Genomic DNA, 57,671 nt, shown 5'->3' on the forward strand with positions numbered 1-57,671 from the left:
GGATAAAGAAGTTCCTCTTGTCGTTCCGGAAGTAAATCCAGAAGATATAAAATGGAATAAAGGCATCATAGCTAATCCTAACTGCTCCACTATACAGGCTATGGTTGCACTCAAACCTCTTCAGGAAAAATACGGAATTAAAAGAGTTGTTTATTCAACCTATCAAGCTGTTTCAGGCTCAGGGGTGAAAGGGATCAACGATCTTAAAAACGGCTTGGCAGGAAAAGATGATGAGCTTCAGGCTTACGCTCATCCTATTGCCGGAAATTGTCTTCCTCATATAGATGTGTTTACCGATAACGGCTACACTAAAGAAGAAATGAAAATGATAAATGAAACCCATAAGATCCTTGATGAAAATATCAAAGTAACAGCCACAACAGTAAGAGTTCCTGTCTTTGATTCTCACAGTGAATCTATCAATGTCGAACTTGAAAAACCTTTTGAACTGAAAGACGTCGTTGAACTGTTCAAAAATTCACCCGGAATCATAGTTCAGGATGATGTTGCCAACAATGTATACCCTCTTGCGAGAGATGCTGCAGGTACTGATGAAGTATACATCGGCCGTATCAGAAGAGACTTCTCACTTGATAATGGCCTTAATATCTGGGTCGTTGCCGATAATATCAGAAAAGGTGCTGCAACAAATGCAATACAGATAGCTGAGCAGCTCATAAAAGATATGGACGATTAAATAACTGTTTTTTATCAAAAAAACTGCCAAATCAGAAAAAATGATAAGGCAGTTTTTTTTATATTATATATCGAAATAATTTATATACCCCAAATTATATTTAAAAGAAGTGACTCTGTTTATCAAACATTGTTTTTTCTCTCTTTTACTTTTTTCTGTATAAGCTTGATAAACTGTATAACGGGAATATTCAAAAACGCCAAACCATACACCGTCAGAAGCTGAGGGATTCCCAAAGCATGGACTTTAAATACATGATCAAAGGCAGGTACAGCAAGAGCCATTGTTATCAAAATCATTCCAAGAAGAAAGGCGCCTATAAGATACTTATTGTTCCAGAACCTTTTGGTGAATATCACAGGTCTGTCAGATTTACAGTTAAACCCATGGAAAAGCCTGCTGCTGCAAAGTGTTCCGAAAGCCATAGTACTTCCCAAAAGGGCGCTTCCGCCAAACTCGCCGGCAGTAAACCACCCGTTTAAACCAATCAAAAACGCCACAACGGTCATTATACATATAGAAAGGCCACCAATACCTATTTTGGACAGAAAATCCTTTGTCAATATAGATTCATTGGCAGGTCTCGGTTTTTCCTTCATAAGGTCTGCATTATGAGGCTCAAGTCCCAGAGCTATCGCCGGAAGACTATCTGTAAGCAAATTGATAAACAACAGATGAACAGGTGCAAAAGGAACAGGAAGAGCAAACACAGATGCATAAAGAACCACCAATATCGCTCCAAAATTTCCCGAAAGCAGAAACTGTATGGCATTTTTTATGTTCTTATATATATTTCTTCCGTTTTCCACAGCCTTCACTATAGTGGCGAAATTATCATCTGTAAGAACCATAGCGGCCGCATCTTTCGAAACTTCACTTCCCGTGATACCCATAGCTACACCTATATCAGCCTGTTTAAGCGCAGGCGCATCATTTACACCGTCCCCTGTCATGGCCACGATGTTGCCTTTATCCTGCCAAGCCCTTACGATCCTGATCTTGTGTTCCGGAGAAACCCTTGCATAAACAGAAATTCCCTCCACATATGACTTAAGTTGTTCATCATCCATATCATCTATTGAAGAACCCTCACAGGCTTCCGATTCGTCCTTCAATATCCCGATCTTCTTAGCTATAGCAGCCGCAGTGACTTTATGATCTCCTGTTATCATCACAGGTTTTATGCCGGCATCTATACATTCGGCAACAGCCGCCATAGATTCTTCCCTCGGCGGGTCCATCATAGAGATAAGGCCTAAGAACACCATTTCATTTTCATCATCAATCCCTGGAACAAAACCATGTTTTATTTCTTTATAAGCGAAGGCCAGCACCCTCAGCCCATTTTGGGAAAAATCACTATTACATGTCTCTATATCAGTTATATCCTGCTGCGCAAGAGCTCTTACCCCCTGTGCTGTTTGTATTGCCGTAACCCTATTAAGCAATACATCTACAGCCCCCTTTGTTATCATCACATTTTCGGCTCCGTTGAATAAATCCGGCCGATCACCTGTAAGCCTGTGACATGTAGACATCAGTTTTCTGTCACTGTCAAAAGGTATTTCTTCTGTCCTTATGCTGACACTCCTCTCCATATCATATGAAATGCCGAGCTTTATGCCGATATTTATAAGAGCAGTCTCTGTAGGATCTCCGATTTCTTTGCCGTCTGCTATTGTAGAATCATTACACAAGATACTCGATAACAACAGCTGTCTTTCTCCGTTATTTCCAATATCAATATCCGAAGATGATATCTTTTTTCCATGAACATAATAGTCTTCTACAGTCATCTTATTTTGAGTAAGAGTTCCTGTTTTATCTGAACAGATAACAGAAACACTTCCAAGTCCCTCTACAGCCTGAAGCTTTCTGATTATAGCATGTTCCTGGGCCATTTTCTGCGTTCCAAAAGAAAGTACAATAGTCACTATAGAACTTAATGCCTCCGGTATAGCCGCTACTGCAAGAGCCACAGCGAAAAGAAAAGCATCGCCTATAGGCTGGCCTCTAAAAACACTTATACCGAACAATATTCCGCAGAAAACGAGTATAAGGATTGATAACTTCTTTCCGAAATTATCAAGATTGACTTGAAGCGGGGTTTTCTTTTCAGATGTAGTTTTCAAAAGCGTGGCTATTTTTCCTACTTCTGTTTCCATTCCTATGGCAGTTACAAGGAATTCCCCTCTGCCATAAGTAACAAAACTTCCTGAATACACCATATTGAGCCTATCGCCAAGAGGGACAGTCTCTTCTATCACTGAAACATCTTTCTCAACACCAAGGCTCTCTCCGGTAAGCGCACTTTCATCAATTTTCATACCTGCATTTGAAATTATTCTGCCGTCAGCAGGTACAAAATCACCCGCCTCTAAACTCACTCTATCACCTACGGTAATTTCGGAAGCTGGAATTTTTATAAATTGCCCTCCTCTGAATACCTTTGCTTCAGGCGCTGACATTTTCTTAAGACTGTCTAAAGACTGTTCAGCTTTAACAGTCTGCACAGTTCCCAATATAGCATTTATTGTTATTACTACCAATATAACAATAGCACTTTCTACATCACCCAATATTCCTGATATTATTGCTGCAAATATCAATATAATAACAAGAAAATCTTTAAACTGTTCAAAAAAAAGCCTGATAATGGATTTTTGCTTTCCTTCCACAAGTTCATTAGGCCCGTATTTTTCTCTATTAGACGCCACCTGCTGATCACTGAGAGGTTCCGTGCTTCCATTAACTGTAACCATGGCGTCTTTCTCAGTCATTTTATAAAACTCGTTCATTCCATGCTCCTTTTAAATTATTATACCCATATCTCACATTTTACTTTCAGGCGATGTGTGCCAAATTTAGCAGTAAAATTTCTTCCAAACCATAGATTTAGGCGGCTCATAAAAAAAGAGACTTTTACTGCATATTAAATGCAATAAAAGTCTCGCAATTTAATTACGCTCCGGATGAAAATCATCGCGTTGACGATAGCGTAAACACTGATGTGTCTGCTACTCCCTTTTATTAAGAGTATAATATATTCATTTCATATATATGTCAATACATTCTTTATCTGCATTTTCTTTTTTTCTCAGTTTTTTTCTGATAAAAAGATCTTCAGGAAACTGTGAGACTATTATAGCTAAAAACATCATCCCACACCCTATATATTCATGTATCGAAAGAATCTCTCCGAAGAATATCCAACCTGAAAATAATGTGAAAACAGTTTCAAGCGCCATTATAAGGCATGCCAGATTAGGATTTGTAGCCTTCTGCCCCATAGTCTGAAAAGTATATCCTACCGCACAAGCTATTACACCGGAATATATTATAGGTATCCATGCATCTTTTATAGCCGTCCACGTGATACCACCGAAGAAAACAGCCGGAATCACACATATCAGTCCAGCCACAATAAACTGACTGCACGTCAAAACAGCAGGCTTTATTCTTCTGACAAAGTGATCTATGGCATGTATATGCACAGAACATAAAAAAGCCGCGCAGAACATCATAATATCTCCAAAGGTTACAGCTTCGATACCATTGAAAAGGCAAAGAAAATATAGGCCAACAAGTCCGATAGCTACCCCTATCCACAAATTTCTACCGGTCTTTTTACCCAGATAAATACCTATCATGGGAGTTATAAAAATATAAAGAGCTGTTATGAAACCTGCTTTACCTACAGATGTATATGGAAGTCCAATCTGTTGAAGCAATATAACAGCGGCTATAAGGCTTCCACAGCATAACGCGCACTTCAAAATTTCTTTGAACGTTGTTATTTTTTCCTCATCGTCAGAAGATTGTTTTTTTTGCAAAACCAATACAAAAGGAAGCATGACAATGCCTCCTAATATACATCTTACTGAAGTAAAAATAAAAGGATCTATATATTTAAGACCTTCCTTCTGCGCTGCTAAAGAAAATCCCCAAACCAGTGCCGCCACAAATAAAAACAAATTCCCTTTTGCACTGTGTCTCATGTTTTAAAATATCCATTCTTTCTCTTTAAATCCCACGAGAATGCGCTCTCCATCTATAAGAAGAGGTCTTTTTACCAGCATGCCATCTGATGCAAGAAGCGATATTTTCTCAGAATCACTCATTTCCGCCAACTTATCCTTAAGGCCAAGTTCTCGATATTTCATACCGCTGGTATTAAAAAATTTCTTTATAGGATATCCGCTTTTTGCAATCCATTCTTCCAATTCTTTCTCATTGGGATTATTTTCTACTATATGTCTGTCATCAAATTCAACCCCCAGACTTTCCAGATGCTTTTTAGCTTTCTTACATGTAGAACATTTAGGGTATTCTATAAATAACATATTTACAACCTCCTTATTATATCAGTGTCATTTTAACATAAGACTTCATCATTTTGAAAGCTACCAAAAAATAAAATTCATTATCATAAAGTTATTATTAATATTTACAATTTTAATGCAGTATATTATATTTTTTATATTAAGATAAATTCAGAATCTATATTATTCATATTATTAAAAACGGTACCGCAAATCACGGCACCGTTTTAATTTTAAAGCTATATTATCCTGTTTATGCTTCTGCAGATTCCACAACATCCTTACCGTTGTAATAATTACAGTTAGGGCAAACTCTATGCGGAAGCTTTGGCTCGTGGCACTGCGGACAAATAGAAAGCCCCGGTGCTTTCATCTTCATGTTCGCAGATTTTCTCTTATCTCTTCTTGCTTTCGAAGTTTTCCTCTTAGGTACTGCCATATTTTACACCTCCTTTTGCTCCGTTATATGTATGATATATTCGTTAAATTAAATATCTGTCGAATAATTCGCAACTTCTAAAGTATACCTTCCATCGGTATCTCTTGTCAACAATTATTTTCATACGATGATAAAAAGCTGTATACTATAGATTCCCTTATTATTTACCGGTAACGATCTTATAAGTATCTCTGGCAATCATTAACTCCTCATTAGTAGGAATCAAAATAATTTTTACTCTTGAATCATCTCTGGAAATAATCATCTCTTTACCTCTTACCTTGTTCTTTACAAGGTCAAGTTTTATTCCCAGATTGCCTAAATCATTACAGATGATATCTCTCATGCCTATGTCGTTTTCCCCTACACCGGCAGTAAACACTATAGCATCTACACCGTTCATTTCGGCGATATAAGCACCGATGTAAAATCTAACCTTATGAGCAAAAACCTTGAGAGCCAGAAGAGCCCTTTCATTTCCTTCTTCAGCAGCAGCCTCAAGATCTCTGAAATCACTGGACACCCCTGATATACCCAGTACACCCGATTTTTTGTTAAGTATTTCATTGGCAACGCCCTGATCAAGCTTTTCTTTCTCTCTGATGTATGTAACGATGGCTGGGTCAATATCGCCACTTCTTGTTCCCATTACCAATCCCTCCAACGGAGTAAATCCCATGGAAGTATCTATACATTTACCTCTCTTTATAGCTGATACGGAAGCTCCATTTCCTAAGTGACATGTTATCAACTTCAAATCATCGATATTTACATTCAGTATGTCAGAAGCCCTTTCAGCTACATACTTATGGCTTGTTCCATGGAAACCATATCTTCTGATTCCGTATTTTTCATAATATTCATAAGGAATAGCGTAAATATATGATTCAGGAGGCATAGTCTGATGAAAAGCTGTGTCGAATACACCTACCATCGGTGTGTTTGGCATCAGTTCCTGACAAGCCGCAATACCGAGAAGGTTAGGCGGATTGTGGAGAGGAGCCAAATCGATACATTCTTCAAGGGCTTCAATTACAAGATCATCTATCAGTACAGAATGAGCAAATTTCTCTCCGGCGTGAACTACACGGTGTCCTACTGCGCCTATCTCGCTCATATCTTTAACGACGCCGTGATTTTCATCCTGTATCGCCATAAGAACGTGTGAAATAGCATCTTTATGATTTTCCATAGGAACGATAAGCTGGAACTTGTCCATGCCTGTCTTCGTATGAGTTATCACAGATCCTTCCATCCCTATTCTTTCAACCAAGCCTTTACAGAGAAGTGCTTCGTTAGTCATATCCAGAACCTGATACTTCAGTGAAGAACTACCACAGTTAATTACTAAAACTTTCATTTACAATTCCTCCATCTTTGTATTATTAAAACAACTATATCATTATACCCTTTAAAGCAAAGTGATTCAATACCTTTGGCTATTTTCAGAATTTTCCGCCTCAACATATCACTGATTTTTCAGACTATATAAGGCTTCATAACTTTATCTGAAAAAATGTACAAATCACGCGCATTAATAACATTATAAACATCAGAAGATATTATATCATATTTTAAAGTTTCTTCTACATCCCTGTATAAATCCTTCTCTTTATTTATATTGGTAATTATTGGAATATGAGGATTCTCCTGTTTCTTTATTAATTTAATAAGCCTGCGTCCCTTTTCTCCTGCTGCCAGGACTCTTGCATAAATATTCTTTTGCGGATTATATTCTTTCAATCCTATGAGAATATATATAATAAGTCTCCTCACAGTAGATTCTGTATAACGTTTGGACACCATTGCAGAAACAAGATGATCCATAGATGATGCTTTTACTATCTCTTTTCTGAATTTATTTTCAAGGCCTTCTCCCATGCAGTGTATACGCGCCATTTCCTCGTTCCCACTTTTCATCAGCTCACCCTTTAACAACAAGAATGCACGTTCTTCAACTTGTCTGGGATTCTGTACTCTCACAAGCTCTGCCGCAGAATTATCAGGCATATATTCTCTCAAAACAGTTTCTCTCACAGCACCTTCACGTATCATCTCCCTTAAAACAGAAGCTCCTGCAAATCCAGCCAACTCATTGTATTCTCGATATCCCGAACCAAAACGTTTTACTACATGAGCCGTCACGGCATGTCCTTTTTCTCTCCAATATGATATCCTTTTCAAATATTCAATACCCAATATATTATTGGGTTCAGTCATAAGCGAGGCTTCATCCCTGCTCAGAATCCTCTCCACTCCCTTTTGGAAAGCTTTTACTGACGAATACCCCTTTTTCATTTCCAGCTGTCTGATCTCATTTATATTATCCTTATATTTTGAAAGTTTCTGTACAACAGCTTCCAGCCGGTGCAGATCTCCGCTTTCACTTCCAAAAGATATATGAGTAGCTCCTATACCAGTCAAAATATCTATTGCACCCGATGCAAAAACTTCTGCTCTTGAACATGCAAAAATAAATGGAAGTTCAAGAACAAGATCCACACCATTTTCCACAGCTATTCTGCTCCTGCTCCATTTATCTAATACGGCAGCTTCCCCTCTCTGTGTAAAACTGCCGCTCATTACAGCAACAGAATATTCTGCCCCTGTATTTTCCATGGATTTTTCAAGATGATATCTATGCCCGTTATGAAACGGATTGTATTCTGCTGTAATTCCTAAAATTCTCATAAATTAATCATAACACAAAGAGAGAAATAATAAAAGCCGCCGCTGCTGCAAATATACTATGTGTCAACTTACTTACAAACAAATACTTTATCGGAATTCCTGTTCCAGAAAGCATACTCATAGACTGCCCCAAAACAGAAAGCCCTCCCCATGACATTATCGCTGCAGAAAGTATACACTTCATTGACTCTGTCATAGACCCGCATTCCGCGACAGCTCCGCAGCCCACCGTCATTTCAAAAAATCCCTTTACAAGAGCTCTGACAGACTGACTCTCTACAAGAGAAAAACCACCGCACATATGAAGCAGATCTGTGATAAACATAAACATCACTATGTAAGCCAGCACTATTCCCAAAGATCTAAAAGACATGATTATAGCCTCTGTGAAAGATTCTTGTATTCCTCTTCCAGAAGAACCATTTCTTAAGGACGAAATCTCAATTGCAGGGTCTCTTCCCAAAATTCTGGTATAAAGAACACCATTAGCAAAAGCGCCTATATAATGCGCCACAGCTATTATTCCCCCCAACATACCTGAACCCAGCATACCTGCTCCTACAGCTCCTACCATGAAAGCCGGCCCGGAAGTGCTGCAGAAACTCATGAGGCGTTTAGCTTCCCTCATGGAAATTTCACCATCGCGTTTCAGATCACCTACTATTTTTGCTCCCATTGGATATCCTGAAAGTACACTCATAGCAAAAGGAAAAACACCTGATTTGAATAACCTTATAACACCTATATTCTGTAGAAAATTTGCACAGATAAAAAAAGGCAAAAGCGCAGGCAAAACATTACTTATCCACAGAGATATCCCTTTTCTCGCAGAATAAAGAGCTATCGTAGGAAATATTACCATCAGAATGCAGCATGCAGAAGTTATAAATCCTGCAACAAATATTCTTTTTTTGTTAAATTTAAAAATACTCATGATCTATTTATATTAATAAACCATGAGTATTATGTATCTATTATTGTTTACTGATCCTCTTCTTCGCTTTCAGCTGAAGGAGCCGGTATATCATCGGCATCCATCTGTGTCCTGTACGCCATATCTTTGAGTTCATCTCTATTGGCTGCCAAAGCAGAATTAATATCATCAAAAGCTTTCTCTATACTTGTAAACATTTCTCCGAAATATATGGAACTGAGATGTTCCATTTTCCCCTGAAAACTGTACAATATACTGTCAAGATAATCATATGTACCTATCTTAAGCTGTTTAGCAGTATTCTCTGTAACTCTCATCAGCTCATCGGCACGAAGCTTCGCTTTTACTGTTATATCGTTATTTTCCACCAAAGCATCCGCCTGTTTCTGAGCATCTTCTATTACCGCCTCATATTGAGTTCTGGCCTCGGCGATTATTCTCTCTCTTTCGTTTTTTATCCACTGAGCCTGCTGGATCTCATCCGGTAATTCGGCTCTTATTTCTCTGACTATTTCCAATAATTCCTGAGAGTCCACCATTATTTTTCCCGTAAGAGGAAATCCTGCGGCAGTGTCAACAATTTCTTCAATTTCTTCTAAAAGTTCTAAAACCCTCATATTATCCTCCTATTTATCGTCAGTTAGTTCTTTCATTCTTTCCAGTATCGCATCAGGAACCAGTCCGTCTATGGATCCTCCCAGTGAATATACTTCTTTTATCATACTTGAGCTTATAAAAGAATACTGCGGATCAGTCATAAGAAACACAGTTTCAACAGTTTCATGAAAAAGTCTTGCATTCATCTGAGCCATCTGAATCTCATATTCAAAATCCATAGTGGCTCTCAAGCCTCTGACAACTACATTAAAGCTGTTATCATTGACATAGTTGGCAAGCAGCCCAGAAAAACAATCAACCTTTACATTTCTAAGATGTTTAAGCGCATCTTCTATCATAAATTTTCTCTCTTCCAAAGAAAACACGCACTTTTTGGAAGGATTAACTATTATTCCGATGGTAAGCTCATCGTAAAGTTTAGCAGATCTCTCTATTATGTTCAAATGTCCGTTTGTAAGAGGATCAAAAGATCCAGTATACAAAGCCTTCGTTTTCATCTGTACTCCTCCCAGAAATTCCAATTAATTATATCACGAATCCAGCCTTCATTCAACAATATATTGACAACATAATAATACCGTATTTACGCTGTTTTAATTTTTTGAACCCAAAAAATTCGTCTGGAAGCGACTCTTCTTTTCTATGTTCGGCTACAATAACGCCTCCCTCTCTGAGAAGTTTCCTTTCAGCAATCATTTCAAAACAAACTCCCAAAAGATCCTCATCATAAGGAGGATCCAAAAGTATTATATCAAAAGGTTCAGATGCGTTCATAAGCAGTTTTTTGAAATCTCCTGCAGCAACTATCGCTCTATCCTGAGCTTTGCAATGAGCTATATTTTCTTTTATAAGTTTTATACTTTCCTTTGAATTATCTCCAAATATACAAATATCTGCTCCCCTGCTCAGCGCTTCTATGCCCAGATTCCCCGTTCCAGAAAACAAGTCAAGCACTCGGCTTGCATAAATCTTTTCCGTCAATATACTGAAAAGAGCCTCCTTCACTTTGTCTGTAGTAGGCCTTATAGAATAATCAGAAGGTGTTTTGAGCCTTCTTCCTTTATAATCTCCTGCAATTACACGCATATTAATCCTCCTGTAAGCTATTTTTTTTTAATTTTAGCATTAAAGTACCGATATATCTACAAAAATTGAAAAAGAGATATTTACTTTTAAGGCAAATATCTCCCTTTCCCATTAGTTTGCTTTTTAAATCTGCATTAACTTACTTATTTTCCTGCAAGCTGCTGTTCAGCCATTTCGACTAACTTCTTAGTCATATAGCCGCCAACGTAACCGTTCTGTCTAGCAGTTAAGTTTCCCTTATCTGCCTGGTCATAATTTGCAAGACCCAGCTCGTTAGCCACTTCAGTCTTTAAGTTCTTTAATGCTGGCTTTGCGCTAACATTCATTTTATCCTGTAATGACATTTAACCTCACCTCCTGTAGTAATAATTTAACCCGAGATGAAAAAAGTATTACATGCAATTATTTCATATATTTCCGTGATTTACCAAGCTACAAATCAAGTGTCAAATTTTCTCCGAAAAGCTTTGTTATCTTTCGTTTCAGGCCTTTATTTTCATCAGATTCCAATACAGGATCTTTTTCAAGAATAACTTTAGCCTCTTTTTTAGCATGCTCCATAATTTTTAAATGTCTGGAAAGGTCGGAAATATTCAGATCCGGAAGACCGTGCTGCCTCGTTCCGAATATTTCTCCCGGACCTCTGAGTTTAAGATCCTCTTCAGCAATGAAAAAACCATCTGAGGAAGCTTCCATGATCTCTCCTCTTTTTCTGGCAATTTCCGAATCTCCTTCAAAAATCAGAAAGCAGTAAGATTTATGCGGTCCTCTCCCGACTCTGCCCCGAAGCTGATGAAGCTGAGCCAGCCCAAATCTTTCTGCATTTTCCACCACGATAACAGTAGAATTAGGTACATTTATTCCAACCTCTATAACTACCGTAGCCACCAAAACATCTATGAGTCCATGATAAAACTCCTCCATAATGCGGTCTTTATCCTCTTGTCTCATAGCCCCGTGTATTAATGCAACATTATATTCTTTAAAACGTTTCGAAAGCTCTTCTGCCACTTTGTGAGCAGATCTCAGATCCATGACATCCGATTCCTCTATCAATGGCGTAACTACATATGCCTGTCTTCCGTCCGCTAACTGCTTTTCCACAAAATCGTAACAGTTATCACGTTTTTCATATCCTATGCTTCTGGTACTTATTTTCTGCCTTCCGGGAGGAAGTTCATCTATTACTGAAACATCAAGATCTCCGTAAAGAACTACTGAAAGCGTCCTTGGTATAGGAGTAGCGGTCATAACAAGAACATTAGGATTCCTGCCTTTTTCTTTCAGCTTTACTCTCTGCCTCACTCCGAATCTATGCTGTTCATCAGTTATTACAAGGCCGAGTCTTTTAAATTCCACATCAGGCTGTATAACAGCATGAGTTCCTATTATAATTTGAAAAGAGCCTTCTTTTATTTTCTCCAAAGTTGCTCTTTTATCTGCAGCTTTCATAGAACCTGTGAGAAATCCCACTTCTATTCCATGATATTTAAATGCCCTGCTTATACTTTCAAAATGCTGTCTTGCAAGTATTTCAGTAGGAGCCATCAAAACAGCCTGATATCCGCTTTTTACAGCCTTATACATAGCTATCTCAGCTACAGCTGTTTTTCCCGACCCTACGTCTCCTTGAACAAGACGGTTCATAACTTTCCCGCATTCAAGATCCTTTTCTATTTCTTTTATACATCTTTTCTGAGCTCCTGTAAGCGTATACGGCATAGAATTTATGTATTTTGAAATATCAGCCTTACATGAAAACGCTATACCGTTTTCCTCCTCTTTTATATTTTTTCTCGCCGCAAACAAACCGACCTGCAAAACCAATAACTCATCAAAAATAAGCCTGTATTTAGCCTCAAGAAGTTTCTGTTTTTCCTGAGGAAAATGTATATTGTTTAAAGCATATTCAAGGCTGCACAATCTATTGCTTTTTATAAAATCTTCTCCTAAAAAATCCTCAACTTTACTATAAAGATTTCTCACTTTATCCTGCCAGCTCCGCATTTCTCTTTGAGTAATCCCCTTAGTGAGAGGATATACAGGAAGTATCCCGCCATTCTCTTCAGATCCCTTTGAAAAATCAGGATGAATAAGCTGTATTTTTCCGAAATTTTCTTTAGCTTTACCATAAAAAATATAACTTTCTCCTATTTTAAAAGTATTTTGCAGATACCGGGCGTTAAAAAAAACAACTTCAATCATTCCTGTATCATCTGATACCAAAAGTTTTAGCAGTTGTTTTCTTCCGTACTTATATCTGTCATTTACTATCAGCTTCACTTCAGCTTTCACCACAACTGCTGCATCATCTTTTATATCGTGTATTTTGATTTGATTTCTGCGGTCTTCATAATCCCTTGGAAGAAAAAAAATAAGGTCCTCAAGGGTATTTATATTAAGTTTTTCCAGAGCTTCTGATTTTTTAGGACCTATTCCTTTAAGAAGAGTCACTTTATCATTCAACTGCATTTATCTGCTCACCTCTATATGTCTTTTGGCAATATTTTTTGAAAAGGTGCCTGTAACCGTAACAGTGACTCTTGCAGGCTTTTCGCCCATAAATTTTTCAAAATTTTCGTATATGCTATTTATTATTTCCCTCGTCACTTTTTTGATACTGACGCCGAAACGCACTGCTATATATACATTTATCCTGATTCCTTGATCGGTTTCATCTGCATGGATACATCCTGCTTCCTCATCATAAAGGTTCATCTTTGAGGCTAATCCCGGAACCACATTCATATATTTGCCTTTATAATTAAGAAGAATCACTCTGTCTCCCACATTCTTAACGCACTCCGTAACTATTTTGTTTATTATATTCTGTGAAAAATTAATATTACCTAATTGAGTTTTTATATTAAGCATGATGATCTCCTTTTATTATTTTTATTTTATCATAAACGATTATGTATGCACAATCTCAATCACGTTTTCATACAATGATCTAAGGTGAATCATTATGAATAAACAAAGTTATAAGTGCTGTCCGCCAAAAAAGAAAAGAAAAAAGAAAAACTGCAACGGAAAAAACAAAAAAATAGGTCTTATGATGCTTCTCTTAGGTGTTTTTACGGTGTTTCTTCTTGTGCTTCCGTTAAAATACTGGGTACTTCTGCTCAGTGCAGCTCTGATAGTGTTCGGTATAATGCTTCTAAAAAAAGAATAACGATTTTTCATTAACAATATCCGCATAAAAATAGCGCCCACTTAATGAGCGCTGATTTTCCAATTAGATGGCACGGTTTACTTTGCCTGATCTTAAACATCTTGTACATACTTTAGCTTTTCTGACTGTTCCGTCTTCTTCAACTCTTACAGTCTGAATATTTGCATTCCATTTTCTTCTCGTATGTCTGTTGGAATGGGATACATTGTTTCCTGAAACCTGTCCTTTTCCGCAAATTTCACACTTTCTTGACATCTGCCGCACCTCCTTATACATTTGGTATCTAAAAGCTTACGCAACTTTTTCACTCAATCTCGTTCAAATCCAAAAGTTTACTGACAGACTCGAACATATGACATTATAGCATAGCAAAAACCCAAACACAAGAACTTTTTATGACCTACCCAAAACTTGTTTTTGGCACGTAGGTCAAACGCCAAAATTGCATCGCTTTAGCCGTGATACAATTCTTCTGCGAATATAATTTCCCAAAACAGAAATTAATTCTATAAATCATAATACATATCAAACTCCATAGGCGTCGGCATCTGTGTATGCTTCTTCGTATCAGCTCGTTTATTTTCAAGCCAAAGCTCAATAAGTCTTTCAGGAAATACTCCGCTTTCTGTCAGGAATTCATTATCCTTTTCCAGCTCATCAAGTGCTTCGTCAAGAGTCTTTGGAAGGCTCTTAATCTTAACTTTATCCTGATCGCTTAAAGTATACAGATTAAAGTCATACGGACCAAATCCTGCTTCAACAGGATCCATCTTATTCTTAATACCATCAATACCCGCCATTAGGATAGCTGCATATGCATAATACGGATTACATGTTCCATCGGGATTTCTGACCTCAAATCTTTTCTTGTCAGGGTCCTTGGCATATGCAGGTATACGGATAACGGAGCTTCTGTTAGCTGTGGCAAAACCTATGGTAACAGGAGCCTCATATCCCGGCACAAGTCTTTTGAAAGAGTTGGTGCTTGGATTTGTAAATGCACAGAGAGCCTTTATATGCTTGAGGATACCGCCCATGAAATACATCGCTGTATCCGAAAGCTGCGAATACCCGTTTTCATCATAAAACAGTGGCTTTCCATCTTTAAAAAGCTGCATGTGGATATGCATTCCATTTCCAGCTTCATCATAAAGCGGCTTCGGCATAAATGTAGCTGTTCTTCCCTCAGCTATAGCCTGATTCTTTATTAAATATTTAGTCATCATGGTCTTGTCGGCCATTTCAGTAACGCTGCCGAACTCGACTTCGATTTCCAGCTGTCCCGGACCGCCTACCTCGTGATGGTGATATTTTACCTTGATTCCCTGATTTTCCATCAGCATAGTGACTCTGCTTCTAAAATCATAAAGAACATCCTGAGGGGGCGCCATATGATAACCTCCTTTATGAGGCATTTTATACCCCAGATTATCTTCTTCATCATTCTTGTTCCAGTCTGCCTGACCTGCGTCAATTTTAAACCCCGACTGATGAGGCTCCGTCGAATAACTTATATGGTCGAATACGTGAAACTCAAATTCCGGTCCGATAATCATTTCGTCTGCAATTCCTGTGTTTTTAAGGTACTCCTCGGCATGCTTAGCAACATTTCTCGGGTCCTGGTCAAAACGATAATTTTCAGGAACACTGATAACGTATACGTCTCCGATCATTGCCAGTGTAGGAATCTCCATAAACGGATCTATATATGCAGTGGAAAGGTCCGGCACGAATACCATATCGCTCTTTTCAACAGGCGCGAATCCATAATTGCTTCCGTCAAAGCCTATACCGTTTCTCAAGGTATCCTCATCGAATCTATCTGCCGGTATCGTAAGATGTCTCCATCTTCCGTTAAGATCGATCATCATAAAATCAACCATTTTGATATCTTCTTCCTCAATAAATTTCTTGGCTTCCTCTAATGATTTAAACATTTATTTTCTCCTTTTTAAAATTAGTCTGAATCTTCAGTAAAACATATCTACATTAGAGTATATATTTGTTCTTAAAGTCTTGTCAATCATTAATATTCTTCATCTGTCAACAAAAAAATACAGTCCGCATATCTAAACTAATGCGAACTGTATTTTTTCATTTCCATAAAACGATCCTGCCGGCTGCTTTGGTTTTATTCATATCAATTATCCGTTGATTGCTGCTTCCTCTGAACTGAAGAGTAAGATCTTTAAGTTCATTTATAAATGGTCCATCTATAAGTATATCCGTAAGCTCCAAAAGCCTTCTGATATGCTCATCTTCCACAGCCATTTCCATCAGTCTCTCATATGTGTATCCACTGAAAACCGTCAGAGAAAGATCTCTTTCCTTTACTCGCTTTGCCATATGTCCGAAAGCCTCGGCCTGACAGAACGGTTCTCCTCCCGAAAAAGTAATTCCTGCAAGAAGAGGATCCTTGTCAATTTCATCCATAAGTCTGTCGATATTACACAGAAACCCTCCCGAAAAATCATGAGTCTCAGGATTATGACAATAAGGACAGTTATGAGGACATCCCTGACAAAATACAGTAAACCGTATTCCAGGGCCGTCAACTATAGACTCTCTGACTATACCTGCCAGTTTAAGAGAATAAGAACTGCTCATTAAAGAGTCTCCATTTCCGAATCCAGACTGTGCTTCACCCGATCTTTTTCCTCAGAAGTTTTGGCATCATTCCAATTATCCATAGTTCCTACCAAATATCCTGTAATACGTCTGATTCTCTCAAAGCCCTGATCACCATCATCCTCAGTTCTATGACAGCAAGGGCATTCATTATCTATAATTCCGGTATATCCGCATACCGGATCTCTATCCACAGGATGATTTATCGAGCCATATCCTACCCCGCTTTCCTTCATACATCTTACAACCTGCTCAAAAGCATCCAAGTTTTTGCATGGATCACCATCAAGTTCTACATACGTTATATGTCCGGCATTAGTAAGTGCGTGATATGGAGCTTCAAGCTTTATTTTATCAAAAGCATTTATATGGTAATAAACAGGTATATGGAACGAATTGGTATAATAATCCCTGTCTGTTACGCCTTCTATAACACCATATTTGGCTCTGTCTATTCTCACAAATCTTCCCGACAGGCCTTCTGCGGGCGTGGCGATAAGTGTATAATTAAATCCTGTTTTCTGTGACTCTTCATCCATTTTTTTTCTCATAAAGCCTATTATTTCAAGTCCCAGACTCTGAGCCTCCTGACTTTCTCCGTGATGAACGCCTAAAAGTGCTTTGAGACATTCCGCCAATCCTATGAATCCTACAGTAAGAGTACCGTGCTTAAGAACTTCAGCTACAGAATCTTCAGGCTTAAGATTATCAGAATCTATCCAGATGCCTTGACCCATCAAGAAAGGATAATTTTTTACCTTCTTTGAAGCCTGTATCTTATATCTCTCCATAAGCTGGTCTATACACAAATCCACTTTTCTCTCAAGTTCATCAAAAAACCAATCTATATCTCCATGTGCTTTTATGGCTATTCTCGGAAGATTAACAGATGTAAAACTTAAATTGCCTCTTCCTCCTACGATCTGCCTTGAAGGATCATGAACATTTCCGATAACTCTCGTTCTGCAGCCCATATAAGCCACCTCTGTATTAGGATCTCCCTCATGATAGTACTGAAGATTATACGGAGCATCAATAAATGAAAAATTAGGAAAAAGCCTTTTAGCTGAAACTCTGCACGCCAGCTTGAACATGTCATAATTAGGATCTCCGGGATTATAGTTGATACCTTCTTTTATCTTAAAAATATGTATAGGGAATATTGCAGTCTCGCCATTTCCCAAACCAGCCTCCGTGGCAAGCATTATATTTTCAATGATCATCCTGCCTTCAGGAGATGTATCAGTACCATAATTGATGGACGAAAACGGTATCTGCGCTCCGGCCCTTGAATGCATAGTATTAAGATTATGTACGAAAGCTTCCATAGCTTGATATGTGGCTCTCTTTATCTCTTCATTAGCATACTTTGTGGCCTTTTTCTGAAGCTTGTCTATAAATTTTTCATCTATTATTTCTTTGAGATGTTCACGTTCTGTTTCTTTATATCCGTTATCATCAGCCAATATAGGGAAAATATCATTTTCTTCCATTATTTTGGCACCTATGGCTTTTGCCTGTTCCACTCCATCTTCTATATCAAAAAGAAGATTCAGCATTTTCCCCAGGTTTGTCCAGTAAAGTTTTCTGAATGTTTTCTTTACACCGTTGGCCATACCGTAATCAAAATCAGGTATACTCTGACCTCCGTGCTGATCATTCTGGTTCGACTGTATTGCTATACAAGCAAGTGCAGCATAACTCTGAATATCATTAGGCTCTCTTAAAAATCCATGGCCTGTGGAAAAGCCTCCTTTAAAAAGTTTTTCTATATCTATCTGACAACATGTAGTGGTCAAGGTGAGAAAATCCATATCGTGAATATGTATATCTCCTTCTCTGTGAGCTTTGGCATGTTCAGGTTTAAGTACGAACATTTCATAAAACTGCTTGGCGCCCTCCGAACCGTATTTAAGCATGGTTCCCATAGCAGTATCACCATCTATATTAGCATTTTCTCGTTTCGTATCATTATCTTTGGCTTCTTTAAAAGTAAGATCCTCATAGATTTTCATAAGCCTCGTATTCATATCTCTTACTCTTGTACGCTCTGCCCTGTAAAGGATAAACTCTTTAGCCGTTCTTGCATGACCGTTTTCGATCAGTACTTTCTCTACGGCATCCTGTATCTGCTCCACCGTAGGTATCTCATTATGACATATCTCCACAAGATAGACTTCCACCTGTCTGGCAAGAAATCTGGCCATATCATGATCTCTTCCTCCCAGTACCTGAGCAGCCTTATATATGGCATCGGCAATCTTGTCTACATCAAAATCAACTGTCCTCCCGTCTCTTTTGATTATCTGTTTTATCTGTTCCATTATGCTCCCCCTCACTAACCACTATATATTGTTGTTGTTTAATTCCAAGAATAAATTATACACAAAATACAGAATCAGTCAATATGAAATCAAATAATTTTATTGTACTTTTTCAAAGCCAAGAAAATTTCTAAAAATCAATTTTTTGCCTTAAACGGCAAATCCATTGCACTGAAAAGCCTCCGCTGTTAGGCAGAGGCTTTTAATTTACATAAAACAAATTTAAGAAAACCCGTATTATTTACCCATTCCCTTTTTCATATCAATCCTTATCCCCGAAAAATTCAGAACGAAGCATAGACATGAGATGAAGATCATAATATTTTCCGTCTTTTTTCGTAGCATTTCTTGCAACGCCTTCTTTCTCAAAGCCAAGACTCTCATATAAAGTATACGCTCTCTTATTACCCGTATAATAATCCAACGTGACACGTTCCATATGAAGGAAAGTGAAACAATATTCAAGCAGTTCATTCATAATCTCTCTGGCAACGCCTTTTCCCCAGAACTGCGTCTCCCCTATATAAAATTTAGTAATATCCAGCGAATCAGAATGAGTATCAATCTTAGAAATAAATATTCTGCCTATAGGTTTGCCGCTCTCGCGGTCTACTATCGTAAAGTCCAGTTTCTCCCTGCTGAATTTATTATAAATAGCCTCAGTCACCACATCCTCATAGCTTCGATTTTCATCAAAAGTAAGATATTTTGTTACTTCAGGATCATTCTCCCATTTTACAAAATATTCGTAATCATCAAATTCAGTTTCTCTTATCAAGAAATTCTCAGTTTCCATTCTTCTCTCCTTTAACAGGTTTTTAAAGATTCATCGAATCTCTACAATTTATTTTTCTCATGTGTTATTATATTATTATATTAGAAATGATAATAACAAACAAGGAGAAATATAGGCCATGAAAAGATATTTATTGCTGATGATACCATTAATTTTAATTTTAACTTTATTTTTAGGCAGCTGTTCATTGGGAGAAATGACAAGAGAAAATGAACTCAAAACTGCGATGGAAAGTACATATGAAGAACTTGATTCAACATTCTCCGGCGATTCAGGAAAATATTCCTTAGTTGCCGAATATCTGAAATCGTGGGCAAACAAAAATGATATAGAAATCACCGAAAACAATAAGAATCATATGGTAATGATCAATCCTGCCACTGATGGATATAAAGATGCGCAAACAACAGTATTTCAATGCGCGGTAAAAACAAATGATTTTAATAATTCAATGCAGACTCTCTCTACTGCGCTAACTGCCCTTTTAGGTCCTGAAAAGCATGGCAAACTGACATTGATCATAACAGAAAACAACGACGGGCAGTTTACAGGAGCTGAATCGGTAGATTCCAAATATTACAAATGTGATAATTTTATAAATTTGGAACGAAGTGATGATATTCAGCTTTACACCTCAGGAGCTTATGAGATGAGCAGTACTATGACTTCATCTATAGAAACTGCATCTCCTTCCTACTCTCATGCTTACGCGATAACTATGTCTATATCCGGATACCACGACCCCTTCGATTTTGACAGACATTATCCTAATCCCATTGAAACAATAGGAAGTCTTTTGGCAACAGAAAAAAGCTCGGGTCAGCTTTTTCATCTGGCATCTTTTGAATGCGAGTCCACAAGCAGCTATACCCCTACTTCAGCAACTGCTGTAGTAGTAATAGACAGCAATGACATCGAAAGCTTTGAAAAAAAATTTGATAAATCCTATAACAGTGTAAAAAACAAATTGGAAAAGCTCAATGATAATTTCGTATATACATTTACAGAAACATCAATGCCGGAAACTGTAATGAGCAGTCAAACCAGCGACAGCATTATAAGTCTCATGTATACCCTTCAAACAGGTACATATCTACAGGATGAAGAAAGCGGCGAAATCATTTCTGCATCAGATATATCTTCTGTAACTACAGCAGAAGGAACATTTAAGCTCACTATGATTTCACGAAGCCTTGAAGAAAACGTCCTCAGCGATATGTCATCTGAATTTCTTACTACTTCAGGGTTATGTAATATATCATATGAAGCATCTGAACCTCAAAAAACATGGTCCTCTGACAGCAAAAAAGGACCCGCTGCCTTTTTATCTAAAGCATTAGGTTCCGAAGACTCAATAATTCCTGCTACTCTCGAAAACAGTGAATGTGGTGTTTTCGCATCAAAACAGGATCTCAACATGGTATCATACAGATTCAACGTGCATCACAGCGATGCTGCACTTATGAATATAATACATTTTGTCGAAAGTTTAACAGAACTTTCATAATCAAAAAATGCAAAAGTATCCTTTACTGTCTTTATCCTATTCCAAATGACACAAAAAATACCGGGTATATTTCATGCCCGGTATTTTTCATCAATATCAAATTTCCTGCTATTTCACATGTACAAAATTGGATGTAGCGGATGCAAGAGCCTTGCCGTTGCCTTCATCATAAGCAGTCGCTCTAACCCTTACAAGAGATCTTCCTAAATGTATTATTTCTGTTTTCACTATATATGAATCTCCCAAAAACGGTCTGATAAAACTAACGCTTAAATCTGCTGTAGACACTCCTTCAGAATCCGAATAAGCAAGGACAGTCATCCCCATCGCCGTATCAAACATCGCCGATATTGCTCCTCCGTGTATCTCCCCGCGTTCATTCCTCTCCCAATCTTTTCTGACGAATCTTATTTGAGCTGATAAATTATCTTCATCATATCCGTAAGGTTCAGGAGACAGTAATGAATTCATATTTACTGTTTTATTATTTCTTATCTCTTTTGTTATGTCTTCCATTCTTTCCCGTACTTTATCTTTTGATTGCATAACTTTACCTCCATTCCTATATATTCTACAACGTTAAAGACAAATTGTCTCTATATAATATTTTAAAAAACGAAGGAATATTTTCCGCATATATCCCCAAAATATCCGTGAGCTTCACCACATGCTTCTATACGTGTGACTGTACAGCTATTACTACATCCTCGGCATTCTATTTCCTTAAGCTCAATATCAGCGGATCCTGTCTCAAAGCCTTTGAAACATGTAATGCCTCTGTCCTTATCCTTTGCTAAAAGAGCTGCTCCGAAAGCTCCCATTATTTTATGTTCCCAAGGTACGAAAATCTCACATCCAAGTATTTCTTCAAATGCTCTTTTCATTCCTCTATTGGCAGCTACACCTCCCTGGAAACAGATTTTGGGCTTTATTTTCTTTCCTTTAGCAACATTTGACATATATGAAACAGCTAAAGCTTTGCACATTCCTGCCATAAGCTCTCCATCCCTTATCCCCATCTGTTGTTTATGGATTATATCAGATTCAGCAAATACTGCGCAGCGTCCCGCTATAGAAACGCTTTTTTCGGCATCTGCAGCCATATCTCCCAGTTCTTCTATGGTCACTCCCATCCGCCCGGCTTGTCTGTCAAGAAAAGATCCTGTTCCGGCAGCACACACAGTATTCATAGCAAAATCAGAAACCATGCCATCTTCCATAATTATGATTTTGGAATCTTGCCCTCCTATTTCTATCACTGTTCTGATTTCAGGGTCTACTTGAGCTACAGCCCTTGCATGTGATGTTATCTCATTTTTTACTACATCTCCTCCTGCCAAAGCAGACCCGAGATATCGCCCGCTACCTGTAACCCCCACACCCGCTATATCATTCGAAACATATTTTTTTCCCAGTCTGCGAAGTCCGTCCTTAACGGCTTCCACCGGCCTGCTTTTAGTCTTAAGATACAGCGATTCTGCAACTGATGAATTCTCATCCACCAATACCAGATCGGTACTTATTGAACCTATGTCTATTCCCAGCCAGTACATGTTTTCTCCTTTCCAGCATATCAACAAAAGCCTCTATTCTAGTTTGATACCCTGCATCTGCTTTCATTTCATCATATATAAGATGGAGTATCTTATTATCCTGTTTATCCTGAATTCCTTCACAAAAAGCTTTCGCCACTATTTCAGGCATACAGCCCGCAGGCATTATCTTTATCACTCCGTCAAAGGAACCGCTGTTCATTATCTTTGATACAGTCTGCCTTCCATATCCTCCGATATTACATGGGATCCCATATTTTTTCCCGAATATTGATGATACTGAATCAGGAAAAATAATATCTGACAATGTGTGTCGTATCCACCATGAAATATTTAAATGTCTTTTTACACTGCATCCCAACCTGATAAGCCTTTCCTCAAGCCTTCCATTTGCTTCTTCTTCTATAGAAGTATATATCTCACCTGTTATCAAAACCTTCACAGGATCAGCTTCAGGATTTTTCTTCAGACCTTTCAGACGTCTGTATGAATTTTCTATGATACGAAAACCATCATAAAAGTTCTCGGCATTTTTCATTTTCTCCTCTATTTCACGTAGAAGTTCCGCAGCTTCATAAGGTTTGTCAAGATATCCCGCGGTCTTTTCTATTTTTGTTCTCAGAGTGTCAAGTTTAAAGATCAATTTAAGACCGCAGAAAATATTCCTTGCCAATTTAATAGCAGTAAACTCTGAAGATTCCAAAACACTATATTCTTTCAGCGCAGAAAGCCGCTTTAAAAATTCACGTCTTCCTATTACAGCCGGCGAATCTAGGAGAATCCATTTACACAGATAACCATTCTTATCAAGGGTATCCATCATCAGCTGACAGTATTCTCCCAATCTGCATGGCCCGCATGTGGCTGCCATCACTACAGTATCAGCTCCCATATCATAAGCTCTCTTCAAATTTCCCACCATATATTTAAAGGGAAGACACATTTCTTCCGGGGATATTTCTATACCGGCCTGCAGTGTTTCTTCATCATTATCAGGCGGAACTATATAGGAAATACCAAACTCATTGAAAAGCAATTTGACAATGCAGGACATCGGACCCATATGAGGAAACGTTATCATCATGCAGACCTCCTTTTATCAAGAAGATCAGAAAATGCCTCCAGCCTTGTCTGTAAACCTGCCTGACCTCTGTGCTCATCCAGCTTCAACATCATCATTGGGATTTCCTTTAAGTGCGTTTTCAATATCTCTGAGATCAATGAATCTATCCCACAAGAAAAAGAAGATAGATATATTATACCGTCTACATTGTTTTTCAGCTCCATAGCAGTACCTACGATTCTTACAAAAGCTTCCCAGAAAGGTTTTTTCTCAAGATCTAAACGTTTTACTGCTTCTTCACGTCTGCTCTGAGTCAGTTCACTTCCCGTAACTGCACTGATAGCCAGATCGTCCAGTTTTTTCATAATGTCACAATTTGCAAATTTATCATATACATTATAACAATGCCCTAGAACTAAAACTTTTTTAGTATTAGGCAGCAGTATCTCTCCTTCTCTGGGAGGATCAGGCATAAATTCCCATGCAGCTTCTACATGACTTTTTTTGACACCGAGTGTTACTTTCATCTGATCTCCATAGGCTTTCTCAAAATTACGTTCAAATATATCTCTTTTTATGCCGAGCTTTTTAAACATATGACGAAGAGCTTTCTTAGCCTTATTCTTATTATTAAAATATATCGGTTCTGTTACAAGTAGTTTTTTCCCTTCAGTTATCCGGGACGAAAGCTCCGGCAATCCCAGCAGCTTAGGACACAGCCAGCCACCGCTATGATCCTTCATCACTCTTAAAATAAGTACTTTGTCGCACTGACTGCATAAAGTTTCCACTTGCCCGACAAAAAGTTTTACAGGAAGGCACGCCTCATCAACAGTCAAACGTCCTCCTATTTTCAGCGTACTCTCATTATTTTCCTGTCCTGAGATAATAGTGACATCAGTATCCTGAAACAGTTTGTTTATAAAAGAAACATACTCATAATAAAAAAAACCTCTTGGTATTCCCAATAACATAAAAAAACCTCCTGCCAAATCTATACAAATAGTTTTGACAAAAGAGGTATTTTCTATTCTATCACCTGATACATAGTTGCTGCATCTTCTTTTCTGCACGAGTCTTTTAGCTCTGCCACCTTTATCCTCAGACTTCCGTTTCCGAACTGTATATAAATCTCATCGCCTATCTTTACCTCTGTTCCCGGTTTAGCTATCTTTCCGTTGACTGTTATCCTGCCTTGCTCACATGCTTCTTTGGCAACCGTTCGTCTTTTGATGACCCGTGAGTTTTTTAAAAATTTATCTACTCTCATGAATCCTCCTTAATACAAAAGAAAAGGGTAAATAACTTTACCCTTTGTAACTTTCTGTTCTATTTATTTACTGCGTCCTTAAGAGCCTTTCCTGCTTTGAATACAGGCGCTTTTGAAGCAGCAATTTTTATAACTTCTCCCGGTTTTCTCGGATTTCTTCCCTGTCTTGCTTTTCTCTCACGGACTTCAAAAGTTCCGAAACCTATAAGCTGAACCTTTTCGCCTTTTACTAAAGAGCTCTCTACACTTGAAACAAAAGCATTAACGGCTAATTCAGCATCCTTTTTCGTAAAACCAGTCTTCTCTGCCACTGCAGCTACTAATTCCGCTTTATTCATCAATAAATCCTCCTTAAAATTAATAACATATCACATTTTAGTATTCCAAATACTCATTCAGGCACACATAATAATTACCATTAATCTTTGCCTGTGTTCTATTGTCCCATCTTTCAATAGTTTTGTCAAGCCGTTTTGACGCAAAGAACTCTGTTTTTTGTTTAAATATCAACGTTTTTATGGATCTACCACAACCTGAGTTTATCGCATATGGAAACTAATTTTCTTCCCATTGAAATATTCATCATTTCTTCTCTGAGGATAGTTTTTGTCCTTAATACCATAAGTCCATAAACCACTACTCCAACCAATATGGCTACTAACGTAGACAACCCGTTGCTTGATGTTACTGCATACAGCCCTTTATATCCCAATACAACTATCACACCCATAACAACGGCGGATATCAAAGGTTTTAAAACAGTCAGACTCAAAGAGAATCTCACTCCGCTGTACTTCTTCACAGCTATGAGATCCAATATCATAGCTATCAAATAGGCTGCTGCAGAGCCTATTGCCGCACCTTTGACATTTACAGACGGAACTGCAGTCAGCGTCCACGTAACGATAAATTTTACGACTACTCCAATAAAAAGGTTTATAACAGGTAAATGTTGTTTTCCTATTCCCTGAAGAGCACCTGTCATAGTTGTTATTATAGCCAAAAATACGAAGCCTATCGAAAATATTTGCAAACATGGCGCTGCTCCCACAGCACTTGCCTTTTGTGATGAATAAAGCAATGTAAGAATAGGTTCTGAAAGAACAAACATTCCTATAGCCGCAGGAAAAGCTATAATGGTAGTCATTCTGAGCCCCAATGAGATGTGGCTATGAAGCTCCTTTTTATTGCCAACTCTGTTTGCGGCGGAAACCATCGGCACCAGACTCATTACTATAGCTGTCATAAATACCTGAGGGAACTGTGTTATAGGTGAAGCAAACCCAGTAAGCTGCCCATAAAGGCTCTCTGCGGCAACTTCATCCCATCCAGATGACAAAAGCCGTGTCTGTACTATTCCCGCATCTATAAGATTTACTATTGGCATTATAGCCGCACCTATGGTGATAGGAATTGCTATAACAGCAATCTTTTTCAAAATAGCTCTCGCAGACTCTCTCTCAGTCGTCCTGTCATTTCTTATCCTTCTTTTTATATTCTTTCTTGAAATCACATAGACAATCAACATTACAGCAAGACCTCCTATAGATCCTGCAGAGGCTCCGAAACATCCTCCCGCAGCGCCTCTCTGTTCAGGAGTGAACCCAAGCATTCCATACTCGCTACCCATAAGAATCCAAGCCAAAGCTAAACCGAAACATACTCTGAAAGTCTGTTCCGCTACTTCTGATATGGCTGTAGGAGCCATTTCCTGCATTCCTTGAAAGTATCCTCTGTAAGATGACATTATAGGAACAAGAAGCAGAGCTACAGAAGTTGCTCTCATAGACAGTGCTGATCCGGGAATATTTATAAGATCAGCTATCAGATCGCTGAAAAAGAACAGTATAAGAAATCCTATGATTCCCATTATCATCATCAGTGCTCTCGATAATCTGAATACACGTTCAGCTTCTCTGAACTGTCCGACTGCGTACCGTTCAGACACCATCTTCGAAATAGCCACAGGAAGCCCTGCCGTAGCAAATACCAACAGAAAACTGTATAATGAATAAGCCGGAGAATAATTGGCCATTCCCACAGAACCAATGAAGTTAGCTAATGGTATTCTGAAAACAGCGCCCAGTATCTTAACCACAATTCCCGCAACAGCCATAACTGCTGCGCCTCTTAATAACGATTTTTTAGTCATAATCAAAGCCTTTCAAGTATTCTTTCAGTTGCTTTTTCAACCTGAGATATGGTTTTCTCTATATCTATCGTACTGTATTCACCTTTTTCATACAATACTTTACCGTCTACTAATGTCATGATGACATCACTTCCTGAATTAGAATATACCAAATTGTTGATGAGATTGTGAACAGGATGCATATTAGGCCCGGAAATATCGACAACAATAAGATCTGCCTTGTTTCCAAGCTTCAAAGCTCCGCTGTCCATTCTTCCCTGAGCCCGGGCCCCTCCTAAAGTTGCAGCTTTCAAAGCATCTTCGGCAGTAACTGCGGTAGGATCATTTGATATTGTCTTACATCCTATTGCCATAGTCTTTATCTCTTCCATAAAATTCAGACTGTTATTACTGGCAACACTATCTGTTCCTATAGCAAGATTTATTCCCTTATCTATAACTTTCTGTACATTACATATGCCGCTGGCCAGTTTCATGTTACTTACAGGATTAGTGGCCACTGTAACACCTTTTTTTCTGAATATATCAAGATCATCATCATCTGAATAAACACAATGCGCGGCTACTGCAGGCACATTAAATATTCCCATCTTCTCAAGATACGCCGCTGGCGTCATACCATGACGTTTTATACATTCTTCATGCTCAATCTTAGTCTCAGATACATGCACCTGCATATTGACATTCTGCAAAGATCCGGCATAATCAGCCAGCGCCGCAGCAGTATCAGGGTTAGATGTATACTCAGCATGGAGACTCATATCCACCTTTATTCTTCCATCAGCAGCATTATTAAAATCCCTGAAAAAGCGTTTCATCTCTTCAAAGCTTTCAAGCTCATTTACACTAATACCTGCCGGATTAGCTATTGAACGGGATATATTATTTTTTGTCTGACTGTCCATCACAGCCTTCGCCATATCATCGCAGAAATAATACATATCGCTTGTAGAAACTATTCCGAATCTGAGGGATTCAGCCATAGCAAGCATTGTTCCCCAATATACGGCCTCTCCGTAAAGCTTATCTTCAAAAGGAAATATTTTCTTTGTCAACCAATCCTGCAAAATCATATTCTCCCCATACCCTCGCATAAGCGTCATTGGAGAATGTGCATGAGCATTAAAAAAGCCGCTCATAAGAAGTTTTCCTTTTCCATCCACCTCACGCCCGTGATATTCCTGCGGTGGCTCACTTCCAATATACGATATTCTATCTTCTGTTATTAACACATATCGGTTTTTTTCTATCTTTAATTTCTCATTCAATACAGTAATATTATTGAATAACATAACTGATATTCCTTTCCTGTTTACATAAGCGGAGCAACTAATCTTAAAGCCCGTCCCAATATTTTATAAAACAAATTATATTCTCTGCAGTTTTGAGGAGATATCCTTTCACATTTTTCTAATGTCACCTGAAAATCAGCCTCTATATCTCTTATCACCGGATTTCTCCAAATATATGCCGCACATTCAAAATGAAGATAAAGACTTCTGAAATCAAGATTTATCGTACCTACTACACCCTTCTCATCATCACTTGTAAAAACTTTAGCATGAACAAATCCCGGCGTATACTCATATATTTCCACACCCTCTGCAATCAATTCCATATAATGAGTCCTTGCAAGCCAGTATGCGTATTTTTTATCCGGTATATGAGGAAGAACTATCTTCACATCTACCCCTCTCTGGGCAGCAAATATTATAGCGTTTAACAATTCCTCATCAAGAATCAGATACGGTGTCATGATATGCACATAATCCTTTGCTGTATTCAATATATCCAGATAAACCTTCTCTCCCACCTCTTCGTTATCAAAAGGGCTGTCACCATAAGGAACTATATATCCCCCGTTTCTCATAGAAGGTTCCAAACGATCATTTCCCATATACATATATCGCCCGTAATTCTCACATTCAGTCTCTGTTATATTCCACATCTGCAGGAACATAAGAGTAAAATTATTGACCGCTTTGCCCTTCACCATAATAGCAGTATCTTTCCAGTGACCGAAACGCACTTTTTCATTTATATATTCATCTGCCAGATTTATCCCGCCTGTGAAGGCTGTATGACCATCTATTACCAATATTTTTCTATGATCTCTGTTATTCTGATGAGTAGTAAGAAACGGCATCATCGGCGAGAAAATCTTACATTTTATTCCCAGCGCTTCCATCCTTTTATTATAATTCTTGGGTAACAGCGATAACGTACAGGTACCGTCATACATAAATCTTACTTCTACACCTTCTCGAACTTTACGTGTTAGAATCTCTAAAACAGTGTTCCACATATGACCGCGCTCTACGATAAAATACTCAAGAAAAATAAAGTCTTTTGCCCTCTCCAGCTGATATATCATCTCTTTAAACTTATCCTCTCCCAAAGGAAAATATTTTACACTCGCATTGCCATATGCCGGATAATTCCCTTTATCATGTATATATCTCAGCAAGCCTGCTTCCGGCTTTGATGTCTCATACACTCTCTCCAACACCGCCGCATCAGGACTCAGAAAAACTTTCTCTTCCTCTATCAGCTCGCGTACACGTCTGGAAATAAATCTCGTGCCCGGCTGAAGTTTAGTATATATATAAAAAGCAACTCCCACTATTGGTACTACCAATATAAAAATTATCCACATCAGCTTAAAACTGCTATTCTGTTTTACATTCAAAATATACATTAATATCATAACAGCTAAAAAGCCTGACATATAGTTCAGCATCAACACTTGTCTGCCGAGTATAACGAACCCGCCAAAAAGTACCAATGCCTGTATGAAAAGCAACAATACCAACATTGTTGTCCGCCCGAATACGATTTTCCACAAGCCTCTCAATTTACGCATAAATTTCCTGATTTCTCCTATTTTTTATCTAAAACATATTCTCAAAAAAACACAGCTATTAAAATGTTACTTCATGAAACACTAAAAGTCAAAGACTTTCACATGTATATTTAACCAACTTTTACAAACAATATCCTTATAGAAAACATACTGGAGGAAATTAAATGAAAGCAACCGGAATAGTAAGAAGAATAGATGATCTGGGAAGAGTAGTCGTTCCAAAGGAAATAAGAAAAATACTCAGAATACGCGAAGGTGATCCTCTTGAGATCTACACCGGCACTACAGGAGAAGTGATTTTAAAGAAATATTCTCCCATCAGTGAACTGGGACAGATCGCGGAAGGCTTCGCGGAATCTGCTGCTTCTGTTTTAGGACTTCCTGTTTTGGTCTCTGATACAGATCGTTTTGTAGCCGTTTCAGGACTGAAGCAAAAGGACTATATAAACAAAGCTATCGATGAAGATCTGGACGATATAATACAGAAAAAAAGCAAATATGAAACCAATACAAAGGTAGTGATCCCGATACTGTCAAACGGTGATCCTATCGGATCGGTTACTATCCTTCCGCCTGAAGGCAAAGTTCTAAGTGATCTTGAGATAAAAACTGCCGAGCTTGGCGCAGGCTTTCTTGCAAAACAAATGGAGAACTGATATAAAAAACACATTCAGTTAAAAACGGGGCTTACGCAGTTTCAGATCTTACTGCGAAGCCCCGTTCGTACATTCTATAAAAAACTATTCTTCAAGATAAGATATATACGGAAGATTCCTGTATTTTTGATCATAATCCAGACCATATCCTACAATAAATCTATCATCTACTGTAAAACCTATGTAATCAACATCTATCTCAACTCGTCTCCCCTCGGGTTTATCCAGCAGTGTACATATTTTTACTGTCTTGGCATCACGGTTTTCAAAATATCCTTTTAAATAGTTAAGTGTAGTTCCCGAATCGACAATATCTTCTATTATTATCACATTCTTGCCTTCTATATCAGTGTCCAGATCCTTGTTGATCTTAACGATTCCCGATGATTTGGTTGATGATCCGTAACTGCTGACAGACATAAAATCTATAACCATATCCAAATCAACATTTTTCATTATATCTACCATCCACATGACAGCACCTCTCAGTATTCCTACCAAAACAATCTGCTGTCCGCAGAAATCTTTTTCTATCTCTCTCGCTATTTCTGCCGCCCTTTTACTGATCTGTTCCTGCGTTATCATAACATTCCCTACAGTATCATTTGACATCTGAATTATCTCCTTTATGTTTCTCCGCTTTGCCTTCGTTTACTTCATATTCTACATCATCAACAAACGTTTTTCCACGATATTTTTTTGACAGATCCTTTGATTTTCCTCCAAGCCAGTATTTATCAAGTTCACTTCTAAGATACCACAGTATGAATATCCAAAGAGCCAGATCATCCACCCATGCTATGGGAAACAGTACGATAGGTATCAGATCTATAGGCAGAAATAAATATATTATCCCGAAAACTATCAAAGCTTTTTTTCTCTTTGGCACGGATTTATCAGCCATCATGAATTTAATAGCTTTTATCCTTTTAATAAGCACTCTGATTCCAAAATAATGCATCTGCCGCCTACTCCCCCAAAACACTTTCCAGCTCGTCAAGCAATTCCTGATATCCCGTCTTCTTAAGAGCTGATACCGGTATAACTTTATCTTCCGAGGACAACTTTAATGTCTGTCTTATAATCTTTATATGTTTCATTGTCTGATTTCTCGAAATCTTGTCAGCTTTAGTCGCAACGACCAATCCATCCAGTCCATAATATTTGAGATATTCATACATTTCCACATCCTGTTTCGACGGAGCATGTCTTATATCTACAAGCTGTACAACTTTTACAAGATTTTCTCTTCCCGCAAGATACATTTCCATCATATCTCCCCAGTTCTGCGAAACAGACTTAGAAACTTTAGCGTATCCATAGCCCGGAAGATCCACTATCCTGAATTCATCATTTATCAGATAAAAATTTATGGTTCTTGTCTTTCCCGGATTTCCGCTGACGCGAGCAAGATTGCGCCGTTTTGTCAGCAGGTTGAGCAGAGAGGATTTGCCTACGTTAGATCTACCGGCAAAGGCAATCTCTTTCAGATTGCCTTCCGGATACTGCTGCGGCTTGACTGCAATGGTTTCTATATCAGCCTTTTTTATTATCATCCTTTTTATCCTTTACGAGAACTTCTTTCAAAGCGTCATTAACATCTTTAAGAAGAACAAATTCCATATCATTTCTCACTACTTCAGGGATATCCTGAATATCAACATCATTATCCTTAGGGAGAAGTACTTTTCTTATGCCGGCTCGGTGCGCTGCCATAACTTTTTCTCTTATGCCTCCTACAGGAAGAACCTTTCCTCTGAGGGTTATCTCTCCTGTCATAGCCACATCTTTCCTTACCGGTATACCGGTCAATGTAGAAATAATAGCAGTACACATTGTCACACCTGCTGACGGACCATCTTTAGGAATAGCTCCCTCAGGGATATGAATATGCAAATCGTATTTTTTGTAAAAGTCCTCATCAATCCCCAGTTTCTTACACATGGATCTTATATAGCTGACACCTGCTTTGGCAGATTCCTGCATAACATCTCCCATCTGTCCTGTCAGCACAAGTTTCCCTGTTCCCGGAACAGCAGTGGTTTCGATAAAAAGAGTATCTCCGCCGACTATGGTCCATGCCAGTCCTGTAGTTACGCCGACTTCCTTTTCTCCCTTGATTATATCAAACCGATACTTTTTCTTACCCAGCATATCTTCAACTTTCTTGCCTGTTATACTGACTTTCTTCGTATCTCCAGAAACAACATTCTTAGCCACTTTCCTGCAAAGATTGCCTATCTCTCGCTCTAAATTTCTTACTCCTGATTCTCTGGTGTAATAATTTATAAGTGTCCTTATTCCCTTTTCCGTAAATGATATATTACTTCTTGTTAACCCATTTTCTTTCATCTGCTTAGGAACCAAATATTTCTCAGCAATATTGAGTTTGTCTTCTTCAGTATATCCGCTTACTTCTATGACTTCCATCCTGTCAAGAAGCGGCCTCGGTATAGTGCTGGTTGTATTAGCTGTTGTGACAAACATAACTTTCGACAAGTCAAAAGGCACTTCAAGATAATGATCTGTAAAATCTTTATTCTGCTCCGGATCCAATACTTCGAGCAAGGCTGATGCCGGATCACCTTTGTAGTCGGCTCCTATCTTGTCCACTTCATCAAAAAGAAAAACAGGATTCTTTGTTCCAACATCCTTTATTGAACTTATTATCCTTCCCGGTATCGCTCCTATATACGTCCTTCTATGACCTCTGATCTCAGCCTCATCTCTCACGCCTCCCAGAGACATCCTTACAAATTCTCTTCCTATAGATCTCGCAATACTTCTTGCGATAGAAGTCTTGCCTACTCCCGGAGGCCCAACCAGACAGAGAATAGGTCCTTTAAGACCATCCGAAAGCTGCATTACAGCCAGATATTCAAGTACTCGCTCTTTAACCTTATCCAGTCCGTAATGATCTTCATTCAGAATATCCTCTGCTTTTTTCAGATCTATATTATCCTTGCTTTCTTTGTTCCATGGAAGAGCAAGAATAGTCTCGATATAATTCCTGCTTACATTAGCCTCGGCAGATGACGACTGCATCTTTGAAAACCTGTTTATTTCTTTTGCAATCTTTTCCTTTGTCTTTTCCTCAAGCTCCAGTGCCTCAAGCTGCTCTGTGAAACCTGCCACCTCATCCTCTACATCCTCGGCAACGCCCAGTTCTTCCTGGATAGCTCTCATCTGTTCCCTCAGATAATACTCTCTCTGGTTCTTATTTATCTGAGATTTAACTTTACTTGAAATGTCCTGTTCTATATTAAGGATCTCGATTTCCTTTATCAAAATAGAGTTAAGCTTTTCAAGTCTTTCCTTAGGATCCAATGTCTCAAGCAACTGCTGTTTATCTTCCAGCTTTATCTCCAGATGGGATGCAATCATATCAGCCATCCTTCCCGGATCTTCGATAGTCACTACTGTGGCAAATATTTCAGGAGCCAAGTTTTTATTAATATTTATATATTCATCAAAATTGGAAAGAACCGTTCTCATTAAAGCTTCTGCCTCAGTATCCTCAGCAGAATATACCGGCTCTTCGATCTTTTTTATTTTACATTTAAAATAAGGATCCTCGAACATTACTTCCTCGATAGCTCCTCTGCATACGCCTTCCACCAAAACTCTTATAGAATCTCCGGGAAGTTTAAGCATCTGCTTTATTTTTCCAACAGTACCTATATGATAAAAATCTTCCGGTACAGGCAAATCAGTATTGTCATCTTTCTGTGACGCCAGAAAGATATGCTGATTTAGCACCATTGCCTTTTCAAGCGCATTTATGGATTTTTCTCTGCCTATATCAAAATGAAGCACCATATTAGGGAATATCGATAATCCCCTCAGCGGAATCATAGGCAGTTCCATGACACTATCGTCTAAAACATCGCTATCTATCTGCTCCGCATTTTTCTCCGCATTCAGATCAATATTTTCTTTATTATTCTCTTCCATACACAACCTCCGTTTTTAAACAAAGTCCTATTATGCTGTTTTTCATCGGACTATGCTGATATTCCCGTCTGAACGGGATAAACGAGAAATATCAGAACAATATTTCTCCGTTTAAAGAAGGCGACTTACAAAAGCCGCCCGTCATTTTTCTTTTACGCCGTTTCTGCTGTCGCTTCCTTTGCGTTAGCGTTTTTAGGCTCTGCTAATACAAGTTCAGGATCCTTTTCCGCTTCTACGGTTTCCCTAGTTATTATACATTTCTCGACATCATCTCTTGAAGGCAGTTCATACATTATGTTGTTCATTATTTTTTCCATAATGCCTCTCAGCCCTCTGGCTCCTGTCTTGCGCTCCAAAGCCTTTTCAGCGATAGCCTCTACAGCATCATCTCTGACTTCAAGATCGACATCATCCATTGCGAACAGTTTTTTGTACTGTTTTATTAAAGCATTTTTAGGTTCTGTTATTATCTCTATAAGAGCATCCTTCGACAATTCCTTAAGAGTTACAAGAACCGGGAGTCTTCCTATAAATTCAGGAATTAATCCATATTTCAACAGATCTTCCGGCTGAACGTGATTAAGAACATCTTTCTGCTGCATCTTATTGTTTTCGATACTGGAATTGAAACCGATAGTCTTTTCTCCTATCCTTCTCTGAACCACCTTGTCGAGTCCGTCAAATGCTCCTCCGCATATGAACAGCACATTAGTAGTATCAAACTGCAGAAAATCCTGATGCGGATGCTTTCTTCCTCCCTGTGGAGGTACATTAGCCACAGTTCCTTCCAGTATTTTCAAAAGAGCCTGCTGGACACCTTCTCCGCTCACATCTCTTGTAATGGACGGATTCTCCGACTTTCTCGAAATCTTATCTATTTCATCAACGTATATTATTCCACGCTGAGCTTTTTCTATGTCATAATCTGCGGCCTGAATCAGCTTTAAGAGTATATTCTCCACATCTTCACCCACATAACCGGCTTCTGTAAGAGCTGTTGCATCGGCAATGGCGAAAGGAACATTTAGTATTCTGGCAAGAGTCTGGGCAAGCAAGGTTTTGCCGGATCCCGTAGGCCCTACCATTATAATATTGCTTTTCTGTATTTCAACATCATCATCTCCATCCGGCACACAGTTTATTCTCTTGTAGTGATTGTACACCGCTACCGAAAGAGCCTTTTTCGCATCTTCCTGACCTATAACATATTCTGAAAGAATATCATATATTTCCTTAGGTTTTGGCAGTTTCTCAGGGCTACCTGTAATAGCGCTTTCTTCTCCGGAAACTCTGCTCTCTTCCGCAGCCAATATATCCTGGCACAAATCTATACACTCATTACAGATATATACCCCTGATCCGCTTATTAATCTCTTTACCTGACTTTGAGGTTTTCCGCAGAAAGAACACCTCAATTCATTGTTTTCATCATATTTACTCATAAATGTACACCCCCGTCTATCTGTCCTTTATCACCCTATCGATAAGGCCATACCTCATCGCTTCTTCTGCCGACATGAAATTATCTCTGTCTGTATCTCTGGCAATAATGTTTAAGGGCTGTCCGGTATTTTCACTTAATATACTGTTCAGTTTTTCTCTTGTCTTCAATATCCACTCGGCATGGATTTTGATATCTTCAGCCTGCCCCTGCACTCCTCCGAGAGGCTGATGTATCATTATTTCTGCATTAGGCAATGCAAAACGTTTTCCTTTTTCTCCTGCTGAAAGCAGGAAAGCCCCCATACTTGCGGCCATACCCACACATATAGTTGATACCTGCGGCTTAACATACTGCATGGTATCATATATAGCCATTCCGGCGGTTACAGAACCGCCGGGGCTGTTTATATATATATTTATATCCTTATCCGGATCTTCCGCTTCCAAAAACAACAGCTGAGCAACCACCAGACTGGCTACATGCTCGTCTATGGCTTCGCCTAAAAATATTATCCTATCTTTCAAAAGCCTCGAATAAATATCATAAGACCTTTCTCCTCTGCTGGTTTGTTCAATAACATATGGTACTAATGCCATAATCCGGACCTCCTTATATTCTGTTTATTTTTTTACAGCACTGTCATACATAAGATCGACAGCCTTTCTTACCTTAATATCGCCTGCTATCATGCCAAGATTCTGCACACCCAATGTTTCTTTCATCTTATCTGCTTCGAATCCATACTGTTTAGCGATATTCTCAAGTTCCTGATCGATTTCTTCGTCTGTAACCTCAAATTTTTCCTGATCAGCCACTGCTGTTACGATCATTCTTGTTTTAACTTTCTTATGTGCCTCTTCCTTCAGCTCATCTCTGAAATCTTTAGGCTCTTTGCCAAGATACTGCATATAAGTGTTAAGATCTAATCCCTGACTTCTCAACTGCTGGTCAAACTCTGACATCATATTGTCGATCTCACTTTCCACCATAACATCCGGAACATCTATATCATTAGCTTCAAACACCTTGGCCAAGACACTGTTTTTCATAGCATTCTCAGCCCTTGCCGCCTTAGTCTTAGCAAGTTCTTCCTTTATGTCAGCCTTAAATTCATCCAATGTATCAAATTCACTTATATCCTTTACAAATTCATCATTGATTTCAGGAATCTCTTCTTCTTTTACTTCATGTACTTTACACTTGAATACAGCTTCTTTGCCGGCCAGATCCTCTGCATGGTATTCTTCAGGGAAAGTAACTTTCACATCTTTGTCCTCGCCTGTGCTTACACCAACCAGCTGCTCTTCAAACCCCGGAATGAACGTACCCGAACCTAATTTAAGAGGCTGTCTTTCTGCAGTGCCGCCTTCAAACTGATTATCTCCAACCCAGCCTTCATAATCGATGAGAACAGTATCGCCTTCCTTTGCAGGTCTGTCGACAGTCACCATCCTTGCGTTCCTCTTAGCTCTGGCTTTAAGCTCGTTATCTATATCCTCATCTGTAACTTCAGAACTTATAGTTTCTATCTCCACACCTTTGTAATCCTTTACTTCTATTTCAGGATAGCATGCAACAGTAATAGTTACTGTAAAGCCTTCACCTTTTTTGATCTGGCTGAATTCTGCTCTCGGACTGTCTATAACATCCAAAGACAATTCCTCTAATGCAGCAGGATAGTTCATCGAGAAAAGATCATTGATGGCATCTTCAAAGAACACACCCTCCCCATATTTCTTTTCTATAATGCTTCTTGGGGCTTTGCCTTTTCTGAAGCCATCGATATTGAATTTATCTTTCTGAGCTTTATAGACTTTTATTATGGCATTTTCAAATTCCTCTGCCGTAAAGTCCATAGTGAATTTTGCCTCATTGTTCTCTTTTGAAATTAATGTTGCTTTCATGAATATATATCCTCCTCGATTATAAACACATAGTTCATATTATTATACATCTGCTCGCTTGAAAAGTAAAGACAATTGCAATTCAAACTTTATCTTTTCAGTATTATATCACGGTTCTCCTTCATTTCAGACAATTATATCACAGTCGTTTTTCAAAATTACCGCTGACATGCGTTCCCTCAAAAAATATAAGAAAAGCATTCCTGTCACTTTTTCTGACGACGTTCTTTATCTGATTTTTTTCATATTTGCTTATAACAACTGCCATAATATAAGTCTCCTCTCCTGTATATGCCCCAGATCCTCGCCAGATCGTTATTCCTCTGTGCATTTTTGACATTATTTCTTGCTGTATCTCATCATTCTTTTCCTTTGAAAATATGAGACAAGTTACATTTATATTCTGAACATGTGTCTTATCGACTGCCAAAGTAAAGCAGGCTGTGTATATTACAGAATATATAGCCGTGGGTACATCAAACAGTACTGCGCAAATCAGATATAATCCGGCATTTACCATAATCCCCAGCTTTCCCACAGAAAAATTTTCATATTTCTTGGTAAAATAAACACCAAGAATATCAAGACCTCCTCCGCAGCCTGATGCACGAAGGGTAAATCCCATTGCAGCTCCTCCCAAGAGGCCTCCTATCAGGCAGTTGGCAAGTACATCTTCAAGTATAGGTTCCAAAGGTATATGTATTACCGTCATAAAAGCCATCTGACAAATAACCGACAGCAATGTCTTAAAAAAGAAATTCTTTGATATTGTTCTAAAGGCTATAAAAAACAATGGTATATTGATAATAAAGTTTATTATACCGGCTATGTCAACACTGTGAGGAATCCAGCTACCCGCCGCATCATCTATGAGACTTCTCAATATTTGGGCTATGCCCAATACCCCTGAGCTGTAAAGACCAAGAGGCACTATAAACAGATTGATACTCAAAGCAAAAATAAAAGCACATATACAGATAGTTCCATATTTACCAAACTCTTTTCTAATTATATCTTTCTCTATTTTCTTTCCCATACTCTCGCCTCCCAGACCTTAAATACTTTTATATCCACCCTTACATTATTTTATATTATGAATACCCGGAGGCTTCAATATCATTAAAAAGAAAAAACTCGACAGGCTATATTGATATTTTCTACATATTAAAAAACATTTTGAGATAAGGAAAAGAAAGATATATCCTGGTAAAAAAGTAAAGTCTGCCGTAAAGAACCATATTATTTTCGGCATCAAAAATTTCTCCTATCCGTTCTATTCTGTAACGTATCGTATTTTTATGCTGGCAGAGGATATTTGACGCCTGTTCCACATTTCCTCCACATCTGGCCAATGTCAAAACCGTTTCCAAAAGAGGAATATGTTTTGCCGCCGGAGACAACAACGCTGTCTCTGTTTTTTTGCACCATCTTTGCACAGAACCTTCATTTGCGGCCGCAAACATACTGTAATCACTGTCGGACTCATCAAAACATAGAAATGGTTTGTCATTTATTATACAATTCACATTAGCAAAAATAGAATTTCTTACTGCAAAAGAAAATTCCCGTTCGGAGTATCCGCATCCCACTCCTATCCTTGTATGTTTAAAATTATTATCAGCGAGAAAACGTTTCAGCAAAGCTCTTTCATATTCTTCTATTTTCACATTCTCATCGGAATCAAAGGATATTATAATCAATATTCCTCTTTTATATATAAGACGTGAATATACTGTATGAAGACCCTCTCTCTTTATATTCTCAAGCAAATTACGATTATTATGTATATATTCATACAGCGAATTTATCCTGCCGGAACATTTCTTATCGTCATCTGATACATACACAGAAATAAAAGCCTTTCTGTAAAAGTAGGGATTTATCTGGCCTATAAGCGGTCTCAGTTCGTCAGCAGACATTTTAGGCCGATTAAAAATATCATCCAGCACAGATTCATAATTTGCCGATTCACTGTCGATCTCAAGCTGTTTCTTCACTTCATGGATCATATCATCTATATAAACATCACTAAAAAAGAATATCGGAACATGCTTTTCCTCAGCAAACTCCTCTATTTCTTTTGAAATTTCTTTATAATAAATATCTTTTATTAAAATAGCTGAACTATTATTTATTATAAGCGCCTTTAAATAATTCTCCGCTTTCTGCCTGTCATCCTTTGCCTTGAGCAAAGTCGTAATGACTATTTCTCCCGCATTGAAATATTGAGGTATCTGCTCAGAATCTTCCCAATCCAGAAAACCTATATAAAGTACATTATTACTCAGCCCACTTTTACCCGCAGCAAGCCTTACAGTGGAAAAAAGCGGCGACAGCATCAAATCCGAAACAGTTAACATAAGAATATCCTCCTATATTATTTATTATACCATTCTCTCGATATTTTTAAAAACTATTTGCTTTTTATATTTGTACAAAGTCCAAATGTAAGATTGCAAATTATAGAGTTTAAACAATAGAAATATTCTGAAAACTATATATAATAAAAACTATACTTTATAACTGAATTCCAGGAGGTAACTGAAAATGAGTTTTAAATTTGATGTAGAAGAAGTACGCAGGCAATTTCCGGCATGCAGCCTCGAAATTGACGGAATCCCTATCGCATATCTGGACGGCCCCGGAGGTACCCAAGTTCCCCATCAGGTATTAAATGCAATCACAGGATATTTAATAAACGATAATGCTAATGAAGACGGTAACTTTAAAGCAGGGCTTCAAGCAAGAAATATTGAAGCATCCGCAAGAGAAGCTGCAGCCGATTTTCTGGGATGTGAACCAGAAGAAATCGGATTTAACTGTTCTTCAACGCAAAACTGCTACAATCTGGCCATTAACCTTTCAAAAGAGTTTAAACCAGGCGATGAACTTATAATCACTGAGATAGACCACAGATGCAACAGTGCTCCGTGGAAATCTTTAGAAAGGTTAGGCTGTATCGTGAAAACAGTCCGCCTCGATACTGATACACAACAACTGGATTTCCAAGACTTTGAATCCAAACTTTCAGAAAAAACTAAAGTTGTTGCCATAAATTGGGCTTCAAATGCTCTTGGAACCATCACAGATGTAAAAAAATTTATCGATGCTGCTCACCGTTATGGCGCAATAACTGTCGTAGATGCAGTACATTATGCAGCTCATCTTCCGATAGATGTAAAAGACATAGATACAGATGCCCTTCTCTGCTCACCGTATAAATGGTTTGGCCCTCACATGGGAGTCATCTATCTAAAAAAAGAAATCATCGCAAGACTTGATTTTAACAATGCAAAAGCAGATGACATCAAAGAAGGAGCAAGAAAATTCCATATGGGAACGCCTCAATATGAACAGCTTTGCGGTATCCGGGAGGCCGTCAATTTCATCGCTTCTCTGGGTGAAAAATATGCCGATGAATTCATCGATGAATTACGAGGCCTTGACGGCCGGCGCAAGAATATAGTTGCAGGTATGCTTGCTATAGACACCTATGAAGCTCCTCTTGCTGAAAAACTTAGAAAAGGCCTCCGCCGAATCGAAGGGGTAAATGTTTACGGACCTGCAGAAGGCGAACCGAGAACTCCGACAGTGGTATTCACAATGGATAAATACAATCCTGATTTTGTTACAAGAATATTCGGATCAAAAGCCATAAACTCATGGAACGGTGATTTTTACGCAGTAGAAGCTATCGAAGCTATGGGACTTTCTGAAAGCGGAGGAGTCATCAGACTCGGACTTGCACCTTACTGCACTGAAGCGGACATAGACAGAGTGTTAAGTACCGTAAACTCAATTGCAGCAGGAGAATACAATTCCTTTGGAGAATAAAAATGACTATACAGACAAATTGTATCAACAAAACTCAATATCCTATGGTGACAGTAAATCTAAAAAAGCTATACCATAATGCAAAAATAACAGTAGACAATTGCAAAAAATCTTCAATCAAAATCGCAGGAATAATCAAAGGCTGCAACGGTATTGCCGAAGTAGGCCGAACTATGCTTGATGCCGGCTGCATACAGCTGGGCACATCCAGAATTGATCAGATAATAGATCTGAAGAATTCAGGCATGACTGATACAGAATTCCTTCTTGTGAGGATACCTATGATATCAGAAGCAGAAGAGGTGGCCATGTACGCAGATCTCAGTCTTGAAAGCGAAATATCTGTGATAAAAGCCATAAATAAAGCCTGTAGTAAATTCAAAAAACGACATGGGGTAATCCTGATGGCAGATCTCGGAGATCTAAGAGAAGGTTTTTGGAATAAACACGAATTGACGAAAGCCGCAATCTATATCGAAAACGAGCTGGAAAACATTGACCTTAAAGGAGTCGGTACAAATCTGGGATGTTACGGATCTATTAAACCCAATACAAAAAAAATGGAAGAACTTTCAGATATCGCTCAAATAGTAGAATCCAAAATCGGAAGAAAACTGGAGATCATTTCAGGAGGAGCCACAAGTTCCTATCCTCTCGTATTAAACGGTACAATGCCCTGCCGTATCAATCATTTGAGGATCGGAGAAGGGATACTTCTATCTTACGATCTCAAGGAAATATGGGGACTTGATATGAATTCTATGTACCAAGACGTCTTTACTCTGAAAGCAGAAGTCATAGAGGTAAAAGAAAAGCCAACACATCCAGTAGGGGAAATTTTTATCGACTGTTTTGGCAGAAAACCTCAATACGAAGATCTGGGCGTACGGAAGAGAGCTCTCGTTGCGATGGGAAAACTTGATTTTGCCCTTGACGATAAAATATTCCCAAGGACTTGCGGCGTACGTGTGATCGGAAGCAGCAGCGATCACTGTATTGTAGATATTGAAGACTGCCCCGAAAATATAGCAGTAGGCGATATCCTTGAATTCGACCTCAGTTATCCGTCTCTCATGTATCTTACAGGTAATCGATATGTAAACATCCGAACAATCTAATGATTTTATAAGGAGAGGAAAAATGAAAGCACTAATTATGTTGTTTAAACTGTCGCCTATCTTCGTCCTCTGTGGGCTGGTCATGTCAGGATTTGACATGCTGATGGCTGCTCCGATGGCATTCCTATACGCTGTCATAGTATGCAAGATAACTACTAAACGCAAAGTCATGGATGTCATGGACAGTGCGATGGTCAATGTCAAAAATGCGATTATGGTATTTTTTATCTTTATGCTGGCCTATGGAGTAGCAGCTTTCTTCATGACCACAGGCGTAGGGGCAAGTGTTATAATGGCTGCTTTAAAAATAGGAATCAGTGGAAGTAATGTTGCTGTGATAGCATTTATAGTAACATGTATATTATCTGTAGGAACCGGTACATCATGGGGAACATATGCAGCCACTATACCGATTTTCATGTGGATGAGCCACATTGTAGGCGGAGATCCTGTACTTACTATGTGCGCATGTGCAGGAGGTGCAGCTTTTGGCGACAATGTAGCTCTTATTTCAGACACTACTATTATGACATGTGCTATACAAGAAGTCCAAGTCGTTGACAGATTCCGAAAGCAGCTTGCTTGGTCTTTAGGCTGTGTAGCTATATCTTCGATATGCTTTTATGTTACTGGTTTGGTGATGAAGCTTCCTTCTGAAACTGCAAACGCATCCCAAGCTATATCAAACATACCTCAGAATGCTTGGACAGCCCTGGAAGAAGAAAGACCTGCTGCAGTGGATCTGCTCAATCAGGTTCAGGACGGAAATATACCTCTGTGGATGATGATACCTATCGCCATAATAATTCTCCTTGCAGTGCTGCGGCTTCCGACTCTTACTTGCTTAGCTGCCGGTATTGTAAGCGCCACGGTAATGGGTGCCTTTATAGGAACTATAACATCCTTCGGCGATTTCATGCAGCAGATATATGATTCCTTTGCTGATGCAGGCAGCTGGATAGTTATCATGGTAATGTGGGTCATAGCCTTCGGAGGAGTCATGAGAGAAATGGATGCTTTCAGGCCATTGGCATTATTCTGCCTCAAAGCCTCCAAAAAAGTCCGCCACTTGATGTTCTGGAACGCAGTTTTATGTATCATAGGTAATATGCTTTTGTCTGACGATCAAGCGCAGATGGCTACGATGGGACCTGTTATAAAAGAAGTGGTAGACGATAATGTAGAAGGAAATGAAAAAGACCTGTATGAGCTCCGATGCAGAAACGCCATGTATGGCGATGCCATAGGAGTTCTGGCAGGCGAACTTATACCTTGGCATGTGTGTAATATTTATTACGTCGGTCTTTGCGCAGCAGTTTATCCTCTGGCTTCGTTTACTGCAATGGATCTATTGAGCCTGAACTTCTTTGCATGGATTTCAATAGGCTCCCTTCTCATCCTCACATTGACAGGATGGGACCGCTTTATCCCTAAATTTGCTATCCCGGCAGAACCACAGGTACATCTCAAGAAAAATCTTTCAGCAGCTAATATCCCCAATAACAGTCAGCCTGCTGATAAAATATGAAGCATACAATACTGTTGAAATCATCTTAAACATCAATTACAATAAATTATACAATACATAAAACTCATAAATTCTCCTATATATGCTTTAATAAGCATATATAGGAGACAATTTACTATCGCAATCATAAGGATGTGAAACATAAATGTCGAATATAATACAAACCACTACACAGCTAGCCATGTATATCACATCAGGTTATATAGAAGAAGGAGATATTTTAGTGGATGCCACGTGCGGAAACGGATATGATACTCTTAATCTGGCAAAAAAATGCCCCGCAAAACTTTATGCCTTCGATATCATGGATCAGGCAATATTAAACACCCGTCAGCTGCTTATGGCAAACGGATATCAAAGTCGCCTGGATGACGGTTCCATTCAGCTTATCTGTGATTCACATGAAAATATAGATTTCTATATAAATCAACCTGTAAAAGCTTTCACATTTAACTTAGGATATCTTCCCGGCGGAAACAAGAACATTGCAACATCAAATAGCTCAACTGTAATTGCTGTAAAAAAAGCCTTAAATCTACTGGATACAAACGGCCTTATATGTATAACAATGTACAGCGGTCATGATGAAGGAAAGGACGAAAAAGAAACTCTTCTTAATATATCAGCTTCTCTTGACAGCAAAAAATACCATGCGGCATATATTAACATGATAAATCAGAAAAACAATCCTCCTGAAATACTTCTCATAACAAAAAAACGATAATTTACTATTTTGCATAATGTATACTTAAATAGAAAAAGGACATATTAAAATATGTCCTTTTATATTATTATACATTTGCTTTTATTATCGCTATTCCTCTTGAATATTTACTTCTCTCTTCCTTCTCAAGGTTGTACTTTTCACAGAGCGATTTTCCGAGAGCTTCAAGCTCCTTTGTTTCCCCGGAAAAAAGCTCTATCTCGACTTCAGAAATAGGTTCTTTGCCATAAGGCGTTACGATCTCGCCCTGATCTATGGATAATTCAAATATGCCTTTTTGAGTATCTATTCTGAAACGTCTTCTTTTAAATCTCGTCTCAAGCAAACTTTCCAAAGGCTTGTCTCCTATAAGCTTCATAAGCACCGTTCCCATTTCGCTTTCTTTGAAAACTTTAGGATCAGGAATATCATCATCTACAGGAACATTGATCTCCTCTCTTTTATGAAGAGCGCCTTCATTATATCCCTTCCACTTCAATGATGCTATCCATTTGCTGCCTTCTTTTCTGACTCTGTATACCAAGTCATGTTTCGCCAAATCACAATCAGATGTGTCAAAATACTTAGCGATAAAACATATCTCTTCTCTGGAATTCATTTCCTCAAAGTTGAAGAATAATTTATCTTTCCAAATATCATCCGCCACCTTCGGTGTCGGTATACTGTACTTTAATTCTATCTCCATGTATTACCTTCTCGATTCTTATTAATATATGTTTTGTCTATTCTATGAAAAGTTGACCTTATGATAATATCACTTAATATTCTTTAAAGCAAGTAAATAATTTTTTAACAAAAAGTTGAAAATCTACATAACTCTCAATTGAAAGTTATGGATGTTCCTGTTTTACCGTCCAGAGCTTCTACAGCTTTGTCAAGAGATGTAATTATAGCCCTTTTGTTAGGATAAGTTCTAACAAATTTCATGGCTGCCTCCACTTTAGGAAGCATACTTCCTGCCGGAAACTGGCCTTCCTGCACATATCGCGCAGCCTCAGCAAGAGTCATCCGGGACAAGTCCTGTTGATTTGGCTTTTTGAAATTAATAGATACTTTCTCTACTTCTGTGAGTATCATCAATATATCAGCATCAACTTTTTCCGCTAAAAGCTCTGCCGCAAAATCCTTATCTATGACTGCTGCTACACCTTCAAGTGTTCCATCCGGATTTTCTATCACAGGAATCCCCCCGCCTCCGCATGTTATAACTATAGAATGATCCCATAACTGCTTCACAGCCTCTATCTCAACGATCCTCTGAGGAAGCGGTGAGGCCACAACTCTTCTGTAGCCTCTCCCTGAATCCTCTTTCATAATATAACCTCTTTCCTGCTCAAGCACCTTGGCCTCTTCCTGTGTATAAAACGGACCTATAGGCTTTGTAGGATTACTGAAAGCAGGATCCTTGGCATCCACTATCATCTGCGTAGCCACTGTCACAACAGGAATGTTTCTGTTGCTTTTATTAAGGGCATATTTGAGACACTGTTGTATGTGATAGCCTATATATCCCTGAGACATAGCTCCGCAGACATCAAATGGCATCGCAGGCGTTACCTGGTCAGCAGCTTCTGATGCCATCACTATACGGCCTACCTGAGGCCCATTACCGTGAACCACCGCTATTTCGTACCCCATAGCGCTTATGGCAGCAATATGCTCACAAGTTTTTCTTACGACTTCAAGCTGAGATTGCGCCGTAGCCGGGCCATTCCCCGACTGCAAAGCATTACCGCCTAAAGCCACCACGATTTTCTCTGTACTCATATCATTTTCTCCTATAAATCATCTCTGTTTACAGGACAACTCATACATCTTGGACCGCCTCTTCCTCTTGACAGCTCAGAGCTTGGAATAGTAAGAACCTTAACGCCTTTTTTATCAAGAAGATCGTTTGTAACATAATTTCTCTCATATGTTACAACAGTTCCCGGAGCAATGGCTAAGGTATTGGATCCATCGTTCCATTGTTCTCTCTGAGCCGCCTGAGCGTCGTTTCCGCCGCATCTTATGAGATCAACAGCCGGAAGCCCCAACTCTATTTTGAGAATATTTTCAAGTTCGTCCTGTATGCTGTTGAAACGAGCGTTGCCGTCCTTTCCGAGGGTTATCTCAAAAAGCTGAAGCGGTCCTTCTATCTCCGGATGAATAGTAAACTTGTCAAAATCCACCATAGTGAATACAGTGTCAAGATGCATGAACGCTCTGCACTTCGGAATATCAAATACAAGTATCTTCTGGAAAGTAGATTCATCCAATATATTCTTGGCAAACTGCTCTATTCCCGCAACTGTTGTTCTCTGAGACAAGCCTATTGCCACTATCTCGTCAGACAGCACCAGTACATCTCCACCTTCGATGGAATAAGCCTGATCGTAATCATACCAGAGATTAGTTCCATCCGGAGCAAAAGACTTGCTGTACTTAAACATATACTGAAGCAATAAAGCTTCCCGTCTTCTTGCCATGGTACTCATATGATGAATACTGACTCCGTTTCCCACACAGGCCCCCTGATCCCTTGTAAAGTAAAGATTCGGCATAGGATCTGTATAATACGGATATCCCGACGAAATATAGTCAGCAAGAGAATTGGATTTTACGTCAAGCTCACTTTTCTTTACTCCCGATATTACCTTTTCCACCATCTCTTTTACAGTCATTCCCATAAGATATTCTTCAAGAGCTTCTTTTACCGCTTCCGAGTGTATATCACTTTCACTTACGAATTTTCTAATAAATTCCTGTCTGACCTTCCTGTCTTTCAGCGCTTTCACAGTTTCATCCACATAATAGATCACTTCAACATCATTCGCTCTCAGAAGATCAGCAAATTTATCATGTTCCTGCTGAGCAACTTTGAGATAAGGGATATCATCAAACAACAGGCGCTCAAAATTATCAGGGACCAAACCTTCTATTTCATTCCCTATCCTGTGAAGAAGTACCTTATTTAATTTGCCTATTTCTGAATAATTGTTTATTCCGGGTTTCATTAAAATTTTCCTTTCGTCTGTTTATTATCTCCGAAAGCAGATAAGCTCCGCCTCCTTGAGTTTTTTACCTAACTTAAGTCCGGAAAAAGGCTTTATCCTATTGTTGCAACAATAACCGCTTTTATTGTATGCATTCTGTTTTCTGCTTCATCAAATACTTTGGAATGTCTGCTTCTGAATACTTCATCTGTTACTTCTCTTATATCGTAGCCCTTTTCTTTTTGTTCTCTGGCCATATCAGTTTCAAAATCATGAAAAGACGGAAGGCAATGGAGGAAAATAACATCGGGATTTTCCGTTTTATCAAGCATTTCCATAGTCACCTTATATGGAGTGAGCAGCTTTACTCTCTCAGGTATCTCCTCTTCTTCACCCATAGAAGCCCATATATCGGTATAGATAACATCTGCATCTTTCAGGCAGTTCTCTGAAGAAGATATCTCAATCACTGCACCTGTCTTTTCAGCAACTTTTTTAACTTCGGAGATTATCTTTTCATCCATCTGCTTTGCAAGTTCATCAGGACCGTAAGCTACAAAATGCATACCCATTTTAGCGCATCCGTACATCCATGCATAACTCATATTATTTCTCACATCCCCGCAGAATACCACTTTTACCTTATTGAGAGGCTTATCTATATGCTCCTCTATAGTAAGCATGTCCGCCAGTATCTGAGTAGGGTGATCAACATCTGTGAGACCATTCCATACAGGAACACCCGAATATTTAGCAAGATCCTCAACAACACTCTGCTCATATCCTCTGTATTCTATTCCGTCAAAAAACCTTCCCAGAACCTTTGCCGAGTCTTCAAGACTTTCTTTTTTACCCATCTGAGAACTTTTTGAATCCAGAAACGTAACACATGCACCTTCATCATGACAAGCCACTTCAAATGAACATCTTGTTCTGGTGGATGTCTTCTCAAAAAGAAGAACAATATTCTTGCCTTTTAAAACTTCATTTTTTATCCCAGCTCTTTTCTTTGCTTTAAGATCTCTTGACAAGTCCAACAGATACCTGATTTCCTCAGGTGTAAAATCCATAAGTGTTAAAAAACTTCTTCCTTTCAAATTAACAGCCATTTTTCATTCTCCTTTATTCTCAATCAAAATTTTTCGTCTGATATGCCACTATAATATCATATTATTAACCATCTAAGTAAAATTTATTATACTTTGGATATCAATCACACCACATCAGAAACTCATGCCTTTTTTCCATGAAACTGATAATAGCATGTTTCAAGCCTTCCATTATACAGCTTTCTGCGTCTGTCAGCTTTTCTCCCCATAACTTTTTCCTCAGCAGCCTTATCTGTAGTTATCATAAAAAGAGACCAATCAGGATTAATTTTAAAAAATTTGTTAAACGCCTGATAAACACTTTCTATCTGCTTCTGTTCGCCTATTCTTTCTCCATAAGGAGGATTTGTTACGATTATACCGTTTTTCCCTGCAGATCTCAGATTTGCCACATCGTTTTTTCCAAATACTATGCAGTCATCTACACCTGCCTCTTCAGCATTCTGTCTGGCTGCCAAAACAGCCTTTTTATCTATATCAAAGCCATATATTTGAAGTTTTATATCTGTCTTGATAGCACTAAAAGCTCGTTTTTTTTCTTCTTTCAATATAGTTTTATCTATTATTTCCCAATCTTCACATGCAAAAGATCTGTTGAGCCCCGGAGCAATATTCTTGCCTATCATAGCTGCTTCGATAGGTATAGTTCCCGATCCGCAGCATGGATCTATAAGAATCCTGCCGTCATTCCAAAAGGAAAGCTGTATAAGAGCTGCCGCCAGCGTCTCCTTTATAGGGGCAGCTACATCAGACTGCCTGTAGCCTCTTTTATGAAGTCCGATTCCGCTGGTATCAATGGTTACCGTTACCCGGTCTTTTAATAAAGTTGCTTTCACAGTATATTGAGCTCCGCTTTCCTCAAATACATCTACATCATAAAATTCTTTCAGTTTTTCTACGATTGCTTTTTTCACGATTTTCTGACATGCGGGTACGCTATGGAGTTTTGACTTGACTGACGAACCTGTCACTGTAAATTTTCCGTCCGCCGGTATAAACTGCTCCCATGCAAGCGCCTTAATCTGCTGAAAAAGCGATTCAAATTCATCTGCTTCAAATTCAGCAATTTTAAGCAGTACTCTGTCAGCGCTCCGAAGCCACAGATTAGACCGCACTATGGCCCTCTCATCCCCAAGATATGTTACTTTGCCATCCTCCGTTTTTATTACCTTATACCCCAAAGCTTCTACTTCTCTTCTTACTACCGCTTCTAATCCAAATGTTGCTGTCGCTATAAGTTCCAATCTCATATATAAGTTTCTCTCCTATTTAAACTGTTTCTGCTTATCACATCTATAAATTTAAGTGATTCACCGGTACCTCTGACAACACAGAAATCTGCATCATCCGCTACAACCGTTTTTATGCCTGTACGTTCTTCTATACGCCTGTCAAGGCCCCTTAAGTGAGCTCCTCCGCCTGTTATTACAATACCTCTTTCTCCTACATCGGCAGCCAGCTCAGGAGGAGTTTTTTCCAAGACTCCGTGAGTAGCCTCACATATGACATCCAAAGGTTCCTCTAATGCTTCGAGTATCTCTTCTGATCTTACCTCCACAGTTCTCGGAAGCCCGGTAACAAGATCACGGCCCTTACACAATGTTGTTAAAGATTCTTCCTGCGAAAAAGCCATTCCTATCTCACGCTTAAGTTTTTCTGCCATACGCTCTCCGATAAAAAGATTATATTTCTTGCGCATATATTTGATTATATAATCATCAAATTTATCTCCTGCTATTTTTACAGATGAACTTGTAACTATACCTCCCATGGAAATAACTGCTATATCAGTAGTTCCTCCTCCTATATCTATTATCATAATTCCTTCCGGCGCAGTAATATCTATGCCAGCCCCTATGGCAGCGGCTACAGGCTCCTCTATAAGGTATACCGCCCGTCCGCCTGCTTGAAGCGCAGCTTCTTTCACTGCCCTCTTTTCTACTTCAGTCACTCCGCTTGGCACACATACCACAAGTCTGGGTTTAAAAAATCTATTTCCTCCACACGTTTTTTTTATAAAATACTGCAGCATCTTCTCAGTAATATCATAATCGGAAATAACACCTTCTCTGAGAGGTCTTACAGCAGCAATATTGCCCGGAGTTCTTCCTATCATCCGCTTGGCCTCGCTTCCCACTGCAAGAATCTCTTTAGTATCTTTATTAACAGCCACTACAGACGGCTCTTCCAACACGATGCCTTTACCGTCTACATATATCAAAACATTTGCCGTTCCCAGATCTATTCCGACTTCTTCGTTAAATACCATATTAACACCCGTTCCTTTCATTTTATCAGTTATTGATTAGTTTTGCCATACAAATAAAATTTACACTAAAAATCTGTTCTTATATGTATATAACTAAAAACATCAGCTTGATGTGTGCAGCTTGCCACGCAAATACCTATTCTTTAACAAAAAATCTAAAGCAAGTATATTTTTAAAATTGAAACATATATTGTTTTGACTGCTAAAGTTAATAAATTATAGGGTGGTGAACTGTCAATACTATGAAAGATTATATCGAGGAGCGGGTGCTGGAGCTTGCCCATTATATCATTGAGACCGGCGCAACGGTGAGAAGCACAGCCGCCAAATTCAGGGTTTCGAAATCCACGGTACACAAAGATATTACCGAAAGGCTTCATGAAATAAATCCCGGGCTTGCCGCCGAAGTAAAGGAAGTCTTGGATAATAACAAAGCCGAACGTCACATCAGAGGCGGTCTTGCTACCAAAGAAAAATACTTACATATTCATCAGAGATAAAAACAGGAGGCTGCCTCAACATAAAATTTGAGACTGCCTCCTTGAAATATCAAACAACATTACATCTATTTTCGTCTTCCCGCCATCATATTATCCACAACAAACAAAAGGTAACTTATCCCCAAAAACATAAACAGCGTCACGACCATATTCATTCCCATCAAATTAAAATAAGGCACCGGCTGAATATATAATCCGATCTTGTTTACAGCAAACACTAAAAAGTTAAACAGTACGGGAATCAACGTCCATATAGCAGGGCTGTATGCAGTAAATTCTCCCTTTCTGCAAAACAGAATATAGTCAAATACAGCCATAACGGGAGATACGAAATAAAGCAGATATCCCGCAACAGACAAACCGTACGGCTGTGATACAGAAGCCCCGAAATACACAAAATAATACACTATGAAAATTACTATCATATATATTGTGACAGCACCCCGAAGAGCTCCCCGTTCATATCCGGGCCTTGCGATTATCAAATATGCAAAATATACAAGTGCCAGAGTATTAACTACAAAAGCGAAATCACTCAGTACAGTATTGAAGGCAAAACCAATGCTCATTAATTTCATTACAATGCCAGCCCCACACACTATTATAAAAATTACTCTGAAAATAACCGCAAGAGTATTGTTTCTGATATACATATTTTCTTATGTTTCCTCCTGTATTTATTCTATCTATTCTCGTACGCAGCTTTTATGAATTCTCTGAACAGAGGATGCGCTTTGTTCGGTCTGCTTTTGAATTCCGGATGATACTGTACGCCTACATAATAAGGATGCTTTGTTATCTCCACCGCCTCTACGAGCCGTCCGTCCGGTGATGTGCCGGATATTTTCATACCCGCCTCTTCAAAATCTTTTCTGTAATCATTGTTGAATTCATATCTATGTCTGTGCCTCTCAGATATATTTTTTGTTCCGTAAGCTTTCTCAATTATGCTGCCTTCGGCCGCCACACATGGATATGCACCCAGACGCATGGTGCCGCCTTTATGAATATCTGCCGACTGATCAGGCATAAAATCTATAACCTTATGAGAACAGCTTTCATTAAACTCACCGGAATCGGCATCTTTTATTCCCAGTATATTCCTCGCAAATTCTATTACGGCAATCTGCATACCCAGACATATACCAAAATACGGTATATAATTCTCACGCGCATATCTGGCTGCGTTTATCTTCCCCTCTATACCTCTGTCTCCAAATCCTCCCGGAACCAGTATCCCATCTATATCTTTGAAAATATCCTTCACAGAATTTTCTGTTACATCCTCTGCTTCAACCCATTTTATGTTTATATGGCATCCGTTTTCATAACCTCCGTGTTTAAGAGCTTCCGCCACAGAAAGATATGCATCATGAAGCTTGACATATTTGCCTACGACAGCTATTTTCACATACTCTGTTCTGGCTTTTATTCTTTCTATCATACTCTTCCATTCTGTCATTTCACATGGTCCTGCATTAATTCCCAGCTCTCTTAAAACGATCTGTGAAAACCCTGATTTCTCAAGCATAATAGGAGCTTCGTACAAAACAGGCAAAGTCATATTCTCTATTACACAATCAGGTTTAACATTACAGAACAAAGATATTTTTTCTCTGATGCTTTTATCTATAGGTTCATCTGACCTCATAACTATTATATCAGGAGAAATACCCATTGTCTGCAACTCTTTTACTGAATGCTGAGTAGGTTTGGACTTATGTTCGCCGGAACTTTTAAGATACGGAACCAGAGTAACATGAATAAAAAGGCAATTTTCCTTTCCTTGCTCCAAAGATATCTGCCTTATGGCTTCCAAAAATGGCTGGCTTTCTATATCACCCACAGTTCCGCCAATTTCTGTTATCATCACCTCGGCATCGCTTCTTTTTCCTGCACTATATATGAATTCTTTTATTTCGTTGGTTATATGGGGTATCACCTGAACAGTACTCCCAAGATACTGCCCCTCTCTTTCCTTATTCAAAACATTCCAGTATACTTTACCGGTAGTCAGATTAGAGTATTTATTAAGATTCTCATCTATGAATCTTTCATAATGGCCAAGATCAAGATCAGTCTCTGCTCCGTCCTCAGTAACGTATACTTCACCATGCTGATAAGGGCTCATTGTTCCGGGATCTACATTTATATACGGATCCAGCTTTTGAGCAGAAACACGGATTCCTCTATCCTTAAGCAGACGTCCCAGAGATGCCGCTGTTATTCCTTTTCCCAATCCTGAAACTACACCACCTGTAACAAAAATATATTTCTTCACATTCCCCACCTTCCTTTAATTCACATTAAAAATGCACAAAAAAGAAAAAAGATAAGGTTTCTGGCTTTTTCGGGTGAGAAGGATAATCCAGACCCCAAAACATTGCCGTCTTCCTTATTCTTATATATCTCTTTGTGCACAAAATTACTCTGATATTATACATCAGAGTATTCTTTCACGCAACTTTTTTTTAATCAGCCCTAATTACTGCAAAAAACCTGTTTCCCATCACATCATATCCGCAAACGCTTATTTTATCTCCCGCTGAAAATTCATCTGTCTCACAGCTTGTTTCACCGCGCTTCATAATCTTATCAGCTCTGTGAACCCTGCCATCATAATCAAAATCCACGCTCCAGAATTTCACCAGACTGAGGCTGTCTCCCTCCAAATATTTTTTTATAAGCTCGATAGCCTTCACATCAAGACATTCGCCTTTTTTATCATCCATGATTTTCACAGTATACTGTTCAAGCGCTATCCTGTTATCTTTAAATGACAGAATAATCTCTCCTCTGTTCTCACATATTTCAGGCTCAAATCTTTCAACATCAAAGCATTCACCCTGACGTCCCAGTCTTTCAATCTGACAGGATACCGAAAGTCTGCTTTCATCACACATTATCCATTTTCTTCCCAGCTTCCGGCACACAGCTCCCAATGTACCTGAGCCTGCAAAAAAATCAGCACACAAGTCTCCTTCATCGCTGCATGATTTTATTATGCGTTCCAGTAACTTCTCCGGTTTCTGAGTAGCATATCCACTCCTCTCTACAGACGTTCTTCCTACCATATCTATACTCCACACATCTTTCATATTGACCAAGGTGTACCAGCCCATATCATCGCAAAATTCTTCTATACCTTTGAATCTGTACGGCTTATACTCCCTGTTATATGACTTCTCTTTCTGAGTTTTAAAAAGATATTCCTTTCCCTTTGCATAAAAAAGAAGATTGTCATGTTTTCTTGCAAAACTTCGTTTATTGGCACCCCCGGATTTATATGTCCACACCACCTCATTGATAAAATTATCGGCGCCAAAAATCTCGTCCATTATTATCTTAACATAATGTACTACATGCCAGTCCAGATGAACCCACAAACACCCTCTGTCAGAGAGAAGTTCCCTCATCAAAAGAAACCTAACAGTCAACATCGTAAGGTACTCTCTAAGCCCCCGGCTCCAGCGGTCATCATAAGCACCTATCCTCAAAATATCAGCAGCGCCTATCCGCTCTGATATAATCCTGACAGATGCCTGATATTTCTCATTAGAAAAAAACGGCGGATCTACATATATCAACTGTAAGCTGCCGCTCATCCCCTGTCTTATCATATTTATCATCAGTGACAGATTATCTCCATGTATCACTTTTCCGATTCCGCCCCCATTATAAACTTCAGAAATATGATATTCTTCCTCATTTTCTGCCATGATAAGCTCAAACTGTCTGAGCCCTTCATTAAAAGCAGCCTTAACATCTTCAAACAGCGTCATCTGAGCAATACCTCCGTCAAATCTTCTCTCCCCGCTTTCTTTAACGCTTTCTTTACAAGACTATAGTTTTCCTTTTTATTGAAATGTAGCAGTGCTCTCTGCATTTTCTTCTCTTCTTCTGTTTTAGCTACATATATTTTTTCCATAGTAAAAGGATCTCTTTCTGTGTAATACATACAGGTTGCCAATGTTCCCGGAGTAGGATAAAAGTCCTGCACCTGATCCGGTATGAATCCTGTCTTTTTCATATATATAGCAAGCTCCACCGCATCCTTGAGACTGCTCCCCGGGTGAGATGATATAAAATAGGGTACCATATATTGTTTCATGCCCAAACTTTTATTAATAGCTTTATACTTGTCACTGAACTGTTCAAACACTTCTTTGGCAGGTTTTCTCATGTTCTTGAGGACACCTGGTGAAATATGCTCCGGAGCTACCTTCAGTATCCCGCTTACATGATGCCGGCATAACTCCTTAAGAAAACTCTGATCTTTATCTGCCAGAAGATAATCATATCTTATGCCCGAACGAATGAAAACCTTTTTTATGCCGTCCATCTCTCTTACTGTTTTCAGAATATCCATATATTCACTGTGATCTACCTCCAGCTGGCTACATGGCTCAGGATAAAGACAGTCCTTTTGCTGACACATACCGTGTCTTTCCTGTTTTCGGCATGAAGGCTTTCTAAAATTAGCTGTAGGTCCACCTATATCATGTATATACCCTTTAAAACCTTTCTGCTGTTTCAGCAGCCCAGCCTCCTTCACAACAGATTCTTTGCTTCTTGCTCTGACTTCACGCCCCTGATGATATGTTATCGCACAGAAAGCACACCCTCCAAAACATCCTCTGTTAGCTGTTATGCTGAACTTGACCTCTTCTATAGCAGGAACGCCTCCCTCTTTTTCATAAGAAGGGTGATAATCACGCATATAAGGCAAATCATAGAGCATGTCCAACTCCTCTTGTTCAAGAGGTTCCTGAGGGGGATTCTGGACTACATAATTGTTTTTATCGTACTTCTCAATAAGACGAATTCCGAGTACAGAGTCATTACTTCTGTACTGCTTTGCAAAGCTTCTGCAGTAGCTCTCTTTAGATAAGGCTATCTCAGAAAACTCAGGAAGAACTATATCACCTTCCTGTATGTCAGGAGACTTGCTTCTTACACACGTTCCCCTTATCCATCCTATCTCTGCGACAGGTATTCCTGCATCTAAAGCCTCAGCAATCTCCACAGCAGCTCTTTCACCCATGCCATATATCAGAATGTCTGCTCGCGAATCCATCAGTATGGACCTTCGAACCTTATCATCCCAATAATCATAATGCCCAAGTCTCCTAAGACTTGCTTCAAGACCCCCTATTATCACAGGAATATCTTTATACGCTTCTCTGGCTCTATTGCTGTATACTATAACAGCGCGGTCAGGTCGTTTTCCGGTTTTGCCTCCCGGAGAATACACATCCCTTTTTCTTCTGTGTTTGAATACAGAATAATGGTTCACCATGGAATCCACATTTCCGCTGTTTATAAGAAAACCGAGCCTTGGTTTTCCAAATCGTTTAAAATCCTCTGTACTCTTCCAGTCAGGCTGCGAAAGTATAGCCACCTTAAATCCGTGTGATTCCAAAATCCTGCTTATAATCGCCGTTCCAAAAGAAGGGTGATCTACATAAGCATCACCCGTTATCAGCACAAAATCAGCCTGCGCCCATCCTCTGTCTTCCATATCCTTTTTATTCACCG

55 protein-coding genes (1 of these 55 running past the window's edge) are annotated in these 57,671 nt (G+C 38.8%); 9 read left to right on the forward strand and 46 right to left on the reverse strand.

All coding sequences use genetic code 11. The features are described from left to right. On the forward strand, window positions 1-697 hold a 697-nt coding region (locus tag ACLR96_RS03020; protein WP_412265130.1), incomplete at its 5' end, for an aspartate-semialdehyde dehydrogenase. Between the two features lie 122 nt (window positions 698-819). Here ACLR96_RS03020 and ACLR96_RS03025 read toward each other — a convergent pair. The 13 genes from ACLR96_RS03025 to ACLR96_RS03085 form a co-directional block, all read right to left on the reverse strand. After that, a complete protein-coding gene (locus ACLR96_RS03025) occupies window positions 820-3,495 on the reverse strand; it encodes an HAD-IC family P-type ATPase (RefSeq protein ID WP_177270735.1) in 2,676 nt (891 codons plus the stop codon). A 249-nt stretch (window positions 3,496-3,744) separates the two neighbouring features. Further along, complete coding sequence (locus tag ACLR96_RS03030) at window positions 3,745-4,695, reverse strand: EamA family transporter (RefSeq protein ID WP_177270734.1); 951 nt, start codon at window positions 4,693-4,695, stop codon at window positions 3,745-3,747. 3 nt (window positions 4,696-4,698) lie between these two features. After that, window positions 4,699-5,040, reverse strand: coding sequence for an arsenate reductase family protein (locus ACLR96_RS03035; protein WP_177270733.1), 342 nt, complete (start codon window positions 5,038-5,040; stop codon window positions 4,699-4,701). A 232-nt stretch (window positions 5,041-5,272) separates the two neighbouring features. Further along, entirely contained in the window at window positions 5,273-5,458 is a 186-nt protein-coding gene (gene rpmF, locus ACLR96_RS03040; RefSeq protein ID WP_177270732.1) for a 50S ribosomal protein L32, read from the reverse strand. Window positions 5,459-5,618: 160 nt separating this feature from the next. Beyond that, complete coding sequence (locus ACLR96_RS03045) at window positions 5,619-6,818, reverse strand: acetate/propionate family kinase (RefSeq protein ID WP_177270731.1); 1,200 nt, start codon at window positions 6,816-6,818, stop codon at window positions 5,619-5,621. 119 nt (window positions 6,819-6,937) lie between these two features. Next, the gene (locus ACLR96_RS03050) at window positions 6,938-8,149 is read right to left on the reverse strand and encodes a nucleotidyltransferase family protein (protein ID WP_177270730.1); all 1,212 of its coding nucleotides are present in this window, start codon (window positions 8,147-8,149) and stop codon (window positions 6,938-6,940) included. 7 nt (window positions 8,150-8,156) lie between these two features. After that, entirely contained in the window at window positions 8,157-9,011 is an 855-nt protein-coding gene (locus ACLR96_RS03055) for a hypothetical protein (protein WP_412265131.1), read from the reverse strand. A 119-nt stretch (window positions 9,012-9,130) separates the two neighbouring features. Then, window positions 9,131-9,700 (reverse strand): ATPase, encoded by a 570-nt coding sequence (locus ACLR96_RS03060; protein ID WP_177270728.1) that lies wholly within the window; start codon window positions 9,698-9,700, stop codon window positions 9,131-9,133. Between the two features lie 9 nt (window positions 9,701-9,709). Then, window positions 9,710-10,198 (reverse strand): pantetheine-phosphate adenylyltransferase, encoded by a 489-nt coding sequence (gene coaD / locus ACLR96_RS03065; protein WP_177270727.1) that lies wholly within the window; start codon window positions 10,196-10,198, stop codon window positions 9,710-9,712. A gap of 52 nt (window positions 10,199-10,250) precedes the next feature. After that, entirely contained in the window at window positions 10,251-10,787 is a 537-nt protein-coding gene (rsmD, locus tag ACLR96_RS03070; protein ID WP_177270726.1) for a 16S rRNA (guanine(966)-N(2))-methyltransferase RsmD, read from the reverse strand. Window positions 10,788-10,930: 143 nt separating this feature from the next. Further along, window positions 10,931-11,131, reverse strand: coding sequence for an alpha/beta-type small acid-soluble spore protein (locus tag ACLR96_RS03075; protein WP_177270725.1), 201 nt, complete (start codon window positions 11,129-11,131; stop codon window positions 10,931-10,933). Window positions 11,132-11,219: 88 nt separating this feature from the next. After that, a complete protein-coding gene (gene recG / locus ACLR96_RS03080; protein ID WP_177270724.1) occupies window positions 11,220-13,259 on the reverse strand; it encodes an ATP-dependent DNA helicase RecG in 2,040 nt (679 codons plus the stop codon). After that, complete coding sequence (locus tag ACLR96_RS03085) at window positions 13,260-13,661, reverse strand: Asp23/Gls24 family envelope stress response protein (RefSeq protein WP_177270723.1); 402 nt, start codon at window positions 13,659-13,661, stop codon at window positions 13,260-13,262. It lies immediately after the preceding gene. Between the two features lie 94 nt (window positions 13,662-13,755). Between ACLR96_RS03085 and ACLR96_RS03090 the strand changes: the two genes are divergently transcribed. Then, window positions 13,756-13,962: a hypothetical protein gene (locus ACLR96_RS03090; RefSeq protein ID WP_177270722.1), complete on the forward strand. Its 207-nt coding sequence runs from the start codon at window positions 13,756-13,758 to the stop codon at window positions 13,960-13,962. 63 nt (window positions 13,963-14,025) lie between these two features. Here the strand turns inward: ACLR96_RS03090 and rpmB are convergent, their stop codons facing one another. The 5 genes from rpmB to ACLR96_RS03115 form a co-directional block, all read right to left on the reverse strand. Next, window positions 14,026-14,217, reverse strand: coding sequence for a 50S ribosomal protein L28 (gene rpmB / locus ACLR96_RS03095; protein ID WP_177270721.1), 192 nt, complete (start codon window positions 14,215-14,217; stop codon window positions 14,026-14,028). A gap of 251 nt (window positions 14,218-14,468) precedes the next feature. Beyond that, window positions 14,469-15,899, reverse strand: a complete 1,431-nt coding sequence (gene glnA, locus ACLR96_RS03100; RefSeq protein ID WP_177270720.1) for a type I glutamate--ammonia ligase — start codon at window positions 15,897-15,899, stop codon at window positions 14,469-14,471. A gap of 157 nt (window positions 15,900-16,056) precedes the next feature. After that, complete coding sequence (gene nrdG / locus ACLR96_RS03105; protein WP_177270719.1) at window positions 16,057-16,569, reverse strand: anaerobic ribonucleoside-triphosphate reductase activating protein; 513 nt, start codon at window positions 16,567-16,569, stop codon at window positions 16,057-16,059. Next, complete coding sequence (locus tag ACLR96_RS03110; protein WP_177270718.1) at window positions 16,569-18,914, reverse strand: anaerobic ribonucleoside triphosphate reductase; 2,346 nt, start codon at window positions 18,912-18,914, stop codon at window positions 16,569-16,571. Before ACLR96_RS03110 ends, nrdG begins: the two co-directional genes overlap by 1 nt. Window positions 18,915-19,176: 262 nt before the next feature. Further along, window positions 19,177-19,710, reverse strand: a complete 534-nt coding sequence (locus tag ACLR96_RS03115) for a GNAT family N-acetyltransferase (protein WP_177270717.1) — start codon at window positions 19,708-19,710, stop codon at window positions 19,177-19,179. Window positions 19,711-19,828: 118 nt separating this feature from the next. Here ACLR96_RS03115 and ACLR96_RS03120 point away from each other — a divergent pair, with 118 nt between their 5' ends. Continuing rightward, window positions 19,829-21,217 carry a hypothetical protein gene (locus ACLR96_RS03120; RefSeq protein ID WP_177270716.1) on the forward strand — a complete coding sequence of 463 codons (1,389 nt, stop codon included), beginning with the start codon at window positions 19,829-19,831 and terminating at the stop codon, window positions 21,215-21,217. A gap of 108 nt (window positions 21,218-21,325) precedes the next feature. Here the strand turns inward: ACLR96_RS03120 and ACLR96_RS03125 are convergent, their stop codons facing one another. From ACLR96_RS03125 to cls, 9 genes are all read right to left on the reverse strand, one after another. Next, a complete protein-coding gene (locus ACLR96_RS03125) occupies window positions 21,326-21,763 on the reverse strand; it encodes a PaaI family thioesterase (protein WP_177270715.1) in 438 nt (145 codons plus the stop codon). Window positions 21,764-21,825: 62 nt separating this feature from the next. Further along, window positions 21,826-22,770, reverse strand: coding sequence for an acyl-CoA dehydratase activase (locus ACLR96_RS03130; protein ID WP_177270714.1), 945 nt, complete (start codon window positions 22,768-22,770; stop codon window positions 21,826-21,828). Next, complete coding sequence (locus ACLR96_RS03135; protein ID WP_177270713.1) at window positions 22,712-23,854, reverse strand: acyl-CoA dehydratase activase-related protein; 1,143 nt, start codon at window positions 23,852-23,854, stop codon at window positions 22,712-22,714. Before ACLR96_RS03135 ends, ACLR96_RS03130 begins: the two co-directional genes overlap by 59 nt. Then, window positions 23,851-24,807, reverse strand: coding sequence for an acyl-CoA dehydratase activase-related protein (locus tag ACLR96_RS03140; protein WP_177270712.1), 957 nt, complete (start codon window positions 24,805-24,807; stop codon window positions 23,851-23,853). The genes ACLR96_RS03135 and ACLR96_RS03140 overlap by 4 nt, the downstream gene beginning before the upstream one ends. 53 nt (window positions 24,808-24,860) lie before the next feature. Further along, window positions 24,861-25,103, reverse strand: a complete 243-nt coding sequence (locus ACLR96_RS03145) for an RNA-binding S4 domain-containing protein (protein WP_177270711.1) — start codon at window positions 25,101-25,103, stop codon at window positions 24,861-24,863. 59 nt (window positions 25,104-25,162) lie between these two features. After that, the gene (locus tag ACLR96_RS03150; RefSeq protein ID WP_177270710.1) at window positions 25,163-25,441 is read right to left on the reverse strand and encodes an HU family DNA-binding protein; all 279 of its coding nucleotides are present in this window, start codon (window positions 25,439-25,441) and stop codon (window positions 25,163-25,165) included. 185 nt (window positions 25,442-25,626) lie between these two features. Then, window positions 25,627-27,255 (reverse strand): putative polysaccharide biosynthesis protein, encoded by a 1,629-nt coding sequence (locus ACLR96_RS03155; protein WP_177270709.1) that lies wholly within the window; start codon window positions 27,253-27,255, stop codon window positions 25,627-25,629. A 2-nt stretch (window positions 27,256-27,257) separates the two neighbouring features. Continuing rightward, window positions 27,258-28,547, reverse strand: a complete 1,290-nt coding sequence (locus ACLR96_RS03160; protein WP_177270708.1) for an amidohydrolase — start codon at window positions 28,545-28,547, stop codon at window positions 27,258-27,260. A 20-nt stretch (window positions 28,548-28,567) separates the two neighbouring features. After that, window positions 28,568-30,118 carry a cardiolipin synthase gene (cls, locus tag ACLR96_RS03165; RefSeq protein WP_177270707.1) on the reverse strand — a complete coding sequence of 517 codons (1,551 nt, stop codon included), beginning with the start codon at window positions 30,116-30,118 and terminating at the stop codon, window positions 28,568-28,570. Window positions 30,119-30,282: 164 nt separating this feature from the next. On the opposite strand from cls, the gene ACLR96_RS03170 reads away from it, so the two are divergent. Further along, a complete protein-coding gene (locus ACLR96_RS03170) occupies window positions 30,283-30,774 on the forward strand; it encodes a stage V sporulation T C-terminal domain-containing protein (RefSeq protein WP_177270706.1) in 492 nt (163 codons plus the stop codon). A gap of 84 nt (window positions 30,775-30,858) precedes the next feature. Here the strand turns inward: ACLR96_RS03170 and hpt are convergent, their stop codons facing one another. The 9 genes from hpt to ACLR96_RS03215 form a co-directional block, all read right to left on the reverse strand. After that, on the reverse strand, window positions 30,859-31,386 hold the full coding sequence (gene hpt / locus ACLR96_RS03175) for a hypoxanthine phosphoribosyltransferase (RefSeq protein ID WP_177270705.1): 528 nt from the start codon (window positions 31,384-31,386) through the stop codon (window positions 30,859-30,861). Continuing rightward, window positions 31,376-31,735, reverse strand: coding sequence for a YkvA family protein (locus tag ACLR96_RS03180; RefSeq protein WP_177270704.1), 360 nt, complete (start codon window positions 31,733-31,735; stop codon window positions 31,376-31,378). The genes hpt and ACLR96_RS03180 overlap by 11 nt, the downstream gene beginning before the upstream one ends. Before the next feature lie 7 nt (window positions 31,736-31,742). Continuing rightward, window positions 31,743-32,330 (reverse strand): ribosome biogenesis GTP-binding protein YihA/YsxC, encoded by a 588-nt coding sequence (gene yihA, locus ACLR96_RS03185; protein WP_177270703.1) that lies wholly within the window; start codon window positions 32,328-32,330, stop codon window positions 31,743-31,745. Beyond that, entirely contained in the window at window positions 32,311-34,728 is a 2,418-nt protein-coding gene (gene lon / locus ACLR96_RS03190) for an endopeptidase La (RefSeq protein ID WP_412265133.1), read from the reverse strand. Before lon ends, yihA begins: the two co-directional genes overlap by 20 nt. A gap of 152 nt (window positions 34,729-34,880) precedes the next feature. Next, window positions 34,881-36,170 (reverse strand): ATP-dependent protease ATP-binding subunit ClpX, encoded by a 1,290-nt coding sequence (clpX, locus tag ACLR96_RS03195; RefSeq protein WP_177270702.1) that lies wholly within the window; start codon window positions 36,168-36,170, stop codon window positions 34,881-34,883. Window positions 36,171-36,186: 16 nt separating this feature from the next. After that, window positions 36,187-36,768: an ATP-dependent Clp endopeptidase proteolytic subunit ClpP gene (clpP, locus tag ACLR96_RS03200; protein WP_187525625.1), complete on the reverse strand. Its 582-nt coding sequence runs from the start codon at window positions 36,766-36,768 to the stop codon at window positions 36,187-36,189. Window positions 36,769-36,792: 24 nt separating this feature from the next. Beyond that, window positions 36,793-38,076 (reverse strand): trigger factor, encoded by a 1,284-nt coding sequence (gene tig, locus ACLR96_RS03205; RefSeq protein WP_177267783.1) that lies wholly within the window; start codon window positions 38,074-38,076, stop codon window positions 36,793-36,795. Between the two features lie 139 nt (window positions 38,077-38,215). Next, entirely contained in the window at window positions 38,216-39,112 is an 897-nt protein-coding gene (locus ACLR96_RS03210) for a YitT family protein (RefSeq protein WP_177267782.1), read from the reverse strand. A gap of 121 nt (window positions 39,113-39,233) precedes the next feature. Then, window positions 39,234-40,436, reverse strand: a complete 1,203-nt coding sequence (locus ACLR96_RS03215; protein WP_177267781.1) for a PucR family transcriptional regulator — start codon at window positions 40,434-40,436, stop codon at window positions 39,234-39,236. 187 nt (window positions 40,437-40,623) lie between these two features. Here ACLR96_RS03215 and ACLR96_RS03220 point away from each other — a divergent pair, with 187 nt between their 5' ends. The 4 genes from ACLR96_RS03220 (at window position 40,624) to ACLR96_RS03235 (ending at window position 45,280) form a co-directional block, all read left to right on the forward strand. Further along, the gene (locus ACLR96_RS03220) at window positions 40,624-41,910 is read left to right on the forward strand and encodes a cysteine desulfurase-like protein (protein ID WP_177267780.1); all 1,287 of its coding nucleotides are present in this window, start codon (window positions 40,624-40,626) and stop codon (window positions 41,908-41,910) included. A gap of 2 nt (window positions 41,911-41,912) precedes the next feature. After that, entirely contained in the window at window positions 41,913-43,028 is a 1,116-nt protein-coding gene (locus tag ACLR96_RS03225) for an alanine racemase (RefSeq protein ID WP_412265134.1), read from the forward strand. Window positions 43,029-43,050: 22 nt separating this feature from the next. Further along, on the forward strand, window positions 43,051-44,556 hold the full coding sequence (locus ACLR96_RS03230) for a Na+/H+ antiporter NhaC family protein (RefSeq protein WP_177267779.1): 1,506 nt from the start codon (window positions 43,051-43,053) through the stop codon (window positions 44,554-44,556). A 145-nt stretch (window positions 44,557-44,701) separates the two neighbouring features. Next, window positions 44,702-45,280, forward strand: a complete 579-nt coding sequence (locus ACLR96_RS03235) for a tRNA (mnm(5)s(2)U34)-methyltransferase (RefSeq protein ID WP_177267778.1) — start codon at window positions 44,702-44,704, stop codon at window positions 45,278-45,280. Between the two features lie 67 nt (window positions 45,281-45,347). Here the strand turns inward: ACLR96_RS03235 and ACLR96_RS03240 are convergent, their stop codons facing one another. The 6 genes from ACLR96_RS03240 to ACLR96_RS03265 all read right to left on the reverse strand — a co-directional run bounded on the left by ACLR96_RS03240 (window position 45,348) and on the right by ACLR96_RS03265 (window position 51,633). Then, the gene (locus ACLR96_RS03240; RefSeq protein ID WP_177267777.1) at window positions 45,348-45,965 is read right to left on the reverse strand and encodes a CYTH domain-containing protein; all 618 of its coding nucleotides are present in this window, start codon (window positions 45,963-45,965) and stop codon (window positions 45,348-45,350) included. Window positions 45,966-46,099: 134 nt separating this feature from the next. Further along, window positions 46,100-47,047 (reverse strand): carbamate kinase, encoded by a 948-nt coding sequence (gene arcC / locus ACLR96_RS03245; RefSeq protein WP_177267776.1) that lies wholly within the window; start codon window positions 47,045-47,047, stop codon window positions 46,100-46,102. 11 nt (window positions 47,048-47,058) lie between these two features. Continuing rightward, a complete protein-coding gene (gene arcA / locus ACLR96_RS03250; protein WP_177267775.1) occupies window positions 47,059-48,276 on the reverse strand; it encodes an arginine deiminase in 1,218 nt (405 codons plus the stop codon). A 92-nt stretch (window positions 48,277-48,368) separates the two neighbouring features. Next, complete coding sequence (gene argF / locus ACLR96_RS03255) at window positions 48,369-49,364, reverse strand: ornithine carbamoyltransferase (RefSeq protein ID WP_177267774.1); 996 nt, start codon at window positions 49,362-49,364, stop codon at window positions 48,369-48,371. A 122-nt stretch (window positions 49,365-49,486) separates the two neighbouring features. After that, window positions 49,487-50,614, reverse strand: coding sequence for a THUMP domain-containing class I SAM-dependent RNA methyltransferase (locus ACLR96_RS03260; RefSeq protein WP_177267773.1), 1,128 nt, complete (start codon window positions 50,612-50,614; stop codon window positions 49,487-49,489). Beyond that, a complete protein-coding gene (locus tag ACLR96_RS03265; RefSeq protein ID WP_177267772.1) occupies window positions 50,611-51,633 on the reverse strand; it encodes a rod shape-determining protein in 1,023 nt (340 codons plus the stop codon). The genes ACLR96_RS03260 and ACLR96_RS03265 overlap by 4 nt, the downstream gene beginning before the upstream one ends. Window positions 51,634-51,875: 242 nt before the next feature. Between ACLR96_RS03265 and spoIIID the strand changes: the two genes are divergently transcribed. Then, entirely contained in the window at window positions 51,876-52,133 is a 258-nt protein-coding gene (spoIIID, locus tag ACLR96_RS03270; RefSeq protein WP_177267771.1) for a sporulation transcriptional regulator SpoIIID, read from the forward strand. Window positions 52,134-52,198: 65 nt separating this feature from the next. On the opposite strand, the gene ACLR96_RS03275 is transcribed toward spoIIID, so the two are convergent. From ACLR96_RS03275 to ACLR96_RS03290, 4 genes are all read right to left on the reverse strand, one after another. Beyond that, a complete protein-coding gene (locus ACLR96_RS03275; RefSeq protein WP_412265135.1) occupies window positions 52,199-52,786 on the reverse strand; it encodes a Pr6Pr family membrane protein in 588 nt (195 codons plus the stop codon). Window positions 52,787-52,815: 29 nt separating this feature from the next. After that, window positions 52,816-54,414, reverse strand: coding sequence for a CTP synthase (locus ACLR96_RS03280; protein ID WP_177270171.1), 1,599 nt, complete (start codon window positions 54,412-54,414; stop codon window positions 52,816-52,818). Window positions 54,415-54,604: 190 nt separating this feature from the next. Next, window positions 54,605-55,915, reverse strand: a complete 1,311-nt coding sequence (locus ACLR96_RS03285; RefSeq protein WP_177270169.1) for a DNA methyltransferase — start codon at window positions 55,913-55,915, stop codon at window positions 54,605-54,607. Beyond that, a protein-coding gene (locus ACLR96_RS03290; RefSeq protein WP_177270167.1) for a YgiQ family radical SAM protein crosses the window boundary here: on the reverse strand, window positions 55,912-57,671 show its 3' portion. The gene runs 10 nt beyond the window's last position; 1,760 of the gene's 1,770 nt are visible here — the last part of the coding sequence; its start codon lies off the right edge, out of view; it ends in the stop codon at window positions 55,912-55,914. The genes ACLR96_RS03285 and ACLR96_RS03290 overlap by 4 nt, the downstream gene beginning before the upstream one ends.

Source organism: Lentihominibacter sp., assembly GCF_046951855.1.
Lineage (GTDB): Bacteria > Bacillota > Clostridia > Peptostreptococcales > Anaerovoracaceae > Lentihominibacter > Lentihominibacter hominis.

Excerpts from the sequence above, each read along its gene's own strand:
- ACLR96_RS03025 (WP_177270735.1), bottom strand. The coding sequence starts at position 3,495 with ATGAACGAGTTTTATAAAATGACTGAGAAAGACGCCATGGTTACAGTT.
- ACLR96_RS03030 (WP_177270734.1), bottom strand. The coding sequence starts at position 4,695 with ATGAGACACAGTGCAAAAGGGAATTTGTTTTTATTTGTGGCGGCACTG.
- ACLR96_RS03035 (WP_177270733.1), bottom strand. The coding sequence starts at position 5,040 with ATGTTATTTATAGAATACCCTAAATGTTCTACATGTAAGAAAGCTAAA.
- rpmF (WP_177270732.1), bottom strand. The coding sequence starts at position 5,458 with ATGGCAGTACCTAAGAGGAAAACTTCGAAAGCAAGAAGAGATAAGAGA.
- ACLR96_RS03045 (WP_177270731.1), bottom strand. The coding sequence starts at position 6,818 with ATGAAAGTTTTAGTAATTAACTGTGGTAGTTCTTCACTGAAGTATCAG.
- ACLR96_RS03050 (WP_177270730.1), bottom strand. The coding sequence starts at position 8,149 with ATGAGAATTTTAGGAATTACAGCAGAATACAATCCGTTTCATAACGGG.
- ACLR96_RS03055 (WP_412265131.1), bottom strand. The coding sequence starts at position 9,011 with ATGGTAATATTTCCTACGATAGCTCTTTATTCTGCGAGAAAAGGGATA.
- ACLR96_RS03060 (WP_177270728.1), bottom strand. The coding sequence starts at position 9,700 with ATGAGGGTTTTAGAACTTTTAGAAGAAATTGAAGAAATTGTTGACACT.
- coaD (WP_177270727.1), bottom strand. The coding sequence starts at position 10,198 with ATGAAAACGAAGGCTTTGTATACTGGATCTTTTGATCCTCTTACAAAC.
- rsmD (WP_177270726.1), bottom strand. The coding sequence starts at position 10,787 with ATGCGTGTAATTGCAGGAGATTATAAAGGAAGAAGGCTCAAAACACCT.
- ACLR96_RS03075 (WP_177270725.1), bottom strand. The coding sequence starts at position 11,131 with ATGTCATTACAGGATAAAATGAATGTTAGCGCAAAGCCAGCATTAAAG.
- recG (WP_177270724.1), bottom strand. The coding sequence starts at position 13,259 with ATGCAGTTGAATGATAAAGTGACTCTTCTTAAAGGAATAGGTCCTAAA.
- ACLR96_RS03085 (WP_177270723.1), bottom strand. The coding sequence starts at position 13,661 with ATGCTTAATATAAAAACTCAATTAGGTAATATTAATTTTTCACAGAAT.
- ACLR96_RS03090 (WP_177270722.1), top strand. The coding sequence starts at position 13,756 with ATGAATAAACAAAGTTATAAGTGCTGTCCGCCAAAAAAGAAAAGAAAA.
- rpmB (WP_177270721.1), bottom strand. The coding sequence starts at position 14,217 with ATGTCAAGAAAGTGTGAAATTTGCGGAAAAGGACAGGTTTCAGGAAAC.
- glnA (WP_177270720.1), bottom strand. The coding sequence starts at position 15,899 with ATGTTTAAATCATTAGAGGAAGCCAAGAAATTTATTGAGGAAGAAGAT.
- nrdG (WP_177270719.1), bottom strand. The coding sequence starts at position 16,569 with ATGAGCAGTTCTTATTCTCTTAAACTGGCAGGTATAGTCAGAGAGTCT.
- ACLR96_RS03110 (WP_177270718.1), bottom strand. The coding sequence starts at position 18,914 with ATGGAACAGATAAAACAGATAATCAAAAGAGACGGGAGGACAGTTGAT.
- ACLR96_RS03115 (WP_177270717.1), bottom strand. The coding sequence starts at position 19,710 with ATGGAAACTGAGAATTTCTTGATAAGAGAAACTGAATTTGATGATTAC.
- ACLR96_RS03120 (WP_177270716.1), top strand. The coding sequence starts at position 19,829 with ATGAAAAGATATTTATTGCTGATGATACCATTAATTTTAATTTTAACT.
- ACLR96_RS03125 (WP_177270715.1), bottom strand. The coding sequence starts at position 21,763 with ATGCAATCAAAAGATAAAGTACGGGAAAGAATGGAAGACATAACAAAA.
- ACLR96_RS03130 (WP_177270714.1), bottom strand. The coding sequence starts at position 22,770 with ATGTACTGGCTGGGAATAGACATAGGTTCAATAAGTACCGATCTGGTA.
- ACLR96_RS03135 (WP_177270713.1), bottom strand. The coding sequence starts at position 23,854 with ATGATGATAACGTTTCCTCATATGGGTCCGATGTCCTGCATTGTCAAA.
- ACLR96_RS03140 (WP_177270712.1), bottom strand. The coding sequence starts at position 24,807 with ATGTTATTGGGAATACCAAGAGGTTTTTTTTATTATGAGTATGTTTCT.
- ACLR96_RS03145 (WP_177270711.1), bottom strand. The coding sequence starts at position 25,103 with ATGAGAGTAGATAAATTTTTAAAAAACTCACGGGTCATCAAAAGACGA.
- ACLR96_RS03150 (WP_177270710.1), bottom strand. The coding sequence starts at position 25,441 with ATGAATAAAGCGGAATTAGTAGCTGCAGTGGCAGAGAAGACTGGTTTT.
- ACLR96_RS03155 (WP_177270709.1), bottom strand. The coding sequence starts at position 27,255 with ATGACTAAAAAATCGTTATTAAGAGGCGCAGCAGTTATGGCTGTTGCG.
- ACLR96_RS03160 (WP_177270708.1), bottom strand. The coding sequence starts at position 28,547 with ATGTTATTCAATAATATTACTGTATTGAATGAGAAATTAAAGATAGAA.
- cls (WP_177270707.1), bottom strand. The coding sequence starts at position 30,118 with ATGCGTAAATTGAGAGGCTTGTGGAAAATCGTATTCGGGCGGACAACA.
- ACLR96_RS03170 (WP_177270706.1), top strand. The coding sequence starts at position 30,283 with ATGAAAGCAACCGGAATAGTAAGAAGAATAGATGATCTGGGAAGAGTA.
- hpt (WP_177270705.1), bottom strand. The coding sequence starts at position 31,386 with ATGTCAAATGATACTGTAGGGAATGTTATGATAACGCAGGAACAGATC.
- ACLR96_RS03180 (WP_177270704.1), bottom strand. The coding sequence starts at position 31,735 with ATGCATTATTTTGGAATCAGAGTGCTTATTAAAAGGATAAAAGCTATT.
- yihA (WP_177270703.1), bottom strand. The coding sequence starts at position 32,330 with ATGATAATAAAAAAGGCTGATATAGAAACCATTGCAGTCAAGCCGCAG.
- lon (WP_412265133.1), bottom strand. The coding sequence starts at position 34,728 with ATGGAAGAGAATAATAAAGAAAATATTGATCTGAATGCGGAGAAAAAT.
- clpX (WP_177270702.1), bottom strand. The coding sequence starts at position 36,170 with ATGAGTAAATATGATGAAAACAATGAATTGAGGTGTTCTTTCTGCGGA.
- clpP (WP_187525625.1), bottom strand. The coding sequence starts at position 36,768 with ATGGCATTAGTACCATATGTTATTGAACAAACCAGCAGAGGAGAAAGG.
- tig (WP_177267783.1), bottom strand. The coding sequence starts at position 38,076 with ATGAAAGCAACATTAATTTCAAAAGAGAACAATGAGGCAAAATTCACT.
- ACLR96_RS03210 (WP_177267782.1), bottom strand. The coding sequence starts at position 39,112 with ATGGGAAAGAAAATAGAGAAAGATATAATTAGAAAAGAGTTTGGTAAA.
- ACLR96_RS03215 (WP_177267781.1), bottom strand. The coding sequence starts at position 40,436 with ATGTTAACTGTTTCGGATTTGATGCTGTCGCCGCTTTTTTCCACTGTA.
- ACLR96_RS03220 (WP_177267780.1), top strand. The coding sequence starts at position 40,624 with ATGAGTTTTAAATTTGATGTAGAAGAAGTACGCAGGCAATTTCCGGCA.
- ACLR96_RS03225 (WP_412265134.1), top strand. The coding sequence starts at position 41,913 with ATGACTATACAGACAAATTGTATCAACAAAACTCAATATCCTATGGTG.
- ACLR96_RS03230 (WP_177267779.1), top strand. The coding sequence starts at position 43,051 with ATGAAAGCACTAATTATGTTGTTTAAACTGTCGCCTATCTTCGTCCTC.
- ACLR96_RS03235 (WP_177267778.1), top strand. The coding sequence starts at position 44,702 with ATGTCGAATATAATACAAACCACTACACAGCTAGCCATGTATATCACA.
- ACLR96_RS03240 (WP_177267777.1), bottom strand. The coding sequence starts at position 45,965 with ATGGAGATAGAATTAAAGTACAGTATACCGACACCGAAGGTGGCGGAT.
- arcC (WP_177267776.1), bottom strand. The coding sequence starts at position 47,047 with ATGAGTACAGAGAAAATCGTGGTGGCTTTAGGCGGTAATGCTTTGCAG.
- arcA (WP_177267775.1), bottom strand. The coding sequence starts at position 48,276 with ATGAAACCCGGAATAAACAATTATTCAGAAATAGGCAAATTAAATAAG.
- argF (WP_177267774.1), bottom strand. The coding sequence starts at position 49,364 with ATGGCTGTTAATTTGAAAGGAAGAAGTTTTTTAACACTTATGGATTTT.
- ACLR96_RS03260 (WP_177267773.1), bottom strand. The coding sequence starts at position 50,614 with ATGAGATTGGAACTTATAGCGACAGCAACATTTGGATTAGAAGCGGTA.
- ACLR96_RS03265 (WP_177267772.1), bottom strand. The coding sequence starts at position 51,633 with ATGGTATTTAACGAAGAAGTCGGAATAGATCTGGGAACGGCAAATGTT.
- spoIIID (WP_177267771.1), top strand. The coding sequence starts at position 51,876 with ATGAAAGATTATATCGAGGAGCGGGTGCTGGAGCTTGCCCATTATATC.
- ACLR96_RS03275 (WP_412265135.1), bottom strand. The coding sequence starts at position 52,786 with ATGTATATCAGAAACAATACTCTTGCGGTTATTTTCAGAGTAATTTTT.
- ACLR96_RS03285 (WP_177270169.1), bottom strand. The coding sequence starts at position 55,915 with ATGACGCTGTTTGAAGATGTTAAGGCTGCTTTTAATGAAGGGCTCAGA.